66 protein-coding genes and 5 pseudogenes are annotated in these 50,828 nt (G+C 64.5%); 30 read left to right on the top strand and 41 right to left on the bottom strand.

The window, feature by feature from the left end; all coding sequences use genetic code 11:
- Positions 1-503 precede the first annotated feature (503 nt).
- Positions 504-1,199 carry a GAF domain-containing protein gene (locus WH5701_RS13780; protein WP_006173103.1) on the top strand — a complete coding sequence of 232 codons (696 nt, stop codon included), beginning with the start codon at positions 504-506 and terminating at the stop codon, positions 1,197-1,199.
- Between the two features lie 50 nt (positions 1,200-1,249).
- On the opposite strand, the gene WH5701_RS13775 is transcribed toward WH5701_RS13780, so the two are convergent.
- From WH5701_RS13775 to WH5701_RS13765, 3 genes are read right to left on the bottom strand one after another with little or no spacing between them, the layout of a single operon-like run.
- Entirely contained in the window at positions 1,250-2,338 is a 1,089-nt protein-coding gene (locus WH5701_RS13775; RefSeq protein ID WP_006173102.1) for a DUF389 domain-containing protein, read from the bottom strand.
- A gap of 56 nt (positions 2,339-2,394) precedes the next feature.
- Complete coding sequence (locus tag WH5701_RS13770) at positions 2,395-3,570, bottom strand: ABC transporter substrate-binding protein (RefSeq protein ID WP_006173101.1); 1,176 nt, start codon at positions 3,568-3,570, stop codon at positions 2,395-2,397.
- Positions 3,571-3,580: 10 nt separating this feature from the next.
- Positions 3,581-5,035, bottom strand: a complete 1,455-nt coding sequence (locus WH5701_RS13765; RefSeq protein WP_006173100.1) for a hypothetical protein — start codon at positions 5,033-5,035, stop codon at positions 3,581-3,583.
- Positions 5,036-5,263: 228 nt separating this feature from the next.
- On the opposite strand from WH5701_RS13765, the gene WH5701_RS18100 reads away from it, so the two are divergent.
- Complete coding sequence (locus tag WH5701_RS18100; RefSeq protein WP_050751559.1) at positions 5,264-5,518, top strand: hypothetical protein; 255 nt, start codon at positions 5,264-5,266, stop codon at positions 5,516-5,518.
- A gap of 49 nt (positions 5,519-5,567) precedes the next feature.
- Here WH5701_RS18100 and dcd read toward each other — a convergent pair whose 3' ends face one another.
- Together dcd and WH5701_RS13750 are read right to left on the bottom strand one after the other, a co-directional pair.
- A complete protein-coding gene (dcd, locus tag WH5701_RS13755) occupies positions 5,568-6,092 on the bottom strand; it encodes a dCTP deaminase (RefSeq protein ID WP_006173098.1) in 525 nt (174 codons plus the stop codon).
- A gap of 106 nt (positions 6,093-6,198) precedes the next feature.
- Complete coding sequence (locus WH5701_RS13750; RefSeq protein ID WP_006173097.1) at positions 6,199-7,353, bottom strand: PQQ-dependent sugar dehydrogenase; 1,155 nt, start codon at positions 7,351-7,353, stop codon at positions 6,199-6,201.
- Positions 7,354-7,426: 73 nt separating this feature from the next.
- On the opposite strand from WH5701_RS13750, the gene WH5701_RS13745 reads away from it, so the two are divergent.
- Positions 7,427-7,708, top strand: coding sequence for a type II toxin-antitoxin system Phd/YefM family antitoxin (locus WH5701_RS13745; RefSeq protein ID WP_006173096.1), 282 nt, complete (start codon positions 7,427-7,429; stop codon positions 7,706-7,708).
- Between the two features lie 8 nt (positions 7,709-7,716).
- The gene (locus WH5701_RS13740; protein WP_006173095.1) at positions 7,717-8,118 is read left to right on the top strand and encodes a type II toxin-antitoxin system VapC family toxin; all 402 of its coding nucleotides are present in this window, start codon (positions 7,717-7,719) and stop codon (positions 8,116-8,118) included.
- A 67-nt stretch (positions 8,119-8,185) separates the two neighbouring features.
- Here WH5701_RS13740 and brnA read toward each other — a convergent pair whose 3' ends face one another.
- A complete protein-coding gene (brnA, locus tag WH5701_RS13735) occupies positions 8,186-8,479 on the bottom strand; it encodes a type II toxin-antitoxin system BrnA family antitoxin (RefSeq protein ID WP_006173094.1) in 294 nt (97 codons plus the stop codon).
- 291 nt (positions 8,480-8,770) lie between these two features.
- On the opposite strand from brnA, the gene WH5701_RS13725 reads away from it, so the two are divergent.
- The gene (locus tag WH5701_RS13725; protein WP_006173092.1) at positions 8,771-8,995 is read left to right on the top strand and encodes a hypothetical protein; all 225 of its coding nucleotides are present in this window, start codon (positions 8,771-8,773) and stop codon (positions 8,993-8,995) included.
- Positions 8,995-9,378, top strand: coding sequence for a type II toxin-antitoxin system VapC family toxin (locus WH5701_RS13720; protein WP_006173091.1), 384 nt, complete (start codon positions 8,995-8,997; stop codon positions 9,376-9,378). The genes WH5701_RS13725 and WH5701_RS13720 overlap by 1 nt, the downstream gene beginning before the upstream one ends.
- Positions 9,379-9,641: 263 nt before the next feature.
- Here WH5701_RS13720 and WH5701_RS13715 read toward each other — a convergent pair whose 3' ends face one another.
- Positions 9,642-9,992 (bottom strand): type II toxin-antitoxin system PemK/MazF family toxin, encoded by a 351-nt coding sequence (locus tag WH5701_RS13715; protein ID WP_006173090.1) that lies wholly within the window; start codon positions 9,990-9,992, stop codon positions 9,642-9,644.
- Positions 9,989-10,249 carry an AbrB/MazE/SpoVT family DNA-binding domain-containing protein gene (locus WH5701_RS13710; RefSeq protein ID WP_037981559.1) on the bottom strand — a complete coding sequence of 87 codons (261 nt, stop codon included), beginning with the start codon at positions 10,247-10,249 and terminating at the stop codon, positions 9,989-9,991. The genes WH5701_RS13715 and WH5701_RS13710 overlap by 4 nt, the downstream gene beginning before the upstream one ends.
- Before the next feature lie 259 nt (positions 10,250-10,508).
- Between WH5701_RS13710 and WH5701_RS13705 the strand changes: the two genes are divergently transcribed.
- Positions 10,509-10,808 carry a hypothetical protein gene (locus WH5701_RS13705; protein WP_006173087.1) on the top strand — a complete coding sequence of 100 codons (300 nt, stop codon included), beginning with the start codon at positions 10,509-10,511 and terminating at the stop codon, positions 10,806-10,808.
- A 125-nt stretch (positions 10,809-10,933) separates the two neighbouring features.
- Positions 10,934-11,080: pseudogene (locus WH5701_RS18850) on the top strand (HNH endonuclease); the annotation flags it as partial.
- Between the two features lie 54 nt (positions 11,081-11,134).
- Here WH5701_RS18850 and WH5701_RS13700 read toward each other — a convergent pair.
- From WH5701_RS13700 to WH5701_RS13675, 5 genes are all read right to left on the bottom strand, one after another.
- Entirely contained in the window at positions 11,135-11,476 is a 342-nt protein-coding gene (locus tag WH5701_RS13700; protein WP_006173086.1) for a DUF86 domain-containing protein, read from the bottom strand.
- A complete protein-coding gene (locus WH5701_RS13695; RefSeq protein ID WP_006173085.1) occupies positions 11,473-11,787 on the bottom strand; it encodes a nucleotidyltransferase family protein in 315 nt (104 codons plus the stop codon). The genes WH5701_RS13700 and WH5701_RS13695 overlap by 4 nt, the downstream gene beginning before the upstream one ends.
- A gap of 484 nt (positions 11,788-12,271) precedes the next feature.
- Positions 12,272-12,508, bottom strand: a complete 237-nt coding sequence (locus WH5701_RS13685; protein WP_156776759.1) for a HigA family addiction module antitoxin — start codon at positions 12,506-12,508, stop codon at positions 12,272-12,274.
- Positions 12,509-12,581: 73 nt separating this feature from the next.
- Positions 12,582-13,082: a GNAT family N-acetyltransferase gene (locus tag WH5701_RS13680; RefSeq protein WP_006173082.1), complete on the bottom strand. Its 501-nt coding sequence runs from the start codon at positions 13,080-13,082 to the stop codon at positions 12,582-12,584.
- Positions 13,079-13,372 (bottom strand): DUF1778 domain-containing protein, encoded by a 294-nt coding sequence (locus WH5701_RS13675; protein WP_006173081.1) that lies wholly within the window; start codon positions 13,370-13,372, stop codon positions 13,079-13,081. The genes WH5701_RS13680 and WH5701_RS13675 overlap by 4 nt, the downstream gene beginning before the upstream one ends.
- A 207-nt stretch (positions 13,373-13,579) precedes the next feature.
- Here WH5701_RS13675 and WH5701_RS13670 point away from each other — a divergent pair, with 207 nt between their 5' ends.
- Positions 13,580-13,930, top strand: coding sequence for a nucleotidyltransferase domain-containing protein (locus WH5701_RS13670; RefSeq protein WP_037981552.1), 351 nt, complete (start codon positions 13,580-13,582; stop codon positions 13,928-13,930).
- Complete coding sequence (locus WH5701_RS18095) at positions 13,917-14,078, top strand: HEPN domain-containing protein (protein WP_006173079.1); 162 nt, start codon at positions 13,917-13,919, stop codon at positions 14,076-14,078. Before WH5701_RS13670 ends, WH5701_RS18095 begins: the two co-directional genes overlap by 14 nt.
- A 54-nt stretch (positions 14,079-14,132) precedes the next feature.
- On the opposite strand, the gene WH5701_RS13665 is transcribed toward WH5701_RS18095, so the two are convergent.
- Together WH5701_RS13665 and WH5701_RS13660 are read right to left on the bottom strand one after the other, a co-directional pair.
- Positions 14,133-14,324 (bottom strand): type II toxin-antitoxin system HicA family toxin, encoded by a 192-nt coding sequence (locus tag WH5701_RS13665; RefSeq protein ID WP_232201922.1) that lies wholly within the window; start codon positions 14,322-14,324, stop codon positions 14,133-14,135.
- A 35-nt stretch (positions 14,325-14,359) separates the two neighbouring features.
- Entirely contained in the window at positions 14,360-14,599 is a 240-nt protein-coding gene (locus WH5701_RS13660; protein ID WP_083781911.1) for a type II toxin-antitoxin system HicB family antitoxin, read from the bottom strand.
- 272 nt (positions 14,600-14,871) lie between these two features.
- Here WH5701_RS13660 and WH5701_RS15865 point away from each other — a divergent pair, with 272 nt between their 5' ends.
- A complete protein-coding gene (locus WH5701_RS15865) occupies positions 14,872-15,078 on the top strand; it encodes a hypothetical protein (RefSeq protein WP_006173076.1) in 207 nt (68 codons plus the stop codon).
- Positions 15,075-15,386: an HNH endonuclease gene (locus tag WH5701_RS15860; RefSeq protein ID WP_006173075.1), complete on the top strand. Its 312-nt coding sequence runs from the start codon at positions 15,075-15,077 to the stop codon at positions 15,384-15,386. Before WH5701_RS15865 ends, WH5701_RS15860 begins: the two co-directional genes overlap by 4 nt.
- Before the next feature lie 22 nt (positions 15,387-15,408).
- Here WH5701_RS15860 and WH5701_RS13650 read toward each other — a convergent pair whose 3' ends face one another.
- Positions 15,409-15,642: a DUF4926 domain-containing protein gene (locus WH5701_RS13650; protein WP_006173074.1), complete on the bottom strand. Its 234-nt coding sequence runs from the start codon at positions 15,640-15,642 to the stop codon at positions 15,409-15,411.
- 3 nt (positions 15,643-15,645) lie between these two features.
- Entirely contained in the window at positions 15,646-15,975 is a 330-nt protein-coding gene (locus WH5701_RS18845) for a DUF6883 domain-containing protein (protein WP_006173073.1), read from the bottom strand.
- Positions 15,976-16,099: 124 nt separating this feature from the next.
- Here WH5701_RS18845 and WH5701_RS17780 point away from each other — a divergent pair, with 124 nt between their 5' ends.
- From WH5701_RS17780 to WH5701_RS13640, 3 genes and pseudogenes are all read left to right on the top strand, one after another.
- Positions 16,100-16,240 carry a hypothetical protein gene (locus tag WH5701_RS17780; protein ID WP_006173072.1) on the top strand — a complete coding sequence of 47 codons (141 nt, stop codon included), beginning with the start codon at positions 16,100-16,102 and terminating at the stop codon, positions 16,238-16,240.
- Positions 16,228-16,386: pseudogene (locus tag WH5701_RS18495) on the top strand (hypothetical protein); the annotation flags it as partial. The gene WH5701_RS17780 and the pseudogene WH5701_RS18495, both read left to right, overlap by 13 nt.
- Positions 16,387-16,696: 310 nt before the next feature.
- Positions 16,697-17,047, top strand: a complete 351-nt coding sequence (locus WH5701_RS13640; protein ID WP_006173070.1) for a Fic family protein — start codon at positions 16,697-16,699, stop codon at positions 17,045-17,047.
- Between the two features lie 290 nt (positions 17,048-17,337).
- Here WH5701_RS13640 and WH5701_RS17775 read toward each other — a convergent pair whose 3' ends face one another.
- Entirely contained in the window at positions 17,338-17,490 is a 153-nt protein-coding gene (locus tag WH5701_RS17775) for a hypothetical protein (protein WP_156776758.1), read from the bottom strand.
- 67 nt (positions 17,491-17,557) lie between these two features.
- Here WH5701_RS17775 and WH5701_RS13635 point away from each other — a divergent pair, with 67 nt between their 5' ends.
- The 6 genes and pseudogenes from WH5701_RS13635 to WH5701_RS18830 all read left to right on the top strand — a co-directional run bounded on the left by WH5701_RS13635 (position 17,558) and on the right by WH5701_RS18830 (position 20,584).
- A complete protein-coding gene (locus WH5701_RS13635) occupies positions 17,558-17,737 on the top strand; it encodes an addiction module protein (protein WP_198005208.1) in 180 nt (59 codons plus the stop codon).
- Entirely contained in the window at positions 17,734-18,015 is a 282-nt protein-coding gene (locus WH5701_RS13630; protein ID WP_006173066.1) for a hypothetical protein, read from the top strand. Before WH5701_RS13635 ends, WH5701_RS13630 begins: the two co-directional genes overlap by 4 nt.
- Positions 18,012-18,227, top strand: a complete 216-nt coding sequence (locus WH5701_RS13625) for a DUF2283 domain-containing protein (RefSeq protein WP_006173065.1) — start codon at positions 18,012-18,014, stop codon at positions 18,225-18,227. Before WH5701_RS13630 ends, WH5701_RS13625 begins: the two co-directional genes overlap by 4 nt.
- Before the next feature lie 179 nt (positions 18,228-18,406).
- Positions 18,407-19,399, top strand: a pseudogene (locus tag WH5701_RS18840) (HNH endonuclease); the annotation flags it as partial.
- A gap of 91 nt (positions 19,400-19,490) precedes the next feature.
- Positions 19,491-19,592, top strand: coding sequence for a hypothetical protein (locus WH5701_RS18835; RefSeq protein WP_369791642.1), 102 nt, complete (start codon positions 19,491-19,493; stop codon positions 19,590-19,592).
- A gap of 581 nt (positions 19,593-20,173) precedes the next feature.
- The gene (locus WH5701_RS18830) at positions 20,174-20,584 is read left to right on the top strand and encodes an HNH endonuclease (RefSeq protein WP_369791641.1); all 411 of its coding nucleotides are present in this window, start codon (positions 20,174-20,176) and stop codon (positions 20,582-20,584) included.
- Between the two features lie 11 nt (positions 20,585-20,595).
- Here WH5701_RS18830 and WH5701_RS13610 read toward each other — a convergent pair whose 3' ends face one another.
- The 14 genes from WH5701_RS13610 to WH5701_RS13550 form a co-directional block, all read right to left on the bottom strand.
- A complete protein-coding gene (locus WH5701_RS13610) occupies positions 20,596-20,802 on the bottom strand; it encodes a hypothetical protein (RefSeq protein WP_006173063.1) in 207 nt (68 codons plus the stop codon).
- Positions 20,762-20,857: a BrnT family toxin gene (locus WH5701_RS18490; RefSeq protein ID WP_232201918.1), complete on the bottom strand. Its 96-nt coding sequence runs from the start codon at positions 20,855-20,857 to the stop codon at positions 20,762-20,764. The genes WH5701_RS13610 and WH5701_RS18490 overlap by 41 nt, the downstream gene beginning before the upstream one ends.
- 162 nt (positions 20,858-21,019) lie before the next feature.
- Complete coding sequence (locus tag WH5701_RS13605) at positions 21,020-21,391, bottom strand: hypothetical protein (RefSeq protein ID WP_006173062.1); 372 nt, start codon at positions 21,389-21,391, stop codon at positions 21,020-21,022.
- Between the two features lie 62 nt (positions 21,392-21,453).
- Positions 21,454-24,570: a type I restriction endonuclease subunit R gene (locus WH5701_RS13600; protein WP_006173061.1), complete on the bottom strand. Its 3,117-nt coding sequence runs from the start codon at positions 24,568-24,570 to the stop codon at positions 21,454-21,456.
- 115 nt (positions 24,571-24,685) lie between these two features.
- Positions 24,686-24,985, bottom strand: a complete 300-nt coding sequence (locus WH5701_RS13595; protein ID WP_006173060.1) for a hypothetical protein — start codon at positions 24,983-24,985, stop codon at positions 24,686-24,688.
- Positions 24,982-25,275 carry a hypothetical protein gene (locus tag WH5701_RS13590; RefSeq protein ID WP_006173059.1) on the bottom strand — a complete coding sequence of 98 codons (294 nt, stop codon included), beginning with the start codon at positions 25,273-25,275 and terminating at the stop codon, positions 24,982-24,984. The genes WH5701_RS13595 and WH5701_RS13590 overlap by 4 nt, the downstream gene beginning before the upstream one ends.
- Positions 25,276-25,382: 107 nt before the next feature.
- Entirely contained in the window at positions 25,383-26,267 is an 885-nt protein-coding gene (locus WH5701_RS13585) for a GIY-YIG nuclease family protein (RefSeq protein ID WP_006173058.1), read from the bottom strand.
- Positions 26,264-26,563 carry a hypothetical protein gene (locus WH5701_RS13580; protein WP_156776757.1) on the bottom strand — a complete coding sequence of 100 codons (300 nt, stop codon included), beginning with the start codon at positions 26,561-26,563 and terminating at the stop codon, positions 26,264-26,266. Before WH5701_RS13580 ends, WH5701_RS13585 begins: the two co-directional genes overlap by 4 nt.
- Before the next feature lie 254 nt (positions 26,564-26,817).
- Positions 26,818-28,731, bottom strand: coding sequence for an ATP-dependent helicase (locus WH5701_RS13575; protein WP_071934305.1), 1,914 nt, complete (start codon positions 28,729-28,731; stop codon positions 26,818-26,820).
- Positions 28,728-30,434: an ATP-dependent endonuclease gene (locus WH5701_RS13570; RefSeq protein ID WP_006173055.1), complete on the bottom strand. Its 1,707-nt coding sequence runs from the start codon at positions 30,432-30,434 to the stop codon at positions 28,728-28,730. Before WH5701_RS13570 ends, WH5701_RS13575 begins: the two co-directional genes overlap by 4 nt.
- Positions 30,425-31,867 carry a restriction endonuclease subunit S gene (locus WH5701_RS13565; protein ID WP_083781908.1) on the bottom strand — a complete coding sequence of 481 codons (1,443 nt, stop codon included), beginning with the start codon at positions 31,865-31,867 and terminating at the stop codon, positions 30,425-30,427. The genes WH5701_RS13570 and WH5701_RS13565 overlap by 10 nt, the downstream gene beginning before the upstream one ends.
- A complete protein-coding gene (locus WH5701_RS13560; RefSeq protein ID WP_006173053.1) occupies positions 31,857-33,668 on the bottom strand; it encodes a class I SAM-dependent DNA methyltransferase in 1,812 nt (603 codons plus the stop codon). The genes WH5701_RS13565 and WH5701_RS13560 overlap by 11 nt, the downstream gene beginning before the upstream one ends.
- Positions 33,669-33,753: 85 nt before the next feature.
- Positions 33,754-34,134: a hypothetical protein gene (locus tag WH5701_RS13555; protein ID WP_006173052.1), complete on the bottom strand. Its 381-nt coding sequence runs from the start codon at positions 34,132-34,134 to the stop codon at positions 33,754-33,756.
- Positions 34,131-34,589: a hypothetical protein gene (locus WH5701_RS13550; RefSeq protein ID WP_006173051.1), complete on the bottom strand. Its 459-nt coding sequence runs from the start codon at positions 34,587-34,589 to the stop codon at positions 34,131-34,133. The genes WH5701_RS13555 and WH5701_RS13550 overlap by 4 nt, the downstream gene beginning before the upstream one ends.
- A 61-nt stretch (positions 34,590-34,650) precedes the next feature.
- Between WH5701_RS13550 and WH5701_RS13545 the strand changes: the two genes are divergently transcribed.
- Positions 34,651-36,210, top strand: coding sequence for a DUF3427 domain-containing protein (locus tag WH5701_RS13545; RefSeq protein WP_006173050.1), 1,560 nt, complete (start codon positions 34,651-34,653; stop codon positions 36,208-36,210).
- Positions 36,211-36,227: 17 nt separating this feature from the next.
- Here the strand turns inward: WH5701_RS13545 and WH5701_RS13540 are convergent, their stop codons facing one another.
- Positions 36,228-36,668, bottom strand: a complete 441-nt coding sequence (locus tag WH5701_RS13540; RefSeq protein ID WP_006173049.1) for a putative toxin-antitoxin system toxin component, PIN family — start codon at positions 36,666-36,668, stop codon at positions 36,228-36,230.
- The gene (locus WH5701_RS13535) at positions 36,652-36,894 is read right to left on the bottom strand and encodes a hypothetical protein (RefSeq protein ID WP_037981546.1); all 243 of its coding nucleotides are present in this window, start codon (positions 36,892-36,894) and stop codon (positions 36,652-36,654) included. Before WH5701_RS13535 ends, WH5701_RS13540 begins: the two co-directional genes overlap by 17 nt.
- 113 nt (positions 36,895-37,007) lie before the next feature.
- Between WH5701_RS13535 and WH5701_RS18485 the strand changes: the two are divergent.
- Positions 37,008-37,265, top strand: a pseudogene (locus tag WH5701_RS18485) (hypothetical protein); the annotation flags it as partial.
- A 106-nt stretch (positions 37,266-37,371) separates the two neighbouring features.
- Positions 37,372-37,506, top strand: coding sequence for a hypothetical protein (locus tag WH5701_RS18655; RefSeq protein ID WP_255346405.1), 135 nt, complete (start codon positions 37,372-37,374; stop codon positions 37,504-37,506).
- On the opposite strand, the gene WH5701_RS13530 is transcribed toward WH5701_RS18655, so the two are convergent.
- From WH5701_RS13530 to WH5701_RS13515, 4 genes are all read right to left on the bottom strand, one after another.
- Positions 37,479-38,780, bottom strand: coding sequence for a type II toxin-antitoxin system HipA family toxin (locus WH5701_RS13530; protein ID WP_006173046.1), 1,302 nt, complete (start codon positions 38,778-38,780; stop codon positions 37,479-37,481). The genes WH5701_RS18655 and WH5701_RS13530 overlap by 28 nt on opposite strands.
- 2 nt (positions 38,781-38,782) lie before the next feature.
- Complete coding sequence (locus WH5701_RS13525) at positions 38,783-39,124, bottom strand: helix-turn-helix domain-containing protein (RefSeq protein ID WP_071934319.1); 342 nt, start codon at positions 39,122-39,124, stop codon at positions 38,783-38,785.
- 451 nt (positions 39,125-39,575) lie between these two features.
- On the bottom strand, positions 39,576-39,956 hold the full coding sequence (locus WH5701_RS13520; RefSeq protein ID WP_006173043.1) for a hypothetical protein: 381 nt from the start codon (positions 39,954-39,956) through the stop codon (positions 39,576-39,578).
- The gene (locus WH5701_RS13515; protein ID WP_037981119.1) at positions 39,953-40,411 is read right to left on the bottom strand and encodes a hypothetical protein; all 459 of its coding nucleotides are present in this window, start codon (positions 40,409-40,411) and stop codon (positions 39,953-39,955) included. Before WH5701_RS13515 ends, WH5701_RS13520 begins: the two co-directional genes overlap by 4 nt.
- 174 nt (positions 40,412-40,585) lie before the next feature.
- Between WH5701_RS13515 and WH5701_RS13510 the strand changes: the two genes are divergently transcribed.
- Both WH5701_RS13510 and WH5701_RS13505 read left to right on the top strand, forming a co-directional pair.
- On the top strand, positions 40,586-41,071 hold the full coding sequence (locus WH5701_RS13510; protein WP_006173041.1) for a thioredoxin family protein: 486 nt from the start codon (positions 40,586-40,588) through the stop codon (positions 41,069-41,071).
- The gene (locus tag WH5701_RS13505; protein WP_006173040.1) at positions 41,068-41,889 is read left to right on the top strand and encodes a cytochrome c biogenesis CcdA family protein; all 822 of its coding nucleotides are present in this window, start codon (positions 41,068-41,070) and stop codon (positions 41,887-41,889) included. The genes WH5701_RS13510 and WH5701_RS13505 overlap by 4 nt, the downstream gene beginning before the upstream one ends.
- A gap of 53 nt (positions 41,890-41,942) precedes the next feature.
- Here WH5701_RS13505 and WH5701_RS13500 read toward each other — a convergent pair whose 3' ends face one another.
- On the bottom strand, positions 41,943-43,565 hold the full coding sequence (locus tag WH5701_RS13500) for a YdiU family protein (RefSeq protein ID WP_006173039.1): 1,623 nt from the start codon (positions 43,563-43,565) through the stop codon (positions 41,943-41,945).
- A 199-nt stretch (positions 43,566-43,764) separates the two neighbouring features.
- On the opposite strand from WH5701_RS13500, the pseudogene WH5701_RS17765 reads away from it, so the two are divergent.
- The 4 genes and pseudogenes from WH5701_RS17765 to WH5701_RS13485 all read left to right on the top strand — a co-directional run.
- Positions 43,765-43,961, top strand: a pseudogene (locus tag WH5701_RS17765) (hypothetical protein); the annotation flags it as partial.
- Positions 43,962-44,176: 215 nt separating this feature from the next.
- Positions 44,177-44,410, top strand: coding sequence for a hypothetical protein (locus WH5701_RS13495; protein WP_006173036.1), 234 nt, complete (start codon positions 44,177-44,179; stop codon positions 44,408-44,410).
- Between the two features lie 76 nt (positions 44,411-44,486).
- Positions 44,487-45,389: an efflux RND transporter periplasmic adaptor subunit gene (locus WH5701_RS13490; RefSeq protein WP_006173035.1), complete on the top strand. Its 903-nt coding sequence runs from the start codon at positions 44,487-44,489 to the stop codon at positions 45,387-45,389.
- A gap of 98 nt (positions 45,390-45,487) precedes the next feature.
- Positions 45,488-47,842 carry an HAD-IC family P-type ATPase gene (locus WH5701_RS13485; protein ID WP_006173034.1) on the top strand — a complete coding sequence of 785 codons (2,355 nt, stop codon included), beginning with the start codon at positions 45,488-45,490 and terminating at the stop codon, positions 47,840-47,842.
- Here WH5701_RS13485 and WH5701_RS13480 read toward each other — a convergent pair.
- Both WH5701_RS13480 and WH5701_RS13475 read right to left on the bottom strand, forming a co-directional pair.
- The gene (locus WH5701_RS13480; RefSeq protein ID WP_050751557.1) at positions 47,823-49,676 is read right to left on the bottom strand and encodes a SulP family inorganic anion transporter; all 1,854 of its coding nucleotides are present in this window, start codon (positions 49,674-49,676) and stop codon (positions 47,823-47,825) included. The two genes, WH5701_RS13485 and WH5701_RS13480, sit on opposite strands and share 20 nt — an antisense overlap.
- Before the next feature lies 1 nt (position 49,677).
- Entirely contained in the window at positions 49,678-50,715 is a 1,038-nt protein-coding gene (locus WH5701_RS13475; protein ID WP_006173032.1) for a magnesium transporter CorA family protein, read from the bottom strand.
- Between the last annotated feature and the right edge of the window lie 113 nt (positions 50,716-50,828).

Here is a 50,828-nt window from a genome sequence, read left to right as displayed (position 1 = left end):
CGGCGATCACCGGGATCTGCTCAGAACTTACGGAGTTCCCGGCGGATCTTGAGGGGGTGATGGCCGGCCTGCTGCAGGTTGAAGATCACGATCGCCCCGGCGGCCAGGACCAGGGTGATGACGGCCACGACCCCCCAAGAGATCTGGTGGCGCCGTCCTGACGGCCTCTGGAACCTTCCCATCGACGTTCCTCAGTCACTGATCCCGGTCCTGATCGATGGAGAGGGGTGAACGATGCCCAGCATCGCTCCAGCCGGCTCGCAGCTAGTGGTGACGTTGCGCCTGCCGGCCATCCTGGTGGCATCGGGTGATTCTGCGCGAACCTCACGGGGGGAACCCCAGCGCCAGGGATGAACTCCTCGTCAACCTCGGAAGCGCCGCCTGACACGGGGCACCGGAGGGCATGAGGAGATGTGAACCCCCGCCAGAGCGCCGGAGGGTCGTCCCTACGTTCTGAAGGGGCCCTTGAGGCCCATGGTTCACTGCATCCCGGTCGGCCTCCCATGCGCCCGAATGTGGCCCCCCGCGAAGCGGCCCGCCTGGCGGCGCTGCAGGGCTACCGCATCCTCGATACGGAGGCGGAGCAGTCTTACGACGACATCACCTTGCTGGCCTCTCAGCTCTGCGATGTGCCGATCGCCCTGATCAGCCTCGTGGATGCCGAGCGTCAGTGGTTCAAATCCAGGGTGGGCGTCGATGTGCGGGAAACGAGCCGGGATGTGTCCTTCTGCGCCCATGCGATTCTCGGCGAGGAGACGCTCGTGGTCCGCGATGCCCGCGAGGACGAACGCTTCCGGGACAATCCCCTGGTCTGCAGCGAGCCCCACATCGTGTTTTACACGGGGGTTCCGCTGTCGACACCGGAAGGCGCCCGGATCGGCACCCTCTGCGTGATCGATCGCCGTCCCCGTGACCTCAACGACGTGCAACGTCGCTCCCTCGAAGCGCTGGCCCGGCAGGTGGTGCTTCAGATGGAACTGAAACGGGTGTCCGATCAGCTCGCCGGCGCCCTCGAGCGCATCAATGTGATGGAGGAGCTGATCCCGATCTGCTCGTACTGCAAGGGCATCCGCAACGACGAGGGCTTCTGGGGAACCGTGGAAGCATTCATCAAGAGCCACGACAATGTGGAGTTCTCCCACGGGGTCTGCGAGGCGTGCATGGCGGAGCACTTCCCGGAAGTGCCGCCGCTGACGTGAGCCTCTCCGGCAGAAGACTGGCGCCGCAGGGTGCTGGCCGATCCCAGCTCCTACTCCTCCTGGCGCTCCGCCTCGGGCAAGGGCGGCAGCGCCGGTGGAGGCAGCACCTCCAACTCAGGCGGATTGGGAGCGGTTTCCGGGCCGATCAGGTCCACCGCTGAGCGCTGCACCACCAACCGAAAGCGCAGGGGCGCCTGGTTCCTGTTGATGAAGTCCTGCACCCCCGCCACCTGCTTGGGCGTCGGCAGCTTGGGATCGGTGACCCGCACCCGGGCCCGGATCAGAGGCGGGTTCTGCCGCCAGTCGATGGCGATCCCGACCAGTTCGATGGCGGGATCGCCTCCGAGGGTGATGGTGCTGCTGCGCACCTCCTGTTCGATCAAGGCCTGCAGCTGCTCAGCCTTCGCTTCCAGCCGGGATCGCTCCAGCATGCGAAAGAAGCTCGTGCCGAGGGGGAGCACCAGCAGGGTGGTGAGCGCCACACTGGTGAGACCGAGGCGGCTGCGGAGCAGGCGGCCCCGATACACCCGCTCAAGGGTGGCCAGGGCCGCCATCGCGCCCACCATGATCCCCAGCAGGTTGGTGGTGAAGAGCAGCAGCGCCCCGTAGGCCTGGACCCAGTAGGACGAGGCCAGCAGGATGCCCACCACGCACATCGGCGGCACCAGGGCCACGGCGATCGCCAGGCCGGCCAGGGCCGAGATCGCGTCCTTCCTGAGCTTGGCGAACATCGCCACCGCTCCGGCCACCAGGGCCACCCCCAGATCCAGCAGGTTGGGGCTGGTGCGGTTCATCACCTCGCTGCCGAAGCTGGGGAAGGCCACCAGATGGCCCACGCCCATCGCCAGCAGCACGCAGATCACCACGCCCAGCAACAGGGTGCGCAGGGCCCGCAGAAACATCTTCAGTCGGCCGCGCAGGATCTCGAAGGCCATGGCCTGCAGCGGCAGGATCCAGGGGGCGACCACCATGGCGCCGATCACCACACCGGCGCTGTTGGCCAGCAGGCCCAGGGTGGCGATCAGGGTGGCCCCCACCGTGAGCACCACGAACACCAGGTTGAAGCTGGCCTCATGCTCGAACTCCCGGCGCAGGACCTCGAGGCGCGCATCGTCCTGAGCGCCGAGGGAGACAGTCATCACTGGGCCGGAGAAGGTCGGCGGCTGCCCATGATGCTGCCATCCAGCGGAGCCGCTCAGCGGGCGGGGGAGCCGCCAGGCTCCGTGGCCTGCTGGCGCAGCGCGGTCACCACGCCATTGCGCTTGAGGGCGCTGATCGCCCGGTCGATCCGCTCGGCGGTGGCGGCCGGCAGGCCAGGGGCCAGGGCAAACGCCTGGGATTCGGGGCGGATCCCCTGCAGGGCCAGGCTGGGCCGGGAGCCCTGCAACGGCGCGTTGATCAGCAGATAACGAAGCTGCAGGTTGTCGCCCAGCACGGCGTCAACGCGACGGGAGACCAGCAGATCCACCCCCGAGCGGATGCTGGTCAGGGGCACGATCGTGGCCTTCGGGGCGCTGCTGCGGGCGTTGAGCTCCCGCAGCAAGGCCTCGCTGACGGTGCCGCTGCGCACCGCCACCCGCAGACCGCGCAGATCGCCCTCGGAGCGGATCCTGGCGCTGGGCGTTCCCTGCACCTGACGGGCCACGTTCACGGTGAGGTAGCCCACCAGGAGGGAGGCCGACACGATCCTCACCAGATAGGCCATCAGAACGATGCCGTTGCCGCGGGTGGTGGCCACCAGCGCGTTGCTGCCGGGCCCGGTGGCGAGCACCTGGAACACGGCGCTGAAGCTGCGCAGGCGCCCGTGGCTGAGGGTCTGGGGCTGCTGGGCGTAGTGCTCTACCCGCCAGGTGAGCAGGGCCAGCAGCCCGATCGCCGCCAGGTAGCCGCCCAGCAGCTGTAGCAGCGTGGGGGTGAGCAGCGCCGAGAGGAAGGAACGCCCCAGATCGAGGCGGCTCTGCAGCACCATCACCGCCAGCCCGTCCTCCTGGAAGGGGAGGCTGAAGCGGTAACGCTCCAGGCGGTCCGGGGACACATTGATGCAGCCCACCGCCACATCCAGTCCGCCATTGCGGCTGGCCTCCAGCATCGCCTGCACGGATGGCCACTCCGACACCACATACGGGAGCCGCTCGCGGGTGGCGATCCGGCCCCACAGATCGACGGCCAGGCCGCGCCAGTCACCGGCATCGCGGTAGCTGCAGGGCGGCGCACCATCCACCACGCCCACCCGCAACACCGGGGGTGAGGGCTCCAGCCGCACCCCCGGCTCCAGCGCCGCCGCGGCCACGGGGATGGCTACCGCCATGGCGACCGCCAGCACCAGCCCCTGGCCCCCCGTGGTGATGCTGAAAGTCCGGCGTGGTGGCATGGGGCCTGGGTTACGGGTTGGCGATCGCGGCTTCGCCCCGCCGGTGGATCTCGCGGGCGTAGTCGGTCCAGGTGCCCTGGCCCCAGTAGCGGAAGCAGCTGGTTTCCAACAGCAGCAGGTGCAGCAGCGCCTGCTGGTAGTGCGGCGTGCGGGTCACGCCGGGATCCTGGGCCACCAGGGGGTCAAACAGCTGGTGAAAACGGGCGCTGAGGGCGTTCATCGGCTCCAGGACGTTGGCGTAGCCCTCCACCCAGCTGAGGTCATTGGTCCAGGAGGCGCCGGCCATCGAGAAGGAGGGATCGCTGGCCTGGAGGTCGGCGATGGCCGCTTCGGTGGCCTCCGGGGTGGGTGGGCTGCCGACCCGTTGCCACAGCCTGTGTTGACCGACCGCCTGAATCGTCGGGAAATCCGCTGACGGCACGCCGGCGGCCTCAAGCAACTCGAGATATTCGGTGCCATTGATCGCCACTGTGGCTGGATCACTCCCGTTGGAGGCGATGGCGTGGTGGGCCTGGATGAAGGCCGGCGGGAACTCATTCATCATCACGCCACCGTTTTCTCCGTCGGCTATCTGGGAGACGAGCGCAGGAACCGTTGTGGCACCAAGCACTTGCCGGCCGAGCCCCAGGGCTTCGTGATAAGGCTGCATCTGGCCCACCAGCTTGGTGTCTGACCCTTGGGTTTTGATCAGCGCGGTGATGGTGGCGATGTCCCCGCTGGAGCTGCGTGCCAGCAGCTGGTTGGGGATGAAGTTCTGGGCATGGTTCAGAAGTGAACCATCGAGATTTTCAACGCTGTGCTCCTGCACCAGCAGCCAGCGGTAGCCGCACTCCCTGAGCGCCTTCACGAAGGCATGGAGCGTGTCGGGGTGGTTGGGCAGGGCCATCTCCGGCGGCGAGAATCCCTTCACCCGTTGCAGGGCCTCACGGCCGAAGTGGGCCGAGAACTGGTGCTGCCAGGCCAGGATCTGCAGCTTCAGGTCGGGGATGGGCGTGGAGGGGGCCACGGCATGGCCCCAGAAAGTGCCGAGCCATTCCACATGGGGTTGAAGGGTGGGATCGCAGGCGAGCTTTTTGAGGGCGTCAAGAATGTCGTGGCGGCCCATCTGCTCAACACCCCAGAGCAGATTGCCGGAATAATCCAGCATGATCCGGGGATTACAGCCCTCCTGAATCAACTGGGGAATGATCTCTGCCAGACGCTTGTAGCACTGGGCAAAGGGTTCGGCGTTGTGGTTGTCGCCCTCGCCTGGATGCTCCAGCATGTATTGCAGATGGGAGATGAGTTCTCCATGCGTCCCGGCTGGAATCGTGGGCTGGTGCATGTGCAGCGCGCAGGCAAAGCCTGAGCGGATCTGCTCCAGGTTCAGATTGGTGTGTGGCAGGAAGACCGGGCCGGAATCCTGAACAAGCGCAAGGATCTCGGCTTCCAAGCCGGCGATCGGCGGCAGGGCGTGGTGGCTCATGGCTGAGGTGTCGTTCCGGCAGGATCGGATGGGTGAAGCGTGCTGCAGCGCTGATACCTGGAGCCGACCCGTGAGGTGGATGCCAGAGGCAACGTCAAGGAATAAAACATCTTTTCTTCAGGCTATCGGGATCGCTTCGGCCTCGTCAGCGTCAGCCTCCATACGATGCAGCCACTTGCCCGCCCCCTACGCCTAGGGTCTGATCAGTTGATTGTTCCCCCAGTGCAGATGCGTCCCCTCGGACTGGCCACTGGGCTTCTGGCCCTTCCGTTGCTGATTCCTGGCCCGGCACTGGCTCAGAAGCGGATTCCCAAACTCCCGGGATATGACCAGTGTCCGCTTGGTTATGTGAATGACCTGAAGCAGCATTGCAATTCACCCATCTATTACGAGGTGAGGCCCACTTACGGAAAGCCCTGTGACTCGGGATGGATGAACATCGGGGCGGGCTACTGCAAGAAGAAAACGCTGGGGATTTTCTGATCTCAGCTGACCTGGAGCAACCAAGGGAGATACTTGAAGGCAGGGGCGCTCAGAAGGAGTCTTCCGTCTGACCGGCGAAGCGGCCGGCGTAGAACTCGCTGCCCTGCAGATTCTGGAACACGAACTGGCAGATCGCGGTGCCGGGATGCACGGCCAGGGGGGCGGGTCCGAAGTTGCTCATCTCCAGCACCTGTTGGCTGTCGATGCCCGGCCCCATGAAGGGGGCGCTGATGTGCACCATCAGGCCCAGCCGCGCGAAACGGCTGCGACCCTCCAGCCAGCCGCAGAGGCCGGGCCCCAGGCGCAGCCGCTCCTGGGTGATGCCGAGCACCGTTTCGCCCGGCATGATCAGGATGTGCTGGCCCTTTGGCACCTCGATCTTCTCGGTGAGCTGCCTGTAATCGGTGTGCTCGCGCACCTCGATCACGGCGTGCACCTTGCGGAACACGCGGACCGTGGGGGCGAGGGTGAGGTCGAGCGAGGCGGGGCCCAGCCGCTCGGGATCGAAGGGCGTGACCGTGATGGCGCCCTGCTCGATCGCCTGCAGGATCGCCTCTCTCCCGAGAACGGCCATGGGTTTCCGCGGAAGCAGGCGAGGGTGGATTGTCTCAGGCGGCCGGCCGGCGGGGCCCTGGCTGCGCTGCGGCTGGCGGCGAAACACCGGACGGTGTCCTCAGCGATCATCCGCCGCGGGGTCCGGCACCGGAGGGTTCGGTGTGGGAGTCGGCGGGTTCCAGGCGAATCAGGCGGCCGTCCGGGGCCTCGTCGGTGAGCACGTAGAGGAAGCCCTCAGGACCTTCGCGCACATCGCGCACCCGGGCGCCGATCGTGATCGCCTCCTCCGCCAGCACGCGGCCCTGCGCATCGAGGCTCAGGCGGCGCACGTCGCCCGAGACCAGACCGCCGGCGAAGAGCTGGCCCCGCCAGCCGGGCACCCGCCGGCCGCTCGCCACGGCCAGGCCGGAGGGGGCGATCGCCGGGGTCCACACCCGGCGGGGATCCTCCAGGCCCGGCGCCGTGCGGCGGGCGCTGATCGCGGGGCCGGTGTACTCGCGGCTGTGGGTCACCAGGGGCCAGCCGTAGTTGAGGCCTGGCTGGATGAGGTTGAGCTCGTCGCCCCCACGGGCGCCGTGCTCGCTCGCCCACACCCTGCCGTTGAGCGGATCGAGGGCCAGGCCCTGGATGTTGCGGTGCCCGAGGCTCCACACGTCCGCCCCGGTCCCGTCGTCGTTGAGGCGCAGGATCTTGCCCAGGGCGCTGCCGCGCTTCTGGGCCTGCAGCCGGATCAGCTCGCCGTCGAGCGCGATCGGTGGGTTGCCGCCGTCGCCGATCGCGAGCAGCAGGGTGCCATCCGGCAGCCAGAGCATGCGGGAGCCGAAGTGCTGCGTGCCGCTCTTGAGCTGCGGCACCGCGAAGAGCACCTCCAGCGGCCCGAGAACGCGGCCGTCGAAACGGGCGCGGGCGAGCCGGGTGTGGTTCGCCTCCGCTGACCCCGCCGCATAGGTGAGATACACGAAGCGGTTCTCGCTGAAGCGCGGATGGACGCTCACATCAAGCAGCCCGCCCTGGCCGGCGGCCAGCACCTCCGGCACCCCGGGGATCGGCCGGGGATCGAGCACCCCGTTGCGGACGATGCGCAGCCGGCCCGGCCGTTCGCTGATCAGCAGGCTGCCATCCGGCAGCCAGGCCATGCCCCAGGGATGCTCCAGCCCTCGCACCAGCTCCGTCTGCCGGAACCCCTGGGCCCGCGCGCAGCCGGCGGGCAGCAGCAGGGCGAGCAGAAGGAGCAGCCAGGCAGCCGGCTTCACGACGCGCGGGGGATTCACCTCTCCCATGGTGGCCCGTTCCCATCCCCCCACCCACCTACGAGGAGCGCCAGGACGCAGCGGGTCGACTAAGCTGGTTGGAGTGGATCCGCTGGTGGATGCCATGCGTCAGGTGAACATGCACGAAGCCAAGACCCACCTCTCCCGCCTTGTGGAGGCGGCGGCGGCGGGTGAAGGGTTCGTGATCTGCAAGGCCGGCCGGCCGATGGTGCGCGTCACTGCCCTGGCTGACGCCGGCAACGCCGAGCCTGAGCGACGCCGCCTGGGCCTGCTTCAGGGGCAGTGCGAGGTGCCCGACGACTTCGATCGGATGGCGGCCGGCACGATTGCGGATCTGTTCGAGGGCTCTGGGCAAGGCGGCTGATCGGCGCCATGGATCTGCTGCTCGATACGCACCTCGTGGTGTGGGCGATGGGGTCGCCCCAACGGCTGCCACCCGGGCTGGCGGAGATGCTGGAAGATCCGCGCCACACGCCGGTGTTCAGCGTGGCGAGCCTGTGGGAGCTGGTGATCAAGCAGGGCCCGGGGCGGCCTGATTTCAACGTGCAGCCCGCCGTGCTGCGCCGGGCCCTGCTGGAGGGGAACTGGCAGGAGCTGGCCATCGAAGCGCGTCATGCCCTGGCGGTGGCCCAGCTGCCGCCGTTGCACCGCGACCCGTTCGACCGGTTGCTGCTGGCCCAGGCCACGGTCGACGGACTGCTGCTGATCACGGCCGACAGCCAGTTGGCGGCGTATCCGGGGCCGGTGCGGTTCATGGCGGCAGCCGCAACATGAGGGACTGCTCCCCCTGGCCGGGCCACCCAAGGCCAGAACTGGCCGAAACGCCCGGCAGCCGCCACCATCACTCCATGGCCTCCAGCCCCTCTGCTGCCTCATCTTTCTGGATAGAAGTCACAGCACTGCGCTCAAGCAGACGTCCGTTGCTCCAGCCGCTCCGCGAGCCAACCTTGATGATCGACTGACGCGTGACGCCGAGGCGGCTGGCTTCGCGATCGAGCTGGTCGATCATCCACACAGGGATGTCGACATTGACGCGTTTCTGTTCCAGCCGACGGCGACGGGCACCGCCGAGGTCGAGGGCCTCGAGAACGGACTCGCCGTCATCGAAACGTTGATCGAAATCAGAACTGTTCATAGAGCTCCACCTCTTCTGGTCTGGACCGCCGAACGGAAATCAATCGGATGCTCTGGTAGTGGGCCTGGCTGCACCATCTCGACAGAACGCCACCGTCTACCCACGACATCTCCCGCCTGCTGCTGCCCGTGCCTTCACCACCTTCGCTGTGCAGTACTGCTACGACGACGAACCCGAAGATCTCAGCCTGGATCGCGCAGCCTGGTGCGACAGAGCCGAAGCGTTGATCGAACAGAAGGAACGAGCCACCAGCCACTAGGCTGCAAGCAGCGAGCAAGCAGCCTGACAGAGATGCCGCGCACCCTCTACATCCGCCACGTTCCCGATGACGTGGCGGAGCGGCTCGAAAGATTGGCCAACCGCGCTGGGCTGCCCCTGAGCACCTTCGCCCTGCGCGAACTCAGCGAAACCGCTCGCCGCGCCGACAACGCAGACCTGCTCAATGCCTTGCCATCGGCTCCGATCGACCACGGCAGGATCCTGGAGGCACTGCGGCAGATCCGGGCAGAACGCTGATGGTGGTGGTGGATGCCTCGGTGTTGGTGGATGCGCTGCTGATCCAAGGCGCAGCCAGGGACAGGCTGGCCGAGGCCAACCTCCAGGCGCCTGATCTGATCGATGCCGAGCTGCTCTCGGTGCTGCGCCGGCTGGTGCTGGCCGATCAGCTTGCTGAGCAGCACGCGCTGCAGGCCCTGGCCACGGCCCAACGGCTTGGCCTGCGTCGTCATGTCAGCCGCCACCTCTGGCCACGGGCCTGGGAGCTGCGCAGCAACCTCACGGCCTACGACGCCCTCTACGTGGCCCTGGCCGAAGAGCTGGGAGCCACACTTCTCACCGGCGACAGCCGTGCTGCCCGGGCACCTGGACTGCGCTGCCATGTGGAGGTGATGGCCTCCTGATCGTTCCGCGCTCCGCGCTCAAGCAGACGTCCGCGGCTCCAGCCGCTCCGCCAGCCACACCTTGATGATCGACTGACGTGTGACGCCGAGCTCCACCTCCTCTGGTCTGGACTGTCGAACGGAAATCAATCGAATGCACTGGTCGCGGTCGTGGTGCGGGCGGGAAGCTCCAGGAGCTCCGAATCGTTCCAGAGCTGCTGAGCAGCAAGGACGTCGATGCCGGGAGACCTCGCGCCCAGGGGTTTCACCTGAAGGCCCCTGACTCACACCACCAAGCCAAGGATCTGCCCCACAATCGCCATCACCTCCTCCAGTTGGGAGTCGTTCAGTCGCCCGAGTGGATGGAGGCGAGCGCCCCTGGCGCGCCAGTCGAAGGATTTGAGTTGCTGGCACAGCACATAGCTGTGAGCGCCCGGACGATCGTGGATCGGGCCCAGATCCACAGCAAAGGTGGAACCACTGTTGTAGGGAGCTGAGGTCATCGCACAGCCCACCACCAGGCCCACGGTGGCGTGAAAGGAGGCGGTGGACAGCACCGCAAAAGGGTGGTGATCGATCCAGATCACGTCACCGCGATCGGGCACCCACGCCTGGCCCCCTCGGCGGGGGTTCACTCGACGACCTCAGCCCCGTCCGGAGGGAAGGCCATGGCCTCCGTGGGTTCGCCAGGCATGGGCTCGTAGGCCGCCAGCCGTTCGGCCAGAGACAGGCGAGGCTGAACCGGCCGGATCAGCACCCTACCTTCCACGACGGAGAGTTCCACGGCCTGATCTTCCTGCAGCCGAGCCTCCCGGGCGATGGCTGCAGGCAGGCGAATGCCAAGGCTGTTGCCCCAGCGGCGCAGGGCCTGGCGCGAAGGGGTGGCGGCCATGGACATCAGGCGTATAGACAGAGGTATAGACGCCTCAGGCGGCTGGGGTGGCACACCAGAAGGGATCCCAGCAGGGGTGCCAACCTGACGGGCCGCCAAAAACCAAACCTGCCCCGGTCGCCCGGCAGCCGCCAGCATCACTCCATGGCCTCCAGCCGCTCTGCTGTCTTCCTTCGCCTGCGCGCGTTCATCGCCGAGCGGATGCGCATGAGCCCCATCGATCAGCCTCTGATGCTGCTGGAACTGCTCGGCCACTGATTTGCCAGGCAACAGCCAGCCCCGCCCCAGCGCAGGACGTGGCCCGGCGAATCCTGGGCAGCGGATGGTGGGCAAGGTGCTCTCCGGCAACGGCATCACCGCCTACGGCAACGGCGCCTACAGCCTGATCGGCGGCGACGAACTGAGCGACGCCGAGCGCGACCAGCTGCAGCAGCTGTGCCGCCAGCGCCTCGATGCCTTCCGCGAGCAGCGCGGCGAAGTGATGACTTGTTTGTTTGTTGAGAAGCCTGCGGCTTCGGCCACCGCAGCCGCCACCGCACCCCGATCAGCGGCTCGGTGAAGTACCGGGTTCACCGATGCGCCCGAGGCCGCTGCGAGTGCTGCGGCGCGCACGAGCACCAGCGGGCCCTGGAGGTGGACCACATCATCCCGTAGGCGAAGCCTTCCGCGCAGCGGTGGAACCACGGCGGCCCAGACGACATCAGCAACCTGCTGGCGCTCTGCTTTCGCTGCAACGCCGGCAAGCGCGATGGTGATGGCCAAGGCGAGAGGGCCGCACCAACTACCTGCAGGCCAGGGACGGGCAGCGGCAGGATCACCCGCTTCTGGTAATCCAGGGGGTTCATGGTGGGTCTCTTGGGCAGCAGACGATGCTCGCTTTGCAGATCAATCGTTCCTTTGCCGTTCAATCAGTGAGCGAACGGTGAGACCGAGGGGTGGTAGGTCACGCGCCACGGTTTCCCAGACCTGCTCCAGATTCACACGCAGATAATCATGAATAAGAACGTCCCGCATGCCGGCGATGGACTTCCAAGGAGTAGTCGTTTCGGACTCGCGAAGGTCGGCCGACAGATTCTTCACGGCCTCGCCGATCACGATCAGATTGCGTATCACTCCATCCTGCAGAAGCGTGGAAGCAAGAAAAGCTGCGCGGCCTTCCATGGTGTAGAGAGTGATGCGCTCAAGGGCTTCGCCAATGCTGGTGAGGTAAAGGAGATCCTTGCTCACAACGCCGTTGCTTGCGCGATGACCTGATCACGGATCAATGGATGCAACTGCGCTGCTTCCGCCAGATCCACCTGGCAATTCAACAGAGCTTCCAGCTCCTGCCGAAGAGCGATCACCTCCAGCAGGGAACAGCCCCGCTCCAGATCCACGAGAAGGTCAAGGTCGCTGCCGGGCCGATCCTGGCCGCGGGCCACCGAGCCATAGATCCGCAGGTTGCGGGCCCCATGGAGGTGAGCCACGGCAAGCACCTCCTCGCGGGCGGCCCGGAGCCGCTGGGAAAGGGAAGTTTCCTGGTTCGACGGGACAGCCATGGTCCCATTCTGGACTGCATCCCCGCCGAGGGCGATGGACACGACACCCCTACCTAGCCGACCTGCTGCAGCCTCAGCACCCCCACGCCAGAAGGGATCCCAGCAGGGGCACCTGCCTGACAGGCCGCCCAAAACCAAACCTGGCCCGCTCGCCCGACAGCCGCCAGCATCACTCCATGGCCTCCAGCCCCTCCGCTGCCTTCCTTCGCCTGCGGCACACCATCGCCAAGCGGATGCGCATGAGCCCCATCGACCAACCGCTGATGCTGATGGAACTGCTGGGCCACAGATTTGCCAGGCAACAGCCAGCCCCGCCCCAGCGCAGGACGTGGCCCCCACCGGATCCTGGGACGCGCATGGTGGGCAAGGTGCTCACCGGCAACGCCATCACCCACTGCGAGAAGGGCACCGTCGCCCTGGTGGGCGGCGAGCAGCTGAGCGACGCAGAGGGCGGCATCAGCTGGCACCGAGCCGCCAACCCTGCTCAAGCCATTGGCTGGATTGGCTCGATCGCCGGCAACACATTCGCCAGAACCTGCTTGGCCAGCTTCAGGTCATGGCTCCCTTGCATCCGCAGCCAGAAACCATCACTCAGACCGAAGAAACGGCACAGGCGCAGATCGGTGTCGGCAGTGATCGCCCGCCGCCCTTTGACGATACCCCCGCTGGACGTAGGCACGCCAGGCAGTGGGGCCGGGCAACGGCGATCACGCGCTGACATGGCGGCCTGACTTGCCTGTGTTCCTCCTCTTACAAATGCCACCTACGTCTCACCCAGCCGGATGCCCCCATGCTCACCGGAGGATCTTCCTCGCGTCCTTGAGCAGCAGGAGCAGCTGCTGCTGGCGCAGTGGCGATGCGGTGAATCCGAACCGGGTGTAGAAGCGTGCCGCGTCTTCGTCGATGGGATGGGTCAGGATCGCCCGAATTCCGGCCTGCTCGGCGATCACCAGCGTCCGACGGATCGCGTCCTGAAGCATCCCGACACCGAGGCCTCGTCCATGGTTCTCCCGTGACACGGCGAGCCTGGCCAGGATGACCACGGGCAGCGGAAATCGCCCCATGCCCTGACGGATGCGCTCTGGGGCCTCCACCGTGTCGACCTGGCCCACGGTGAGGCTGAAATAGCCGGCGACGCGATTCGCCTCGTCGGCAACGACGAACGTTCTGGCCGAGCCACTGGTCTGCGCCTGGCGGGCGTGGTGCAGTAGCCAGTGATTCAGTGTGGGCCTGCCGCAGTCAAAGCCTTCCAGCTGGTGCTGGACGGCCAGCGGCTCCGGCGGCCGCCAGGTCACTGGGCGTCCCAGGGTGCCTGCCTGGCGAACAGATCACGGAGACCCTCGTTGGCCTGTTCGGGGCGGTCCAGCAGATCCATCAGGGCCTGGGCCTGGGAGGCCGAGACCATGAACAGGCGCTGATCAAGGAGCGTCTGCTCGGCAGCGAGACAGGCACTGTCGAGGATGAAGTCGGTGAGCGACTTGTGGGTCGCCTCGGCGGCACGGCGCAGCACGGCTTCCTGCTCCGGCGTGGCGCGCAGGCCGAGCCGGGCTGAGCGCGCAGGAGGCGAAGCTCCGATGGCAGCCATGGCGAACCGTCTCCACCTTGAGTAGCTCGACAACGTTAGTACAAACGACGCACGCAAGGGCTTCCCCTCCACCAGTGCCACCCCCCGTCTCACCCCAGCGAGGATGCCTATGCCTCCGCCACCTACGGGCGCCTGCGCGCCTTCATCCAGACCGCAGCGATGGTGAGCCTGCTTCCGGGCGAACCCAGTGGCCATCAGAATGGATCCATGACTTCCACGACAGCCTCCAAACCGATCGAGCCGAGGCTGGCGGGCATGGTTGCCGGCATTCGCCAGCTGATCCCTGCTGCTGATGTGCGTCTGTTTGGATCGAGGGCCCGCGGAGATGGCCGGGCCGACTCCGATGTGGACCTGCTGATCACCGTGCCTGATGCCTGGCTGGCGCAACGCGACCGCTTTGGGCTGCTCGCTGACCTCTGGGGTGCCGTGGCCCAGCCGGATCTGTCGGTCGACCTGGTGCTCCACTCGAGCAGCGAAGTGGCCCGCCGAGCCAAGGAGCCAGGCTCCCTGGTGTACGAGGCCATGCGGGAGGGCGTTCTGCTCGATGGCCAGGCCTGAAGCGCTGCGGCTGCTGCGCATCGCACGCCGCGACCTCAGGATGGCCCGCCGCCTGCTGGATCCAGAGGTGGAGCAAGCCAGCTGGGGTTGGGCCGCGCAGCAGTGTCTGGAGAAGGCCCTCAAAGCCTGGTTGCTGCAACTCGCCTGAGATCACCACTCACCCACCAACTGCGTCGCCTGCGCCACATCAACGATTCGGTGCTCAGCGGTGGCTGAGGAACTCCTCCAGGGTCATGCCGATGTCCTTGGCGATCTGACGAAGCAGCGGAGGAGAGATATCACGTCCCTTGTGAACTGGAACTGTGGTGCAGCGTCCGCGAGGATCACGAAACTGCAGATGGGAGCCGCGCTGACGAACCACATCGAAGCCCAGTTTCCGAAGGATGTCCGCCACCTCAGAGAACTTGAGGACGGGGGTTGAGCCCACGTTCAGGCCGGCACCACGATCTGCTGCAGGCCCACGAAGTCGCTCCCCAGGGCCGGCTCGCCGTCCTCCAAGAGCATGGTGATCACCTCCTGGAGGTTGGCCTGCAGCTCATCAAGGGTCTCCCCCTGGCTGTGAGCGCCGGGGAAGCCAGGGACGTAGCCCACAAGCAGGCCCGTGTCCGCGCAGCGCTCGATCACGGCGGAGAACGTACGCACAGTCTCTGCTGCCTTCAGTGGATTCATCGTAGGCAACTCGCCAAGTCTTTCCGAAGGGGTGACAAAGGGCATGGCATCGCCGCAGGGCTTCTGCCCCACAGGTGCCACCCCCCGTCACACCCCAGCCAGGATGCCCCCATGCCCTAGCACCCCTCCCCCACCTACGAGCGCCTGAGGCACACCATCGCCAAGCAGATGCGCATGAGCCACATCGACCAACCGCTGATGCTCATGGAACAGCTGGGCCGCCACAGCCCGGCCCCAGCGCAGGACGTGGCCCGGCGGATCCTGGGCAGCGGATGGTGGGCATGGTGCTCACCGGCAACGGCATCACCGCCTACGGCAACGGCGCCTACAGCCTGATCGGCGGCGACGAGCTGAGCGACGCCGAGCGCGACGCGCTGCAGCAGCTGTGCCGCCAGCGCCTCGACGCCTCCCGCGAGCAGCGCGGCGAGGAGGTGTTCGCCCACCGAGCCGCCACTGCACGCCGATCAGCGGCTCGGTGAAATACAGGGTTCTCACCCGTGCCCGGGGCCGCTGCGAATTGGGCGGCGCGCACGAGCACCAGCGGGCCCTGGAGGTGGACCACATCGTCCCGAAAAACCACGGCGGCTCCGACGCCATCAGCCACTTGCAGGCGCTCTGTTTCCGCTGCAACGCCGGCAAGCGCGACACCGACTGCACCGACTTCCGCGGTGTGCAGGCCAGCTACGGCCACCGCGAAGCGGGCTGCATGTTCTGCGCGCTGGAGGGCAGCGGCCGGGTGCAGATCAAACCCACAGCATGGAGAGCCCATCGCCGAGCGGATGCTTAGGGTCGATGAGCACGTCCGAAACTCAATGCTTGGCCGTGGCGAGCGAACGCACAGCGATCAGATCCTGATCACCAATCGCTCGGAGGCTGGCTGAGGAAAGCATCAGGAGAGATTGCGTGCGTCCTGATGCGGCGACGAACTCAACCTCATAGGTTTCAGGATCGTGAATGGCAACAACAGCACCGAGATCGCCCGACTGAAGACCAGTCTCGGGAATGTCCTGGGTGAGAGCAACTGTCTGGTGCAAGGCAAACATGACTTACTCCGGAAATGCGGTGACGAGCCTTGGCTGCCTGGAATGATCAGAGATCAGCCAGACCGTTCTGAATGGTCTGGATGCACCGTTGGGGCCTTTCAACGTAGCACTGATGACAACTTTCATCCCATAGGCGCTCATCTCGATCCGCTGAACCGTCCCAGTCTGCCCATGGTGGAGCAGATCATCACGAAGTCGTATCCAGTATTCAACGGTGTAGCCGAGTGAACGAAATACCCTGGCCTTGAAGCGACCGACTGGATGCATGTCTGAGAGCAGGTAGTCGCAGACCTTGGCATCGTCAACGATCGCGTGGTCTGCATGGGGGAGCATTCCTGGGCCAGGTTGATCGCCGGGGCTTCTCCTCCACAAGTGCCACCCCCGTCACACCCCAGCCAGGATGCCCCCATGCCCCCGCCCCCGCGCAGGACGTGGCCCGGCGGATCCTGGGAAGCGGATGGTGGGCAGGGTGCTCACCGGCAACGGCCTCACCGCCTACGGCAACGGCATCACCGCCTACGGCAACGGCGCCTACAGCCTGATCGGCGGCGACGAGCTGAGCGACGCCGAGCGAGTGGAATCAGAATGCAGGGCATGAACACTCCAGTTGCGCTACCGATCGACAGCCGCCTGCAGGAGATGGCGGCTGTGATCCATGGCGTGATCCCTGGCTCGGAGGTGCGCCTGTACTCCTGCGGAGAAGCCTGCGGCTACGGCTCCAGGGCCCGGGGCACCGCTGGCCCTGAGTCGGACATCGATCTGCTGATCACGGCCCCGGATGCCTGGCTAGCTGCTGGCGCGAGCGGATGTGTCGCTGGATCTGCTGCTGTACTCCGAGCGGGAGTGCGAGGAACGCCGCCAGTGGCGCACTCACGTGATCGGCAGGGCGTTCCGGGAGGGGCGGTTGCTGGATGGTGCTGTCTGAGCCGGAAGGCCTTCTACGGATCGCCTGCCGATGAACCGGTACACCGTTTCTGGATCGGCCGCTGAATGTGAGCCTGGCTCGAACGGCTTGGTTCTGCGTAACCGATTGGGAATCACAGATCCAGGGGTCATGGGGTCACTGGAACAGGATCTGCTGCTTCAGCTCTATGAGGGGATATTCATCAACGGGGATGAACCTCATCGTCTCACTGTCGCGGAAGTGATCGAATGGCACCGGCGCTGGCTGGAGGCTGTCTATCCATGGGCAGGAAAGGTGCGCCAGTTCAACCTGAGCAAAGGGAACTTTGCCTTTGCAAGTGCCCATCTCCTGCCCGATCTTCTGGAGGCCTTTCAACGCGAACAGCTCAACAAACGCACACCCCTTGATCCCCATTTCGCCGCCATCCGTGCCGGGGCTGTGTTGAACAACGCTCCGATGCAGCAGCTGTTCAGGCTGGTGTTGCCTGGTGGGGGTGATTAGGAGGGGTTCGCCGAGCCGCAAGCTGGCCTTCAATTAAGGCGATGGACTAGCCCGTTTCGATGGCTGTGGAGCTGGCCACTGCACGAATGATCCGAGACCGAAGCGGCACACGGCCAGCCTCCTGACGGAGCCGCTGGAGACCTGGATCGGAGCTGACCATGGCTTACAACACGTCAAACCCACTCTGACACCAGCACGGCAAGCTCGCCCGCGCCCCCCACCGACCAGCGCCTGCGCGAGTTCATCGCCGAGCGGATGCGCATGAGCCCCATCGACCAACCGCTGATGCACTAGCCGAAGACTGTGAAGCAGTTGAGCTGAGCGACAGCGAGCGCGACGAGCTGCTGCAGCTGTGCCGTCAACGCCTCGATGCCTTCCGCGAGCAGCGCGGCGAGAAAGTCCGGGTGTTCACCCATGCCCGCGCTGATCCCGGCTGCTGCCAAGCACCATCGCTAATTTGGGATTCGATGGTTTCCTGCCTGGCCGGAGTGGCATGTTGTGAAAGACCTGTTGACCCTGCCTCTGGCTCAACGGCTTGAGTTGGTCCATACCCTGTGGGATTCCATCGCTGACGAGCAGATCGGCCCGGAACTCACAGAATCCGATCGCGAGCTGATCGATCATCGGCTGGGGCGGTTCCTGGCAGACGGCGACCCGGGCCTTGATGCCAACGAGGTGCTGGGTGCGTGAAGACAACGGCCTACTTCCGTGATGTGGTGGTCCAGAAGCACCCAGGGATTGAGGAGGAGTGGATCCAGCGGGTGATGGCCGAACCGCTCGAACAACGCAGGCAGGCCGACGGTCGCTACGCCTTGTGGGGCCTGGTGCCGGAGGTACAGAACCGTGCGCTCAGGGTCATTACCCTTGAGGACAGAGAGACCGTGCACAACGCCTTTTTTGATCGGGGCTTCCTCAAGGCCCGAAACCGGTCCAAGACCTCCCCACCTGCTGAGCGTCCTGAGCCATGAAGATCCGCTACTTCCCCGATACCGACACCCTCTACATCGAGCTGGCCGACCGGGCGAGCAGCCGCTCAGAGGCGGTGAGCGACAACGTGATCGTGGACTTTGATGAGCTTGGCAAGCCGGTGGGTGTGACGCTGGAGCACTACTCCCAGATCAGCGACAGCAGCACGATCGAGACCCTGCTTCCGATTTCTCCTGTGCTTCAGCCGGCCTGAACATCACCCCGGAAGCGGCACGCGGCCAGCCTCCTGACGGAGGCGTCGTCACACAACGGCTTTGGTCCCTGTCGGACCACGGCAGCGAAGGTGGCCAAGGGGGTGGAGCAAATCCTCTTGTCCGTTCCCCCGCCGGGTGAGGCCCAGGCGTTGCCGTGGCCTGCCCATCGGTCCCGCGGATGAACGGAGCTGGGGTGGCACACCAGCTCCCTGAGCCGGGTTGGCTGCAGCCGCCGCATGCCCACGCCAGAGGGGAAGCCAGCAGAGTCGCCTGCCTGACGGGCCACCCAAAACCAAACCTGGCCCTGGTGGCCGGCAGCCGCCACCATCCCTCCATGGCCAACAGCCCCTCCGCTGCCTTCCTTCGCCTGCGCGACTACATCGCCAAGCAGATGCGCATGAGCCACATCTACCAACCGCTGATGCTCATGGAACTGCTGGGCCGCCACAGCCCCGCCCCAGCGCAGGACGTGGCCCGGCGAATCCTGGGCGAAGACGTGACCCAGATCGACTACTACACGGAACGGGTGAAACGGATGGTGGGCAAGGTGCTCACCGGCAACGGCATCACGCAGTACGGCAATGGCACTTACACCCTGATCGGCGGCGATGAACTCAGTGACGCCGAGCGCGACGCGCTGCAGCAGCTGTGCCGCCAGCGCCTTGATGCCTTCCACGAGCAGCGCGGCGAAGAGGTGTTTGCCCACCGCAGCCGCCACCGCACCCCGATCAGCGGCTCGGTGAAGTACAGAGTGCTCACCCGCGCCCGGGGCCGCTGCGAGTGCTGCGGCGCTCACGAGCACCAGCGGGCCTTGGAGGTGGACCACATCATCCCCAAGAACCAGGGCGGCTCCGACGCCATCACCAACCTGCAGGCCCTCTGCTTCCGCTGCAACGCCGGTAAACGCGACACCGATCGCACCGACTTCCGCGGTGTGCAGGCCAGTTACGGCCACCGCGAAGCGGGTTGTGTGTTCTGCGCGCTGGAGGGCAGCGGCCGGGTGCTGCTGGAGAACGAGCTGGCGCTCTGCATCGCCGACGCCTACCCGGTGAGCGAGGGGCACAGCCTGGTGATCCCGCGTCGGCAGGTGGCCGACGGGCTGGAGCTGCACCAGCCGGAGTGGAACGCCGTGGTGGCGCTGCTGAAGCTGCGGCGGGAGCAGCTGAGCGCCCAGGAAGCCACGATCAGCGGCTGGAACGTGGGCCTGAACTCAGGCGAAGCGGCGGGGCAGGCTGAACTCAGGCGAAGCGGCGGGGCAGACGGTGTTCCATGCGCACTGGCATCTGATCCCGAGGCGGGAGGGGGATTGTCAGCAGCCACGGGGTGGGGTGCGGGGGGTGATCCCGTCGAGACGGTCCTACTGAAGACAGCCAGCCTCACCTCGGCTACAAAGTCACAAGTACGGGCCGGATCCGTGCCCTCCTACTGGTGGGTGAACCACAAACAGACCTACCGGCAGGAGACCGACGGCGGCTACATCTGGTCGCCGAAGGCCAATGCCAACGGCGCCCGGAACGTGACCTACGACAACCTCAGCCGCTGCCAGCGGGGGGATGTGGTGTTCAGCTATGCCAATGGGCGGATCAGCCAGCTGGGCCTGGTGGAAACGGCGGCGATCACGGCCACCAAGCCGCCGGAGTTCGGCTCAGCGGGGGAGAACTGGAGCCAGGAGGGCTGGCTGGTGCGGGTGAACTGGCAGCCGCTGCGCCAGGCCCTGGTGCCGCAGACGTTCTTTGAGCTGCTGCAACCGCTGCTTCCCGAACGCCACAGCCCGATTAGCACCAGCACGGGCCGGGGCAACCAGGGGGTGTACCTGGCAGGGCTGAACGAAAGCCTGGGGCTGCTGTTGCTCCAGTTGATCGAGGAGCACGCCGATCCGGCGGTGCGGGTGCACCTGGTGGTGCTGGCGGAGGAGGGGGAGTACACCGCCGCGCTGCTCGATGACATGCAGCGGTTGCGGGAGGTGCCCAGCAGCACGGAACGCGATGCGCTCACCAAGGCGCGGCTGGGGCAGGGGTTGTTTCGCCATCGGGTGTCGGAGCTGGAGCCGGCCTGCCGGGTCACGGGCCTGGCGAGGCAGGAGTTTCTGGTGGCCAGCCACATCAAGCCCTGGCGCGATTGCGACAACAGCGAACGGCTGAGCGGCGCCAATGGCCTGCTGCTTTCCCCCCATGTGGACAAGCTGTTTGATCGCCATTGGATCAGCTTCGATTCAGGCGGCGAGCTGATCTGGCAGCACGAGGCAGCTGGGGAGGCCTTGCGGTGCTGGGGTATCGAGGGGGCGAATCTGATCCGGCCGTTCAGCCGCGAGCAGGAGGCCTTTCTGAGTGCTCACCGAGAAGCGCTGAGGTACTGAGGTCGATTCGTTCAGGATTCGTGGGCTTGTGCCTTCAGGAAAGGCTGATCCGGCTGGCCAGGACGCTTGATCACGGCGTGCGCAAGATCATCCTCCATGATTTCAGGGATTTCCTCATACTCTTCAGGTTGGATGACATGGTCATCCACACGCCGCAGATCAGAGTGGATCTCGCCGTCAGTAGAGGTGTTGGAGAAAACGACGTTGTTCTCGCTCATTGGCCTTTCGCATGGAGATGATGTGCCTAGTGCCGTTGCGCTCTGTGTAGACCACGATAACGGCGCGGCCTCGAAGCACTCCCAAACAGACGATTCTGACTTCAGAGAATAGTCTCGCCTGCAATCGGGGAATTCGATCGTGGGGCCAGCGAAGACGTCCTCCGCATCGAGGAAGTCCAGGCCACGCTGCTCCAGGGTTCGCAGACGCTTGGCCGGGTCAAAGCTGATCACCGGGCAGGAAGCGCTGGATAAAGGTCGCCAGGGGCATGGGCCCGCAGCGGGAGATCCAGCTGCCTCCGCCTGGAATCCGACGCCAGCACTGCACCTGGAGACGGGGATCGCTGCCCGGGTGTAGCTGCACCCGGTAGCGATACCCAGCATCGACGGCCTGCTCTGGGCTGGCCAGAGGTTCCGCTTGGTGCTGGGTCCTCAGAAAAGAGGCGAGGAAGCTGGAGGCGTCAGCAGCTTCGCGAAGGGCTGTCGCAAAGCGCCAGGCGGCGCCGGTGGGGTACCCGTCGTGGTGGAGGTAGAGATGGCGCTCCAGATCACCAGGAAAGCCGGTGAAGGAGTAGACGGCGCGAGTTGCCAAGGCATTGGGGCGGCTGCACAGGCCAGTGCCACCGGTGCCTCAAGAGCTGTGGCCGCCCTGGATTACACCCAGTGGGCGCAGAGCAGCTCCGCCTGCGCCAGCACGGTTTTTATGGCCTCTGCCTGGAGATCCGGGGGGTAGCCATATTTATTGAGGATGCGTTTCACCATCACGCGGATCTTGGCGCGGGCACCTTCGCGTAGGGTCCAGTCGATCGACACGCTCTTCTTCACCTGCGTGATCAGTTCGGCGGCGATCACTTTGAGCTTGGCATCGCCCATGGCCTGCATGGCGCTGTCGTTGGTGGCGAGGGCGTCGTAGAAGGCGACTTCGTCGTCGCTGAGCCCGAGGGATTCACCGCGTTTGGTGGCGGCATCGAGCTCTTTGGCGAGGGAAATCAGCTCCTCAATCACCTGGGCGGTGGTGATGGCGCGGTTGTGGTAGGCGTTGAGGGTGGCCTTGAGCTTTTCGGAGAACACCTGGCTCTGCACGAGATTGCGCTTGGAGCGCACCTTGAGTTCATCCTTGAGCAATTTCTCGAGCAGTTCGGCGGCAACGTTCTTGTGCTTGAGGCCGCGCACCTCGGCGAGGAACTGGTCGCTGAGGATCGAGATGTCTGGCTTGGGCAGGCCGGCGGCGGTGAACACATCGATCACCTGGCCATCGGTGGTGATGGCCTGGCTCACCAGCTGGCGGATGGCGACGTCGATCTGCTCGGGCGTTTTGCTGGTGCTGCTGGATTGCTTGGAGAGGGCGGCATGCAGGGCCTGGAAGAAACTCACATCGTCGCGGATGGCGGTGGCCTCGTCGCTGGCGGCGCAGAGCGCGAAGGCACGGGAAAGTTCGGCCACCACCTGCAACCAGCGCTGCTTGCCGTTCTCCTGCTGGAGGATGAACTCCTGGCCAGCGGGAAGGAGCTGCAGGCGCTCGCTGGGGGTGCCGCTGGTCCAGGCCGACCAGTCGAAACCATGCAGGAGATCGGTGGCGACGCCGTGCTTTTCGAGCATCACGGCGATGGCCTGGGCGGTGTCGAAGGTGGGGTCGCCCTGGCCGCCGCTTTCGGTGTAGGTGGCCAGGGCCCGCTTGAGCTGATCGGCGAGGCCGAGATAATCCACCACCAAGCCGCCCGGCTTGTCGCGGAACACCCGGTTGACGCGGGCGATGGCCTGCATGAGGCCGTGGCCTTGCATCGGCTTGTCGACGTACATGGTGTGCAGACAGGGGGCATCGAAGCCGGTGAGCCACATGTCACGCACGATCACGATCTTGAAGGGGTCGGCGGCGTCCTTGAAGCGGTTGGCCAGCTGGCGGCGCGCTTCCTTGCTGCGGATGTGGGGCTGCCAGTCAGGGCCGTCATCGGCGCTGCCGGTCATCACCACCTTGAGGGTGTCGTGCGCCCACTCGGGCCGGAGCTGGATCAGGGCGTTGTAAAGGTCCACGCAGATGCGACGGCTCATGCACACCACCATCGCCTTGCCGTCCATGGCCTCCAGCCGTTTCTCGAGGTGCGCCACCAGGTCGGCGGCCACCAGGGCGAGGCGTTTGGGATCGCCCACCAGGGCTTCGAGAGCAGCCCACTTGGTTTTCAGCTTTTCCTTCTGGGTGAGCTCCTCCCCTTCGGTGATCTCCTCAAACTCCGCGTCGAGCCTGGGCAGGGCGGCGGCATTGAGGGAGAGTTTCGAGATGCGGCTCTCGTAGTAGATCGGCACGGTGGCCTTGTCAGCCACGGCGCGCTGGATGTCGTAGATGGAGATGTACTCGCCGAACACGGCTCGGGTGTTGGCGTCGGTTTGCTCGATCGGCGTGCCGGTGAAGCCGATGAAGGAGGCATTGGGGAGGGCATCGCGCAGGTTGCTGGCGAAGCCGTAGTAGATGTCGCCGGTCTTTGCGTTCAGCTTGCCGCCGAAGCCGTACTGGCTGCGGTGGGCTTCATCGGCAATCACCACGATGTTCTGCCGGGCGCTCAGCTCGGGCATCGCTTCGCCCTTGTCCGGCATGAACTTCTGGATGGTGGTGAACACCACGCCGCCACTGGCCCGGTTGAGCAGTTCGCGCAGGTGGTCGCGGCTGGCGGCCTGCACGGGCGTCTGGCCGAGGATGTCGGCGCAGCGCTGGAACTGGCCGAAGAGCTGGTCGTCGAGATCGTTGCGATCGGTGAGCACCACCAGGGTGGGGTTCTGCATCGCCGGGTGGCGCACAATGCGGGCGGCATAGAAGAGCATCGAGAAGCTCTTGCCACTGCCCTGGGTGTGCCACACCACGCCGGCGCGGCGGTCGCCCGGCCGGCCGCCTTGGCTACGCGCGGCGGGTCCCAGGCCGCTGGCACGCACGGTTTCCTCCACGGCCGCGTTCACGGCATGGAACTGGTGATAGCCGGCAATGATCTTGTGCAGGGCGCCCGAGTCGGGGTCTTCCTCGAAAACGATGAAGTGCTGCAGCAGGTCAAGGAAGCGCTGCGGCTCGCACACACCACGGATGAGCGTTTCCAGTTCCAGGGCCGTGGCCGGGGCGTCAGCCTCGCCATCGATGCTGCGCCACAGCTTGAACCACTCCTGATTGGCGGTGATCGAGCCGATGCGGGCCTGCAGCCCATCACTCACCACCAGGGCAGCGTTGTACTGAAGGAGCGTGGGGATTTCGGCTTTGTAGGTTTGCAGCTGGGCGTAGGCGCTCCAGATGGTGGTGCCTTCAGCGGCGGCGTTCTTCAGCTCGATCAGGCCCAGGGGCAGACCGTTGAGGAACACCACCAGGTCGGGGCGGCGGTTGTGCTGGCCGTCGCTGACGGAGAATTGGTTCACCACCAGCCAGTCGTTGGCCGCAACGGCGGCGAAGTCGACCAGCCGCACATGGTCCCCGGCGATGCTGCCATCGGGCCGGGGGTATTCCACCGGCACACCCTCCCGCAGCAGGCGGTGAAAGGCGCGGTTGGTCTGCACCAACGAGGGTGTGGCCAGGCGCAGCAGTTTGCGCAGGGCCTCTTCCCGGGCCTCCTCGGGAATGGCGGAGTTGAGGCGGCCGATGGCCTCGCGCAGCCGGCCCACGAGCACCACATCGCTGAACGACTCCCGCTCCGCCGCCGATTCGCCGGGAGCCAGCTGGGGGCCAGGGAGCACCGCGTAGCCCAGCTCCTGGAACCAGCCGAGGGCCGCCTCTTCGATGAGAGCTTCGTTGAGGGTCATGGCGGATCCAACCTGTGCAACATGTGCACTGGTTGCCTTTGGGTGCTGCTCGCCTTCCTTGCGGTGATCTGTGACGTTCCACCAGGTTGAGCTGACATGGTGAGAGGCTGCCAGCTCAATCTCGCCCTGCCTCTGTACGTTCCGGCAAAGTGCCGCTCACGTACTTGTGCAGCACGCTGCTGATCAGCGTCTGATAGGGAATGCCTTCCTGCAGGGCGCGGGTGCGGATGGCCTGGAGGTCAGCACTGGAGAGACGGATGTTGATCCGCTGGTCTTTCAGGCCCGTAGCCTTCGCTGCTTCCTGGAGCTGGCTGAGAAGAGCCGGCATGGCCACACTGCGCAGTTCGCCGGCCTCGAAATCAGCGAGAAGCTGCTGCTCTGCAGGCTCCAGATCAGGTGAAGAGGGGATGGTCATGATTCAGGCCCGGGGGGCGTGGATGGGTTGTAGACGCGGTTGGCCTTGCGGCTGGGGATGATCGTTTTGAGAAACAGGTGCTCTTCGGTTTCGATCATCGGCACGAGGTGGATGTAGCCATGGAGGCGCACCACGAGAATGCGCTGCCCTGGGTAGCGCTGCGGGTTGGGGTGCTCCAACACGTCGAGCAGATCGCCGGCCTCGATCGCCACCACCACCGCCTCGAAGCACAGCCGCCGCTCGGCCAGGAGTTGAGCATTTTTCTCTGGTCTCCATGCGAAGGGCTTCATCAGCCAAGCCTAGCGACGCTGTGTGCCTGATGTCATCAGCCTTGCCATGCAATCCCCAGCCCATCGGAGGGCTGGGTTGATGGACATAGCAAGTTCAAGCTTGGCCCTTACGGCTCAGCGTCTGCGGAGGCCGCCGCCGCCGCCAGCTCCTGGTGCTCCTTGAGGGTGATCCCGGCGGCATCCTTCCATTCGAGCCTGCCGTTGGCACTGCGGGCGAGTAAGAGCCCCGCCGCCTGGGAGGGAGACTTGAACTCGTAGTCCTGGAGCAGTTCCACCTGGTTGTCCTGCTTCGCGAGGACGCCCTGCTGGATGAGTTGCTCCCGCGTGCGCATCAGGCCGTCGGGAGAGCTGGCGACGAAGTCACGGCGCCCCTTGGCCCCCTTGAGAACGGTGAACCCGTTAGGAGACTCGTATCCCCGGCCCTCGGCTTCCGGACCACTTAGGAAGAAGAGGTTGCTGGGGTTGCTGGAGGGGAAGGTGGGCGGCTGCTCGAAGGCCCTGAGCCCCAGCACCGGAAAGCAGACCAGCACTTCCTCCAGGAAGCCTTCGGCCTCAGCGCGGTCCATCTCGGCCAGGTTCACAGCATGGCCCTGCACCACGTTCTCCAGCCGGCAGCGCTTGGCCGCCTGGGCCAGGCCGATCAGCCGGGCCTCCAGGTGCTGGGCGTGGGCCTTGTTGAGGTAGCCGTCCTTGGAGGTGAAGGCGTAGGCCGTGGTCCAGAACTCCTTGGCCTGGTGCTGCTCCAGGCGCCGCCCGAGGGGGTCGGCCTCGCCGATGTACGCGAGGTCGGCGCCGCCGTCCTCAGGGTCGGGACCCGTGAGCACGTACACGCCAGGACGACCGGCCTCCGGGCGCTGGGTGAACTCCTTTAGCTGGGAGCGAGGGATCACATAACCGATGCCGCTCCAGTTCGTCTTCTCCACGATTCGCATGCCCTCCGGCAGCCCGGAGGGCACGAACAAGCGCAGGGCGAAAGGGCGGGGAGTGGTCATGGAGTGGACAGCTTGTCGGTTGTGTAGGCCTGGCGCTCGTGGTTGGGCGTTTTCGGGAAGGCAAGGTTCAACTGCCGCTGGCGGTAGAGCGTTTTGAGGTACTGGTCCCGGAGAGTGTCTGGTTTCCGGTTCACCAGCTCCGCCAGGCAACGCAGCGTGGTTAACCGCACCTGGCAAAGGCTCATCACGACATCGATGAGCACCTGACGATCGACCTTGCCCTTGGCTCGGGGCTCCGAGGCCATCGCTTCGAGACGCGAGCAGAACGCTTTGGAGAGTGCCTCCAGATCATCCACGACAGGCAGCTGCTCTGAGAACAAGCAGCGGTCAGGGTCTCGCTGCTCGGCCAAATTCCGGGAGCTGGGAGTCAAATTCGGGGAGCTGAGGACCAAAATCGGGGAGCTGAGGACCAAAATCGGGGAGCTGAGCCAAAAACGGCGTCTGGGCGTGGGATGAATTTACCGGGGGCTGGTGGTTAGCGAGCACATCAAATCCTGAACAAAACAGGATTAGGTCGCTTGGAGGAAAAGCGAAAGAGAGTAGTTCTTGGCTATATCTTGATTCCCATTTCGGTAAGGAAGCGCGACGGAGTCTTTGGATATCCAAAGTATCTATCTGAGTAAGACAAGATAAGCTCTTCTTCTGCTCGTGTAATGGCGACAAAACAGTTTCTGCGCTCCTCGCTCATTTCAAAGCTATCATCGCCTTTCTTTCTGGCCGCCCAACTCGGAAGCTGGTCCTCAACCAAGCCCAGGAGATAAACACGCTTAAACTCTAAGCCCTTTGAACTGTGTATTGTCATACAGCGCACTGCGTCCTTGGGTGGCGGGGCCTCTTTTGACCGTAGATCAAACTCTTGAAGCAGAGAGTGAAGGCTTACCTCGTCTTTTCCGTACTGCTGGATTACCTCCTGTTGCAATAAGAACCAGACATCCTTTTCCACCTGATACTCATCGAAGGCATTATCCGTGGCGGCGGGCTGATTCTGAATTGCATCAAGCCACCGGAATGCGGAATCGATGAATAGCCAGTGATTGAGCCGCTCGAGCAGAGTGTTCTTCATGTGCTCAAGAAAACCGCGCGTGGCAACTGAAACAGTTTGCTGATCTAGTGCGGCTTCAAGCCAGCCGCGAAGATAGTCCCCACCCTGGAATGAGGATGTCGCTACTACATCTTCTACCCTAATATTATTCCCTTCTAGGGAGAAGAAAGCTTTGCAGACTCTTCGAAGCTGTTCTCTGTCCTGCCTTGCATTTGCAAGTCTTAATGCCGCGTGCAGCCAAGTGACAGGCGCACTGATAAACTGACTTTTGCGTATGGAGATGTATGCAGGAAAGCCTTGCTGCTTGCACTCTGTAATCACAGCGTCCAAAAGCTTTTTACTTCTACCAAGAACGACGGTGCTGTTACGGCTGTCAGGAGGAGTTTTCTTCAACTCGTCAACCACCCATTCGACTTCTTGCCTGAAATCACCAAAGTAGAATACTCTTAAATGGGTATCAGCCGTTGAAACCTTATGTGCTCTGAGGCGCTCCTTGCCGGCAGAGCGGTCCAGATTGTGGATAATTAAATTATTTGCCAACTCAATCACAGCTGGCGGGCAGCGATAGTTCTCAGGCAACTGCACAATCTCCACCGAGAAGCGATTCTGAAGCTCCTGGAGGCGCTTGGGATTGGCTCCGTTCCACTGGTAAATTAGTTGATCATCATCTGCCACAACGAACAGATTTGGCCTCTCTTCCGGAACGAGTGAGCAGAGGAGCCTAAATTGGGTCTTATTTGTGTCCTGGAACTCATCTACACATATGTAGCGATAAACACGTTGAAACTGCCTTGCGATTGCTGGGCGTTCTTCGAGAAGTTGTGCCGCCATGCCGATAAGGGACGCAAAATCCAAGTGGTTGCCCTTAATGAGCTTGGAACGGTAAGCATTGAAAAGCTGGGACAGAAACTCTTTGTGCTTATGCTCGCCTAGCCTCTCGGCCAGTTCCTCAGGATTCGAGCACTCTGCAAGCATCTTATCAATAAGTGGTAAAGCATTAGACGCTCCTGGGATTGTATCCGCGACATCCTCACTGAGCATTTTCATCGCCTCAGTGGCTACTGCCTCACGGTCCGCCTGTTCAACCAGAATCGTGAAGTCTGGCCTAAGACCAATGTAATGTCCATGCTGCCGCAAGATCTCTGCCGCAAAAGAGTGGAAAGTTGTCAGGAGCGCCCGATCTTTGCTGACATCCAGTAGGCCTTCTAATCGAGATCTCATTTCCCCCGCCGCCTTATTCGTGAAAGTCACGCCAAGGATTCTGAAGCGCTCGCCAGCTGTATCGTTGAGTAGGCGTGCGATACGGTAAGTCAACACGCGAGTCTTTCCTGAACCGGGACCGGCAAGGACGAGTAAAGGCCCCTCATTCCACCGAACGGCTTCAAGTTGCCTCTCGTTGAGTGATGAGAGGTCGATGCTCATAGTCGCGCGTTGTTCACAGCTGTTGTAATTGCGGTTTCAATCGCGGCAGGAAGGCCCGGCGAGCCTGCCTGCCGGGCAGCTTCCACAGCCTCGATTGCGAGGTGTGGTTTAGAGGTTGAGCTAATCGCCATGCGGATTGTCTGCTCAGTATAATCGGGAGTACCAGGGATAGCTGTGATGTTGGCCCGTTGCGGAGCACCAACAGCTGAGTCGTAAACGGCTGAGTACCCATGAGACCACATGGCGTGCTCAATGTCTTTCTCTGCCAAGAGGGTGAGCCTCTGGGCTTCAGGTGTTGCACCGAGTAATCCCCGCGCGACTGTTGCGTATCTCTGTCCAGCGGGATCTCCATCCGCGAAAACGTGCCACTCAATACCAAGCTCAGTTGCAAGCTTGATTAGGGGAGCGAGACCGCACTGGGCGAACTCGACGCAACACACTCCCTCGAGTTCGAGATCTAAGTCGAGAAGACGTGCAGCTTCAGGTAGAAACCAAAACTCGCTCTCACCCTCCACGAGCAGCCACGATTTGGCGAAAAGCAGATTCCCACGTTTAGCTCTAACATGGTAGTTGATCTTACGTTCGTCGTCGGGACTGAGCGTGCCTTCATTCACCTGAAAAACTTCAACCTTCCCGGCTTTCCGCGCCAAGCGTCTAATAGAGTGCAAAGGGACGGCGGCAATCAATTCGCCAGAATGGGTCGCAATAATCTTCTGGCCCCTGATCCCACTCAGCACTTGCCACAGCGATCGCACCGCAGACGGATGAAGATGCGACTCGGGTTCCTCAAGAGTAAGTAGTGGTTCCGAATCTGGATCGTACGCTTCAGCCAGCCGTGAATTGAGAAACGCTTCGAAAAGGAACAACACCGAAAGGCTCTGCGTTCCTGCTCCATGCTGGGTGATAGGCAACTTTGCTCCGCCTCTTGCCGCAAGCTTTACCTGCGTCTTGTTCAGCATGTCGAATATGCGCGCTGGAATTGCCTCTACACTTACGAGATCTGTCGAAGCCAATGGAACCAGTCTGCCAGTCTTCGCGACTTGAGTCTTCACCTCGTCAAACGGCGTATGTGAATCGAGAATTATCTGATTGATTGCTTCAATCTGCTCTTCTAGTTCAGCACGAGTGGCGTCATCGATCTGCGGATTCTTCGTAAAGGATCCCCAAAACTGAGAGCGTCCCTGGAAGTGATGGCCCGCGTCCCTTACAGCAGCCAAAAAGAACACTGGGTTGAGTTGCTGAAGCTCTCTTACAAGTTGCGGACTTTTAGCTCCTGTCAATTCGTTATCAGCCAGGTCCCGAAAGGTCCAATCGAGAAAGAAGTCCTTCGAGGCAGGATCGTAAGCAGCAACGACCCGAAAGCGAATTTCCAGCCTGTTATCAGCACGTGCTTGATAAGCCTTGTCGAAGGCTTGGACTATTGCATCCGGCCATTCACCTTCCTCTGACTCGACAAACGTAAAGTTAAGTTCTATTGGCGGCGAAGAGCTAGGGTCTGGCATGGCCGCCGTGAGGTGGAAATCATAATCCCCAAATGGAACCACCTTGCGTGCCAAGTTCCGGCTTAAGCACGTGTAAATGGCTTCCAGAATACTTGTCTTACCTGTATTATTCTCGCCGATAAGGACAGTGCATGGTGCAAGATCAATTTCGAGTTCCTCGATTCCACGAAAGTTTTTGATCGCGATTTTGGTCAGCTGCATGGTGTAGCTCTGTCGGGCAGGAAACTCAACTCACCGCTCAGCAGCTTCGGCAGCAGCGTATCGCGAAGAATGGCGAGAGTCCGCGATTGCTTTGCGTTGGAGAGGATTTGGGTAACTAGCGGCGCGACTTGTTTTGTGAACGCTTCCATAACAGGTTTCGGTGGAACCAGCACGCCAAGCGAGCGGACGGCAGTCGAGTTAAGGCCGGGGATGGCAACGCCCGTTCCTTTGATTCGCATCTCGGCGAGGGCGAACTCGGAGCTCATCCAAAAGTAGAGGTACTCTTGACTAAGGAGTCCGTTGCTCCGCAGTCGATAGACATGCTCGTTGATGCTGCATTCCTCGAACGGGAATCCATCGCCGAACATACTCACATGTGGCTCGAATTCCCCGGGGCGTCCGCCGTCCTTGTAGAGCAGAACGTCGTGGCTCTCGATGTGGCCCCTCTTCATTCCTTCATAGAACTCGACTGGCACGAACTTCGTCTTGCCGAAGTCGAAGACGCCGACACTCACGATGCTTTCTGCCCCAATGCTGGGGACACCACTCGTGATTCCAGAAACTCCACCTTTTGGTCGACCGCCTGTTTCCAAGACAGCTAGTACGCTTTCGAGCGTAGTGACTTCCCAGCCTTTGGGCTTTTTGCCGAGCGGCGAGTCTTCCAAGTGTTCGGGGAAGAGCGCGGCGGTACTCATATCAAGACCAACAGGCTGCTGCCCATCAAGCTTGGCCCGCACAGGATCGAAATCCACGAACCAGCTCTGAAACAGCGCCCGCGCCATCTTCTCCAGCGTCGCGTTCATCCGCCGGTTCAACTCGATCTTGTCGTCCAACGCCCCAAGCACAGCCGCGATCGCCTTTTGCTCGGGCAGGGGTGGCAGGCAAACGTGGAATGCCTTTGCTTCGGGATAATAAATCGTCTGATGAGTGGTGCCACTAGCAAAGCGCCACAAAGCTTCGTTCTCAGCAAGTAGAACGTATTTCAAAAAATGCGGATCAATATTCGGCCCACAAACCCAGTTCACAAAGTCTTGGCTGGTCGCCATCGGGCGACCCATAACAACAACAAACCCAACTGAAGCGGTGCGAGAAAGGCAAACAGTATTTGCTGGAAGCAGGCGAGCCGATGAGTTTTCGAGGCCTAGCGCGCTGACATGTTGATAGGTGTCCGAAAGCGTGCGTCCATGATTATCGGTCGCATCCTTGATTCCAAGCCAGGGAATACCGCCGTCCCAATACTCTGGATTCTTCCGACTTGGTGTGTGTCCGCTTTCAAGCTGCGCAACGCTGCTCAAGGGAGTCCATGTCCAGCCCTTCGGAGATTCAAGGTCAGGACACCCAACGGAAAGAGCAATACGACCGGGAATCACTCCCGTAGTAGCTTCACGCCCTCCCGTTCTTCCTGTTCCGAAGCCTGCCTCTTTAACAACCATAACCCAGCCCCCTCAGGTTGGCTCGGATGGCCTGCTCCAGCTTCGCCGACTCGGCAAACTGGGCCTCCAGCTCCGCCACCAGCCGCGGCATCTTCTCCTCAAACGGCTCGCCGTCGTCTTCCACCTCCTCCGCCCCCACATACCGCCCCGGCGTCAGCACGTGGCCATGGGCAGCAATCTCAGCGGTGGTGGCCGATTTGCAGAACCCCGGCACATCCTCGTAGCTTCCCTCGCCGTTGGTGCATCGCCAGCGGTGGTACGTGCTGCTGATCTTCGCCAGATCAGCCTCGAGCAGTTCCCGATGCACACGATCGATCAAGGTGCCGAGCTTGCGGGCATCGATGAACAGGGTGTGCCCGCGCCTATCGCGGAAGCCCCGTTGGCCGTCGGCAGCTTTGCTCTTCGCCAGGAACCAGAGGCATACCGGGATCTGGGTGCTGTAGAAGAGCTGGCCTGGCAACGCCACCATGCAGTCCACCAGATCCGCCTCGATCAGGGCTTTGCGGATCTCGCCTTCGCCGCTCTGGTTGGAGCTCATGCTGCCGTTGGCGAGCACAAAGCCGGCCATGCCCTGCGGCGCCAGGTGGTGGATGAAGTGCTGCACCCAGGCAAAGTTGGCATTGCCCTTCGGCGGCACGCCGAACTGCCAGCGCACGTCATCGTCTTTGCGGAACCAGTCGGAATCGTTGAACGGCGGGTTGGCGAGCACGTAATCCGCGCGCAGGTCTGGATGCAGGTCGCGGCGGAAGCTGTCGGCGTGCTCGGGGCCGAAATCGGCCTCGATGCCGCGCAGGGCCAGGTTCATCACCGCCAGCCGGCGGGTGGTGGCGTTGCTCTCCTGCCCGTAGATGGAGATGTCGCCCAGCTTGCCGCCGTGGCTTTCCACGAACTTCTCGCTCTGCACAAACATGCCGCCGGACCCGCAGCAGGGGTCGTAGATGCGGCCCTTGTAGGGCTCTAGCATCTCCACCAGGCAGCGCACTACACAGCTCGGCGTGTAGAACTGGCCGCCGTTCTTGCCCTCGGCTGACGCAAAGCGGGTGAGGAAGTATTCGTACACCCGGCCCAGCAGATCCACCGAGCGATGGGTTTGTTCGCCCTCGCTCGCGGCGGTGAGTTCGATCGTGGCGATCACATCGATCAGCTCCCCCAACCGCTGCTTGTCGAGGGCGGGACGGGCATAGTCCTTCGGCAGCACCCCCTTGAGGCGCGGGTTGTCGCGCTCGATCGCCACCATGGCGTCGTCCACCAGCTTGCCGATCGTGGATTGCTTGGCGTTGGCCTGCAGGTGGCTCCAGCGGGCTTCGGCCGGCACCCAGAACACGTTCTCGGCCTTGTACTCGTCGGGGTCTTCCGGGTTGGCTCCCTCGTAGTCGCCCTCGCCGGCCAGCAGCTTGGCGCGGTGCTCTTCGAAGCTGTCGGAGATGTACTTGAGGAAGATCAGGCCAAGCACCACGTGCTTGTACTCGGCCGCGTCCATGTTGTTGCGCAGCTTGTCGGCCGTGAGCCAGAGCTTGGCCTCGAAGCCGAGGTTGGCGGTGCCGTTGCCGGAGGCCTTGGCCTTGCGGCCGTTGCTGGCAGGTGCCGCCGCCTGGGCCACCGGCTCGGCGCCCACCAGAGACACGCTGTCACTGCGACCCCTTCCACGCGACACGATTCCCTTGGCCACCAGAGCCGCCTTCACCTCTTCGTAGAGGGGTTCATCCCAGCCGAGCACCTCCCGAAGGGCGGGGTTTCTGGCGGGGCTGCCGGCCTGTTCCAGGGCTTCTAGGAAGTCGTTCAGCTGATCCGGATCGGGCACGGATGGATCAGGTCGTCGTCGCTAGGGGGAGTCTGCCTGCTGTGGGGGCCGTTTGGGGGTACTCAGGCACGTGCGTGGCGATCGCCTACCCCTCCCCCAGCATCTGACGAACCAGCGCAATCAACTCCTTCTTGGTGAAACTCTCCAGAGGCGGCGGCGGTGGGGTCACACCATGACGCTCCAGCAGCTGGGCCAGAGCGGCTTTTGGCAACTTGGAGTACCCCTTAATGCCATGCGCTTTGCAAAGCCGCTTGAGGCTGGCCGAAGGTTGCTGGAGGAAACTCCCCTTGCCCAGCAAGGCTTTTGGGCCCTGATTGCCTGCAGGCTGGGGATCCTGTAGGTCCTGGAGCGCCGCACTGGAGCGCTGCAGATGGTCGGCCACCCGGCGATACACCCGGGCGTCGGTGCCTGACAGCTGCCGGTTGGTCTGCGCAAGCAAGTCGGCGATCGACGGGCCCACGCTCATGGCTGCCCACCAAGCTGGTTCGAGGAATTGGTCTCCTCGACCGCTTCGGCGGCCAACGCAGCAGCCTTGGCTTTCACCGTGCGCCAGCGCGTCGCCTGCTCAATCAAGCGGCGGAACATCTCCACGAGCCAGAAGCCGCTTTGCCGCTCGCTCTCGTCGATCAGGCCCACCATCGCATCGCCCGTTTCCTCTAACTCGCGGATCACGCTGCCGAGCTTGGCGTTGAGGGCATGGAGCCGAGCCTTGGCCCGCGCCTCATCGGCCAGATCCATCTCCAGCTCCACCAGCTCCCGCTGCAGCTCGGTGATCACCACCCCCCGACGGTCGCTTTGGGCCTTGAGCACGCCCCGGGAGCGGTTGGCCGACACCAGGGCCGCCCGGCAGTCCTGGTAGGTGCCCTCCAGAGCCTCTGGATCGGGCGTGATCGGGAATTCAGTGGCCGAGCGGAGGGGCATCTGGATTCGTACGTCTCACTCCAGGATTGCCGATTTTGAGCCGTTTTGGCTGGGTCAGCTGGTGGAAGGGGCGATCAGGCTTCAAGCGGGAGTCCTCTGGTTTCTGCAGCCAAGACAAGACAGCCCTTGCAACAACCATTCCGCCCAGCGGGTCGTCCTGCTCTGCGCCTTTATCTATTGCAGCCGCCTGCGCCTGATCCTGCGCGAAGTCGAGGGCAAGATGACCAACCTGGATTCGATGCGGGCCCTGGGTTTCTGCGTGAGCGTGGAGCACGCCCGCTGGATGGCCCGCAAGTCCGTGGCCGCTGGCCTGCGCGCCGCCGCCCTCGATGCCACCAGCCCCCGCGACGAGCGCGCCGAGCAGATCCGCCGCCTGCGCGCCGGCGAGCTGCAGATCCTCTTTGCCGTTGATCTGTTCAACGAAGGCCTCGACATTCCCGAGATCGACACGGTGCTGTTCCTGCGGCCCACCGAGAGCGCCATCGTGTTCCTGCAGCAGCTCGGCCGCGGGCTGCGCCTGCACCCCTCAAAAAGTTGCCTCACGGTCTTGGACTTCATCGGCCAGGCCCACCGCAACTTCCGCTTCCTGCCGGCCGGCTGCAGCCTCCAGCTCGATCGGGTGTCGAGCGAGCGGGTGCTGGCGAACCTGCGGGAGTCGTTGCCCAGCCGCCGGCCCCAGCTGCTCGCCGAAGCCCGCATCCTCGGGCGCTGTTCCCTGGCGGCCCTGCTCGACGGGCTCGGCATGGAGCTGGGCGAGTTCTACCGGGTGGCGGGGTCGTGGGCGCTGCTGCAGCGGGAGCTGGGCTGGGTAGCCGGGGTGGGCTCAGGGGAGCCCAGCGACGATGAAAAGCGGCTGGGGCGAGGCGTTGGGCGTTTGCTCCACCTGGACGACACCGATCGCCTCTCCTTCCTCCTGCATGGTCTCGCCCACAGGCAGCCGCCTGTGGTGCAGAGCCTGAGCGAAACGGACCGCCGGCGTTGGCGCATGCTGCTGCTCCAGCTCTGGGGAACGTCGCCGGATCGCCTTGCCCTGCAAGACGCCCTGGACCGTCTCTGGGCCTGTCCAGCCTTTCTCGATGAGCTGCGCGAACTGTGCACCCTCCTGTTGGAGCGCACCGACCACCTCGCCCCTCCCATGGACTGGGAGCAGCCCGTGCCCCTGGCCCTTCACGCCCGCTACAGCCGCGCCGAGATCTACGCCGCCTTCGGGCTGATCACCGATACCCAGCAGACCACCGGCCAGTCGGGGGTCTTGTTCGATCGGGCCACCCAGTGCGACGTCTTCTTCATCACCCTCAAGAAGTCCGAGCGCCTGTTCTCCCCCACTACCCGCTACAACGATTACGCCATCTCCCCGTGGGAGTTCCACTGGGAGAGCCAGAGCCTCACCCGGGAAGCCTCCGGCACCGGGCAGCGCTACATCCACCATGTGGAGCGTGGCAGCAGGGTGCTGCTGTTCGTGCGGGAAGAGAACAGGCGCGGTGGAGTGACGCTGCCGTTCCTGTGCCTGGGGTTTGCGAATTACGTGAGCCACGAGGGCGAGCGGCCGATGGCGATTCGCTGGAGACTGCAGCGGGCGATTCCGGCGGCGTTCGTGCCGGAGTTGGCGTTGGCGGTTTGAGGGCGTGGAGCCGCTGATCAAGGCTTATCCCATTGGCTCTCTGGTTCCTGCAGGCGCCTCATGGCCTCCCTGGCAAGAACAATCGCAATCCCTTGAAAGTTGCCCAAGGCCAAGAGGTCGTCATCGCCAGAGACGATCAGATCGGCGAGGCCACCAACGGCCGCAGCCAAGACCTCATCGTCGTCGGGATCCCTACTGACGGGACCTCTCAGATCAGCAGGTTCCACGCGCTCAACCAGGGCGGCATAGCCATCAAACAGATCGGCAATCCTCACACCGAGCCGAAAAATGGGCTCTCTGAACTTCGGTCGCTGCAGCACGCCTTCCAACTCAGCGAGGAGAGGAACGGTACTGATCAGCCGAACCCGCCCAACGACAGCCGCATCCATGAGCTGCCCGGGAACTCCCTGCCAGATCAGGCCAGAAAGAGCCGTGTTGGTGTCAAGAACCAGCCGCAAGTCGTTGCCCCTTGCGGTAAGCGCTGATCTCCTCATTGATCTCTTGCCTGGTCAGCACCTCCGGCGGGTCAGCAGCAAGAGCAGCCCTGGCGTCTTGCAGACGGACAATGCGGTCTGAAGCCAGCTTGTCCCGCAGCAGACGCTCGATCGCTTCTGGCGCCAGCAGACCAGCTCCGCTGGCTTCCGCCGCCAGCGCATCAGGGAGGGTGATCTCGATGGTGGTCAAGGGTGCACCCCAACCATGATTCCCTCTGAGGGTAGCCGGCCTCTCCACCCAGACGTACAGCCCACAGGCCACCGCCGCGAGCAGATCCGCCGCCTGCACGGCTGCACCAGCAGATGAAGGCAGGCTTTCCCCTGCTGATGGCCCAGCTCTGGGGCAGCGGCCGGCACCACCTGCCCCGCGCCGAGGTGTTCGCCGCGTTCGGGCTGTTGAACGAGGCCCGCCCTTTCCCCGGCCGCGAGGGAGTGTTCTTCGATGAGGCCACCCAGTGCGACGTCTTCTTCATCACCCTCAAGAAGTCCGAGCGCCTCTTCTCCCCCACCACCCGCTACAACGACTACGCCATCTCCCCGCGGGAGTTCCACTGGGAGAGCCAGAGCAGCACCCGGGAAGCTTCCGCCACCGGCCAGCGCTACATCCACCACCGCGCGCGGCAGCCGGGTGCTGCTGTTTGTCCGGGAGGAGAACAGGAGAGGCCAGGTGACGCTGCCGTTTCGGTGCCTGGGCTTTGCCGATTACGTGAGCCACGAGGGCGAGCGGCCGATGGCGATTCGCTGGCGGCTGCAGCGGGCGATTCCGGGCGCCTTCTACCCGGAGCTGGCGGTGGCGGTGTGAGCATCGAGATTCAGCCCCGCATACAGAAATGCCCCCCGAACGATCTCGCAGTCGGCCTGACTGACGCCAACGCTGCGCAGGGTGCGCTCCCACTCCACCGCCACGGTGGTGAACACCCTCGTCGCGATCGCTTCCGCCTCTTCCCGCTCCAGGAGGAACCATGCGGCCCCAGCCACGATCGTGCCCCGGTGGGCCCAACGGCTGGGTAGGCCGCCCTCCAAACCGCAGACCATGGCCAGATCGCGCCGGGTCTCGGTGCGCATGGTTCCGGGCGTGAGGTCGTAGGCGGGGCTCAGCCGCCAGCTCGTGGAGCGGGCCAGCAGGGCATGGTTGCGCGGGTGGTCATCGAGATTGGACACCGCCGCGTTGAAGCAGATGCGGCTGAAGAGTTCGCGCAGATCTTCGGCGGGCAGGTCGCTGGCGCGCCGGAGTTCATCGGCCAGCAACCGATACGACCACTTCTCGCGATCGGTGGCGCTGTCTTCGGCCCGCAGCAATGTGAGGGCGCTCACCATCCTGTGGCGCCGATAACCATCCCCACTCCATTCACGATCGAAGCGCTTCACCAGCAGCACATCGGCCTCCCCCACCCGAGTGAGCCGGCTTTCCGCCACCTGCAGCCTGCACTGCCGTGCCAGCAGCAGCAGCGCGTGCTCCACCTTCGGCTGGTTCCATTTGTCGCTGGGTGCAGGGAACTTGGCGAGCCAGAGGGCACCGTCATGCTCCACGGTGGTTTTCGGCCGGGCTCCACCCATGGAGGTGCCGCCCCCCTGCAGCAGCTCATCCACCTGATCGTGGACGGAGCCCGCCCGGTGAGGTTGATCCGTGAGGATCGCATTCGCCGCCTGCTGGATGCGTTCCAGATCGAGCATGCGGTTGAAGCGTCGCTGCGGTGCCGGAGGTTCGACTTTGCGGCCAAAGCCGAGCGCGCCAGCGCGATCATCCGGCCTCAACAGCAGCAGATCGAAATCGCTGGGCTCGCCCAATCCGCCGTGGCGGGCGATCACCTGCCGGCCCCAGAAATCCGGCAGCGCATCACGAAGCGCCCCGAAGAAGCCACCCATACGGCCGGTCTGAAACGGGCGTGTCCCCAGCTTCAGCTCCACCGGGTCGAGTTCGACGGCCTCAGGCCGCTCCCGATAGCGACGGCCGTAGACGAAGGCGCCCACCCTGCGGCCCTGGCGATCCTCCTGAAGCTCAAACCGACCGGCCGTGACGAACTGGGTGTCGCCAGGCAGCACCACATAGACAAAACAAGCCTGGTCAGCCGCCATGCTCAGAAGTCGTCATCCAGCCGGCGCCAGCGGGGGGCCTGTTTCGGGCTGCGGGCACCCTCCAGGGCCTTGCCCTCCTCATCCCGATCCGGATCAGCCAGCTCGGCGACCTGATCGAGCAGACCGAGAGCCCAGAGGGCCCCAAGGTAGGCAGCCACGGAGGTGCCGGCCTTGCCCTTCTCCACATCGGCCACCGTGTAGCGCGTCACCCCCATGCGCTCGGCCACATCCTCCAGGCGCCAGCGGCGCCGCAACCGGGCCGTGCGGATGTTCCGACCCAGGCGCTCCAGGCTCTGCTCCAGGGCCGCAGGCGGATGACGCACGATGGCGCTGGCTTGGGCCATTGGCTTCGAGAAATCCATCAGAAGTTGTCTGATGACATCCTAAAGGGATCTTCTGGTGCTTTGCAGCGACACTGTCCGCTCACAATGGGTTGACCAGGGGCAGCTGCACCTGGACCGCCCGCAACGGTTGTGCTGACGGGTGGTTCAGCTGCTACGCCCCTTGGCTCTCGATCCTGATGGCCCAGCTCTGTGGCAGCGGCCGCCATCCGCGCCGAGGTGTTCGCCACCCACTGCTTCGCGGAAACCTTCGGCTAAGTACGAGAGGAGAACAAACGGGGTGGTGTGACGCTGCCGTTCCTGTGCCTGGGATGTGCCGACTATCAGAGCCACCAGGGCGAGCGGCCGATGGGAATCGCTGGTGGCTGCAGCAGCCGATCCCGGCGGGCTGGATCGGCTCGAGCTGTTCGGATCGGCGGCGAAGGGCCTGTTCAACCGTTGCCTGCCGCCCCCCTCAACCATCGCCAAGCAATTGCTTCACAAGAGCAACCAGCTCCTTCTTCGTGAAACTCTCCAGGGGAGGCGGGGGCGGGGTGACGCCATGGTGCTCCAGGACCTTGGCCAGAGAAACCTTCTGCAGCTTTGAGTAGCCCTTGATCCCGTGTTCCTTGCAAAGCCGCTTCAGGCTCGCCACAGACTGCTTCAGGAAACTGCCCTTCCCCAGCAGGGCTTTCGTGGCCTGAGCTCCTGCTGACTCGGGATCCTGCAGGGACTGCAGAGCAGTTCCAGTCCGCTGGAGATGCGCGCCCACCCGCCGGTACACCCGGGCATCGGTGCCCGCCAGGTCCCGGTTGGTCTGCTCCAGAAGATCGGCGATCGACGGGCCCGCGCTCATGGCCGCTCGCCGAGTTGATTGGAGGGATTCCGGACCGCATCTGCTTCTGAAGCCAACGCCGCGGCCCTGGCCTTCACCGTGCGCCAGCGCTTGGCCTGCTCGATCAAGCGGCGGAACATCTCCACGAGCCAGAAGCCGCTCTGGCGCTCGCTCTCGTCAATGAGCCCCACCATCGCGTCGCCCGTTTCCTCCAGTTCGCGGATCACCGTGCCGAGCTTGGCGTTCAGGGCATGAAGCCGGGCCTTGGCCCGCGCCTCGTCGGCCAGATCCGCCTCCAGCTCCACCAGTTCGCGCTGAAGCTCGGCAATCACCACCCCCCGCCGGTCGCTCTGCGCCTTGAGGATCCCTCGTGAGCGGTTGGCCGAGACGAGGGCTGCGCGGCATTCCTGGTACGTCGTCTGAAGAGCCTCTGCATCCGGCGTGACCGGAAACTCTGTGGCCGAGCGAAGAGGCACCGGGATACGTCCAGCTGGCTTCAGGTTGCCCAATCCTGGCGGGTCTTGCCGTGCCTCTTCACGCAGCACGAACCCAGCCAGACCGACCGGCTGCTGGTGACGTGACCTGGCCCTGGGCCCCCAATCCGCCGGGAAGGTTCGCTGGTAGATCAGGCGAACGACGACTCCGCCGCGATGTCCCTGCCCCTTGCCGCCCTGCTGCTCACCGTCGGCAGCTCTCAGCCCGTCGGCCTGCCTGGCTTGGTCTCTGTCGGCGCCCCACCCCGGATCCCGGCTACCGCAGGCTGGGTGGCTCAGAAACAGACCGGGGCCCTCGCCCCCTCCCTGCAGGGCAGACCCGTGGTGGTCGACATCTACGCCAGCTGGTGTCCCGCCTGCCGCACCATCGCCCCGACCCTCCGCTCTCTGCAGCAGAGCAAGGCCGGCAAGGCCACCTTCGTGACCTTGGACGTGTCCGATGCCGCCACCTTGAAGGCCTCCCGTGAACGGGCCCGGGCGCTCGGACTGGGCGCCTTTCTGGAGGCCAACCGCAGCCAGACCTCCCTGGTGGCGGTGATCGACCCGGCCACAGGCACCACGGCGAAGACCTTCCGGGCCAGCACCGATGCAGCGGCCTACACCGCGGCGATCAACAAGGTTCAGGCGATGATCCGGCGATGATCCGCTCCCCCCTGCGCCGCAGAGGGGCGGCGGCTCTGGTGCTGCTGGCCCTGACGGCCCTGGCGGCGGGGCTGGCTGTGCACGGTCTGCCGCAGCTCGGCGCCTGGCTGGATCAGGTGATCCTGTCCGCGTCCCAGGCCTACGCCGAATGGTTCGAGGCCCGGAGCCCTTCCCCCATCGTGGTTCCGCTGGCAGCGTTCGCCGGCGGGCTGCTGGCCAGCGTGTCGCCCTGCGTGCTGGCGATGCTGCCCCTCAACCTCGGCTACATCGGCACCCTCGGTCCGCTCAGCCGGCGGCAGGCCGTTGTCCGGGTGGGAGGCTTCGTGGCCGGCACCGTCACGGTGCTGAGCCTCTACGGCCTCGTCGCCTCGTTCGCCTCGGCCGTGGTGGTGGACCACCGCGGCCCGGTGCATCTGGCCGTGGGACTGGTCATCCTGGCCATGGGCCTCCATCTGCGGGGCTGGCTGCCGCTGCGCCTGCCCCGCATGCCCGAACTGCCCCCGTCCGGTGGGCCGTTTCTGGTGGGCATCGGTTTCGCCCTGGTCAGCTCTCCCTGCGCCAGTCCGGTGCTGTTCTCGGTGCTGGCCGCCGCTGCCGCCACCGGCTCCGGTGTGTTGTCGGTGATCACGATGGTGAGCTACGCCCTGGGGTACACCGCCCTGATCACGGCCACCAGCCTCTGGGCCGGCCTGATGGGTGCCTCCCGGAGGCTGCTGCACCATGGCGCCACGCTCACCCGTCTCAGTGCCCTGGTTCTGCTGGTGGCCGGGGGGGCCTACGTCCTCCAGGGGCTGATCTGGAGCCTGCGGAACGGGTAGTCGCTGCCGGCTGATCGGCACGGCGCCACTCCGCAGGACTGAGCGTGATCAGCTCACGACGAACAACTGTAGTGCGACACCCCCCCGGCGTTGAAGAATTCCCTGGGCTTCAGGCGGTCGTAGGTCGCCGCCACCTCCGCTGACTGCTCGTCGTAGGGATGGCTGAACACCTCCTGCAGGTCCTGGATCAGGCTGGTATCCCCTTGCGCAGCCTGTTCATAAGCCGGTGCGACCAGCCACTCACGCCAGGTGTATCTGGGGTTGATGCGTTTCATCGCTGCGGATGTCGCGTTGAGCTCGCCGGCAGCCTCGAGGCGATCCCGCCAGCGTTGCAGCCAGTGCGTCCACTGCGCATCGAGCTGCTCTGAGCTGGGCATGTAGAAGCTCTCTTTCAAAGTGGAGAGTTGCTCGGGAAGGCCAGACAGCTTGCGGAAGAAGATCGTGTAGTCCGCCTTGGAGAGCACCATCAGCTCCAGCAGTTCGTCCACCAGCGCGGCGTCGTAGCTGATCAGGCCAAGCTTCCTGGCCCACATGGCCTCGAGCGCCTGCTGCATCGCTGCGGCGAAGCCGTCGCGGATCGCATCCAGCCGTGCCAGGGCCTCGGTGTTGCCCTCGAGCAGCAGCCGCAGGGAGGCCCAGAACATCTGGTAGTTGGCCTCGGCCGCCACCGGTTGGTTGAAGAAGCTGAAATGCTCGCCGCCTCCGGTCCAGGGCTGAAAGCGGGGATCGAACAGTTCGCAGAAGCCGAAGGGTCCGTAGTCGAGGGTGTAGCCGCCGGCGGCGCAGTTGTCGCTGTTGAAATTGCCCTGGCAGTAGCCCACGCGCATCCAGTTCGCCACAAGAGACGTGAGCCGTCCGCGGAACAATCGCGCCAGCTCCACCACCTGATCGCTGAACTCCAGAGCCGGATCAATCTCTTGCCGGTAGTTCCGCTCGATCAGGTGCGCCACGATCATCCGCAGCTCGTTCAGCGCCTCCGGATGGGCCTGGCTGCGGGCGCGACGGGCAAACAGCTCAAGCTGGCCGACGCGCAGAAACGAGGGGGCCACCCGTGTGGTGATCGCCGCTGGGTTGTCCACCAGGATGTCGGGATCGAACGACCGGGAGTTCGGCGAGTACCAGGGCCTGCGCACCGTTTCGGCCCGCGACATGTACAGCGTGAGCGAGCGTGAGGTGGGCACCCCCAGCGCGTGCATGAACTCCTGCGCCAGAAACTCGCGCACGCTGGAGCGGAGCACGGCGCGGCCATCGGCGCCCCGGCAGTAGGGCGTCGGGCCACCGCCTTTCAGTTGCATCTCCCAGCGCCGGCCGTTGAAGACGCCTTCGAACACGGAAATAGCTCGGCCATCGCCGTAGCCGTTGCCGGTGCCGAACGGGCACTGCTGGATGTATTCGCTGCCGTAGATCGAGAGGGCATAGCCCGTGGCCCAGCCAACCGGTCGCATCGGCTGGCGCGCCACGCTGATGTCGCCGGAGAACAGACGCTGGAACTGGTCGTCGTGGGCCAGCGCCTCGCTCAGGCCCAGGTCCTGGAAGAGGCTTCGGCTGTGCGCCACGTACTCCGGCGCTGGAATCGGGGTTGGCGCCACCGGCACGTAATGACCGGAGAACACCTGGCGGGGCCGGTGATCGTGACCATCGCCCGAAGCCTGAGGATCCGGCCGCAGGGAATCCATCAGCGAATAGTCGGCCCGTTGTGCAAACTCCGCGAACGTGGTTGTCGTCACTGTTGTCGGCACTGGGCTATCGGGGTGTTGAGCTGCCTGGGCATGGCCCTGACGCTGAGGCCCGCATCCTGGCGAGCCTGTTGCCTTCAGCGGCGACCTTGCAGGTGTCACGCCGGTTGAGGGTGCGTTCGAGCCTGAACTCGGCCGGCGCGAAGGCGTGCTCTGGCACCAGCCCACCCTCACCGACCTGCTGTTCATCACCCTGCGCAAGAGTGAAGCCCTCTTCTCCCCTTCCACCCGCCACCGGCCAGCGCACGGTTCCGCTGCCGGGGTGTTGCCAGCCATGAAAGCCACGAGGGCGAGCGAGCGATCCCGGCGACATGGCTGCCGGTGATGGGGTGGGCGGGGCGGTCTGGCGTTTTGGGGCCAGCCTGTTTGACAGGGTGGCGCAGAAATCGGCGCTGCAGGATCTTCTGCTCACCGGATCCTCAGCAAGGTGAGCGCCCTCGTGATCGCCGGCCACACCCTGTCACAACTGTGGGGTGGTGTCCACGGAGAGCTTCGGTAGCGTCGGCCTCACTCCTGAACCCTGGTCACCAAGGATGTCGGTAAAGCGTCGATTGGCCCGTGCCCTCGTGCTGGCAACTCACCTGCTGTGGATGGTGCCGGCTGAGGCGCAGGACGCGAAGAAGCAGGCTGAAGCCAACCGTGATCGCTGCAGGAACGGCGTCCTGATCGGCGGTGCCACCGGTGGTCTGCTCAGCCGGGGCAGTGTCGTGAACAGGCTGGGGGGCGCGGCCATCGGTGCCACGGCCGGCTGCGTGATCAACCGGGGCGTGAACGAAGGCAAATGACCCTCGTGGCCGCCGCGCGGATCCTCGGGTCCCATCCCTGAACGGCACGGCTACGGTGCCCATGAAAGGAGGCGTTGTGCAAGCCCCTGACCCCCAACCCCGGAACAAAGCCCCTCGCCTCACCGCCATTGGCGGCCGCAGCGGTCCACCTCCGCAGGGGTGGGCCCTTGGCTTTGGAGCTCTGGCGCTGATGGTGATGGCCGGTGGCCTCACCTATGGGCTGCGCTCCAGCGGGCCGTTCAAGGAGTTGTCGGCGCCCGGCCGGTTGGAGCTGGCGGGGGAAACCCGCAAGCTCGCCGGACCGGTCACGGCTGCCGGCAACAGCCCCCGCCTGATCCAGCTGCTGGTGAAGGAGGGCGAATTCGTTGAGCGCGGCCAGCTGCTGGCCCAGTTCGACACCGGCCCTGCCCTCCAGGCCGAGCGTCGGCTGCTGCAGAGCCGCTATGCCAGCCTCAGCCGCCAGGCCGGCAGCCTTGAGGCCGAGGTGGACCGCTACCGGCCGCTGGTGCAGGCCGGTGCGCTGGCCCGGGCCGATCTGCTGGAGCGCGAGCAGCAGCTGGTCGAACTGCAGGCCGGCGTCAGCGAAACCCGCCAGGCGATCACCCGCACCGACGCCGATCTGGGGAACAGCGAATTGCGTGCCCCCGTGGCCGGCAAGGTGATGCGCCTCTACGCCCGCGTCGGGGAACGGCCCGGCGTGATGGGCATTCTGGAGCTGAGCACCAGTGACCGCCTCGAGGCCGTCGCCGAGGTCGCCGACAGCGACCTGGCCCGCATCCACCTGGGCCAGGCCGCCCGGATCAACAGCCTCAGTGGCGCCTTCCCCGGCACCCTCTCGGCGCGGGTGAGCCGGGTGAGCCCTGCCGATGGGGCCCGCGGCGACGGTGTGGTGGAGGTGCGGCTGGACCTGGCTCCCGCCGACGCGCGGCGCGTGCGCAAGCTCGCTGGTCTGCGCACGATCACCCACTTCGCTTCCTGAGCCGCCAGCTTGGATTTGGTCGGAATCGACAGAAAGGGCAGGGATTGATCGCCCTGGCCGGCAGATCCCGCTAGAGGGAAGGCACGAGCGGAGCCGAGATGAGCTGGCTGGAGCCCACCAACCTGCTGCTGCTGGCCTGTGCCCTGATCTATGGCGTGATCGGGGAATGGGTCGATGGCGGCATCCTGCTGGTTTTCGTGGTGGGCATCAGCCTGCTCGATGCCGTCCAGCAGCAGCGCAGCAACCGTGCCCTGGCCGAGCTGGCCCGCCTGTCGGCGCCCCGCGCCCACGTGCGCCGCGACGGACAGGAGCTGGACCTGCCGGCCGAGCAGGTGCGTGTGGGCGATCTGCTCCGGCTGGAAGAAGGCGATCGGGTGGCGGCCGATGCCGCCCTCAGCGAGGGGGTGGGGCTGTGGCTGGATGAGTCCCTGCTCACCGGTGAATCGCTGCCGGTCGCCCGCTCCACGCCCGGGGAGCGGATCCTGGCGGGTTCGCTGGTGGCCAGTGGCCGCGGCTGGGCCGAGGTGGTGGCCGTGGCTGAGGCCACCGAACTGGGCCGGCTCGGCAGCAGCCTGGCCACGGTGCAGCCGCCACCCACCCGGCTGCAGCGCCAGACCCGTCGCCTCACCGGGCGCCTCACCGTGCTGGCGCTGGGGCTCTGCGCAGCCCTGGCGGTGATCCAGGGAGCGATCAGCGGCGACTGGCCCCAGGCCCTGCTCGCCGCCCTGGCCCTGGCCCTGGCGGTGCTGCCCAACGAGATTCCCGTGGTGCTGGCCCTGTTCCTGGCCCTCGGCGCCCTGCGCCTGGCCCGGATCGGGGTGCTGGCCCGCTGGCCCGCGGCGGTGGAGAGCCTGGGCAGCGCCACGGTGCTTGCCGTCGACAAGACCGGCACGCTCACCGAGAACCGCATGGGGGTGCAGCAACTGCTCACCTGGCCGCAGCTGGAGGGTTGGCAAGCGGGAGAGACCCTGGAGGAACCGGTTCATCAGCTGCTCGAGCTGGCGGTGCTCGCCAGCCGCGGTGATCCGGTGGATGCGATGGAACTGGCGATCCAGCGTCTGGCCGCCGACCATCTCGGCGGCACCGAACACCTCCATCCAGACTGGCCCCTGGAGCGCGAATACCCCCTGCAGAGCGATCTGCTGGTGTTCTCCCGCCTCTGGCACGACGGCGACGGCGGCTTGCGGCTGGCCGCCAAGGGAGCTCCCGAGGCGATCGCCGATCTCTGTCACCTCGATGCCGGGCAGACCACCGCCCTGCTGGCCGCCGCCGATGAACTCGCCGCCAGGGGTCTGCGGGTGCTGGCGGTGGCGCGCGGGCTCGATGGCGTGCCGGTGCACGAGGGTCAGCCATCCGCAGGTGGCGACGTTCTGCCGGACCACGTGCACGGCTACCTGTTCGAGCCGGTGGGCTTCCTGGCCCTGGCGGACCCGCTGCGCTCGGATGTGCCGGCGGCGATCGCCACGGCGCGGGGCGCTGGCGTTCGCGTGGTGATGATCACGGGAGACAGCCCCGTGACGGCCCGCTCGATCGCCGATCAGGCGGGCTTGCCGCCCGGTCCGGTGCTCTCCGGCCCGGAGCTGGACGCCCTCACGCCACAGGACCTGGCTGTCAGCATCCGCGAGGTGGCGGTGTTCGCCCGGGTGATGCCCCAGCAGAAGCTGCAGCTGGTGCGTGCGCTGCAGGCCGCCGGTGAGGTGGTGGCGATGACCGGCGATGGCGTCAACGACGCCCCGGCCCTCAAGGCCGCCGACATCGGCGTGGCGATGGGCAAGCGCGGCACGGCCGTGGCGCGGGAATCCGCCGATCTGGTGCTGCTCGACGACACCTTCAGCGATCTGGTGGCCGCCCTGGAACTGGGACGGCGGGTCGATGCCAACCTGCACCGGGCACTGGGTTACACCCTCGCCATTCACCTGCCGATCGCCGCGCTCGGCCTGGTGCCCCTGCTACTGCCTGGCCAGGCCCTGATCCTGCTGCCGGTGCACATCGCCCTGCTCCACCTGGTGATCGATCCGGCCTGCACGGTGGTGTTCGAGGCGCTTCCCGCCTCACCGGGCCTGATGCGGCAGCCCCCCCGCCCGCCGGAGGCTCCCCTGTTCGGGCCCGACACCTGGCGCCATTCGCTCACCCAGGGCGCCGTCGTGATGGTGGCCGCCCTGGTGCTGGTCTTCTGGCCCGAGGCCGACGCCGCCACCCACCGCAGCCTGGTGTTCTCGTTGCTGCTGCTCGCCGGCGGTGGGCTGGTGTGGCTGAACGGCGATCCCCACAGCCGCATCACCGCCGCCGGTGCCGGCATCGGCCTGGGGCTGTGGCTGCTGCTGCTGGCCATTCCCGGATTGCAGCAGCTGCTCAGCCTTGCGCCGCTGCAGCCCTCCGGGATCCTCACCGTGATGATCACCACAGCACTCGCCCTGCTGCTGGCGGGCCTGCTCAACCGCCGACTGGCCTGAAGCCGCCATCGGATGTCCCTTGGTCGCAGGAAGCGTCAGCGCTGGCTTTGGCTTGATCCTCCCAGTCAACCCAATCAACGCAGTGGGCTTTGAGATAACAGCTGACGGCCTCCCCAACCGTGGCAAAAAACCGTTCTTCTCCAAATTGTGAGAACAGCCCAAAGCGCTTGAGCTTGTCTTTAACGGGATCTTTCATCTCGGCGAAACCGAGCATGATTCCGGCCTTCGCCAAGGTGTGATCCAGTTCATCCAGAGTGTCTGCAGAGGTGACATCGATGCTGGTGACAGGCTCAGCCTCCACGACGAGCCAGTTCACCTGAGTTGGTGATGACTCCAGGGCCGTCATCACCCGATCCCGGAAGAATTCGGCATTGGCGAAAAACAAAGGCGCATCCCACCGGAACAGAACCAGGCCAGGGACCAGGCGTGACTCCGGGTAACGGCCGATGTCGTGATACCCCTTGACACCATCGACCCGTCCCAGGACAGCGGAGTGCGGACGCCAGCCATCCCAGAGAAACTCGATCACGGCAATGACGATCGCCAGCCCGATGCCAGGAATGGCGCCAAAGACAGCGACTCCAGCCAGGCAGACCATCGACAGCCAGAACTCCCAGCGCTGCATCCGATAGATGCGCCAAAGATCAGCCACCTCGATCAAGGTGATCGCTGAAGCAATCACCACCCCTGCAAGCGCGGCTGTTGGCAGGTTTCGCAAAAGGTTCGGCGCCGCCAGGAGCAACGCGGCGACAGTGACTGCACCGACGACCCCGGTCAACTGGGTCTTGGCGCCTGCCGCCTCGGCAACCGGAGTGCGCGACGTGCTTGCGCTGATGGGGAGGCCCTGAAACAAACCGGCGACCAGGTTGGCCGCGCCCAATCCAACCATCTCCTGATTGGCATCGATCGTGTCCCCCAGTCGCGCGGCATAGGTTCTGGAAAGCACGCTCGTGTCAGCGAACGACACGAGGGCGATGGCGCAGCCTCCGAGCAACACCGGCACGAGATCGCCCGTGCTGATGGAGGGGATCGACAAAGCGGGCAAACCTCTGGGAAGAGGACCGAGCACCGTCACCCCGAATCGGCTCTCAAGATTCAGCACTGAGACGATGACGGTCGCGGCAACGACAGCCAGCAGAACCCCCGGGAAACGCCTGCTGCGCCTCAGGAGCCCAATCATCAGCAAGGTACCGACGCCAAGGGCCAGCGATGCCCTGTTCGTGCTTCCGGCCAGCACCGCTGCAACAAAGGACCGGGCTTCGATCAGCAGTCCGTCGCCCTTCACCGTGAAACCGCACAAGGCAGGCAGCTGACTGACCAGCACGGTCAGAGCGATGCCGTTCATGTAGCCGTAGCGGATCGGCTTGGAGAGCAATTCAGTGATGAAACCCAGGCGAGCGGTTCCCGCAAGAACGCACAGGCTGCCGGAGACGAGGGCCAGCATCCCGGCCAGGGCCATGGCGCGCTGGGAATCACCCCCAGACAGCGGCAGCACGATGCCGAGGATGAGGGCGACGAGCGAAGAATCCGGTCCCAGGACCAGCATCCGGCTGGGGCCGAACAGGGCATAGGCGAATAAGCCGAAGATGGTGGCGTACAGGCCACAGATGGCCGGAACACCGGAAGCAACCGCGTAGGCAATGCCGACCGGCAGCAGCACGGCCGTCAACGCCAGGCCGGCTCCGATGTCATGAAGGAGCCAGGCGATCCTGTAGTGGTTGATGGCAGACAGACCAGGGACCCAACGCCTCCAGCCAGTGGGAGTTTGACGACGCTTGATGCGTGGGTTGGCAGAGGGGGAGAGGGGCGTTGGGGGAGGTGTCGAGGCGCTCATGTCAGAGAAGCCTGCCCCGCCTCGAGCCGGTTCGCTTCCGGTCCAGCCTGCTGAGGACGTAGTAACTGGCGAACGCAATCAGGATCATGACAAGCATGAAGGCTGGATAGGACACCCTCCAGTTCCTGGGGCCCGTGATCATCGACCATTCGGACATCCCCCCGATGCCGGCAAGCAGCGTCAACGGCATAAAGATCGTGGTGATCAATGTCAACCGTCTGACGGTAATATTTGTTTCATTGGCCGCTTTAGCCATTTCATTATTTAACATTGAAAGATACATTTCCATCAAACTGGTAACGATATCTCGATAGGACTCAGTCAGCTCTAAAAATCTGACTAGGTGATCATAGATGTCGCGATAATGATAGATTGACTGCTCTGCAATGAACGGGCAATCCCTGCGGCATATCCTCCCGAGGATCTCACGTTCGTGAAAGAGGCTCTTGCGTAGCCTTAGCAGATACCGCCTGAACCGAATCAATTCGGCCGGCTTGAAGCTCGCAGGGTCCGAGATCAGAGCCCCTTCCACATCGTCCAATTCGTCCTCGAGCGCCTCGATGGCAACAAACTTCTGATCCACAACATGATTCAGAATCAGGTGCATGACCCGTGAAGGCCCCTGCTGCTCCAGTGTTCCCTCAAAGCTCTTCTCGACCAGGCGTTGAATTCCCGCCAGAAAGGGCCGCCGGCCTGGGCCGAAGTGACTGATGCTGACCAGGAACTTCTCACCGATGAACAAATTGATTTCACCCACCTCCAGAGCACCATTGCCATACTCGAACGTGTTAAAGAGAATGAATGTATTGTTCGGAAAGTCTTCGATCTTGGGAATCTGGTTTTCATCAAAGCAATCCTCGATCGAAAGCTGATGCAGACCGAGCAGCCCCACCAGCTCCTCGAGCTCCTCCCTGGTGGCCTCGTTGTAGTGCAACCAGGCAAAACCACTCTCTTCCGCAGCCGCCACAGCAGCCTCGGCCGTCCCGACGCGCTTCGGAGGGCCGCTGCAGCCGAACTGGTAAAAGCTGGAGTCAGACACGTCGTTCTGATCGGGTCCCAGGCAACAGCGTAGGGAGGAAATAGCGTGAGCTGGACATTGACTGGTGACGTACTTCCGTCAGGACCAGGATGGGCCTCTGAACCCTGCAATCT

The sequence above is a fragment of the Synechococcus sp. WH 5701 genome (assembly GCF_000153045.1).
Taxonomy (GTDB): Bacteria; Cyanobacteriota; Cyanobacteriia; order PCC-6307; family Cyanobiaceae; genus Regnicoccus_A; species Regnicoccus_A antarcticus.
Note: the sequence above shows the minus strand (reverse complement) of the source record. Positions and strands in the feature narration are given on the sequence as shown.

What these genes read in the sequence shown, in the direction of transcription:
- WH5701_RS13565 (WP_083781908.1), bottom strand. Translation starts at nt 31,867, where the DNA reads ATGGTTGTTAAAGAGGCAGGCTTCGGAACAGGAAGAACGGGAGGGCGT.
- brnA (WP_006173094.1), bottom strand. Translation starts at nt 8,479, where the DNA reads ATGAACAGTTCTGATTTCGATCAACGTTTCGATGACGGCGAGTCCGTT.
- WH5701_RS17780 (WP_006173072.1), top strand. Translation starts at nt 16,100, where the DNA reads ATGGTGGGCAGGGTGCTCACCGGCAACGGCCTCACCGCCTACGGCAAC.
- WH5701_RS13485 (WP_006173034.1), top strand. Translation starts at nt 45,488, where the DNA reads ATGAGCTGGCTGGAGCCCACCAACCTGCTGCTGCTGGCCTGTGCCCTG.
- WH5701_RS13780 (WP_006173103.1), top strand. Translation starts at nt 504, where the DNA reads ATGCGCCCGAATGTGGCCCCCCGCGAAGCGGCCCGCCTGGCGGCGCTG.
- WH5701_RS13555 (WP_006173052.1), bottom strand. Translation starts at nt 34,134, where the DNA reads ATGAGCGTGGGCCCGTCGATCGCCGACTTGCTTGCGCAGACCAACCGG.
- WH5701_RS13675 (WP_006173081.1), bottom strand. Translation starts at nt 13,372, where the DNA reads ATGGCTGCCATCGGAGCTTCGCCTCCTGCGCGCTCAGCCCGGCTCGGC.
- WH5701_RS13520 (WP_006173043.1), bottom strand. Translation starts at nt 39,956, where the DNA reads ATGAGCGCGGGCCCGTCGATCGCCGATCTTCTGGAGCAGACCAACCGG.
- dcd (WP_006173098.1), bottom strand. Translation starts at nt 6,092, where the DNA reads ATGGCCGTTCTCGGGAGAGAGGCGATCCTGCAGGCGATCGAGCAGGGC.
- WH5701_RS13750 (WP_006173097.1), bottom strand. Translation starts at nt 7,353, where the DNA reads ATGGGAGAGGTGAATCCCCCGCGCGTCGTGAAGCCGGCTGCCTGGCTG.
- WH5701_RS13590 (WP_006173059.1), bottom strand. Translation starts at nt 25,275, where the DNA reads ATGAAGCCCTTCGCATGGAGACCAGAGAAAAATGCTCAACTCCTGGCC.
- WH5701_RS13670 (WP_037981552.1), top strand. Translation starts at nt 13,580, where the DNA reads ATGACTTCCACGACAGCCTCCAAACCGATCGAGCCGAGGCTGGCGGGC.
- WH5701_RS13720 (WP_006173091.1), top strand. Translation starts at nt 8,995, where the DNA reads ATGGTGGTGGTGGATGCCTCGGTGTTGGTGGATGCGCTGCTGATCCAA.
- WH5701_RS13510 (WP_006173041.1), top strand. Translation starts at nt 40,586, where the DNA reads ATGTCCCTGCCCCTTGCCGCCCTGCTGCTCACCGTCGGCAGCTCTCAG.
- WH5701_RS13740 (WP_006173095.1), top strand. Translation starts at nt 7,717, where the DNA reads ATGGATCTGCTGCTCGATACGCACCTCGTGGTGTGGGCGATGGGGTCG.
- WH5701_RS13525 (WP_071934319.1), bottom strand. Translation starts at nt 39,124, where the DNA reads ATGGCCCAAGCCAGCGCCATCGTGCGTCATCCGCCTGCGGCCCTGGAG.
- WH5701_RS13610 (WP_006173063.1), bottom strand. Translation starts at nt 20,802, where the DNA reads ATGAGCGAGAACAACGTCGTTTTCTCCAACACCTCTACTGACGGCGAG.
- WH5701_RS13585 (WP_006173058.1), bottom strand. Translation starts at nt 26,267, where the DNA reads ATGACCACTCCCCGCCCTTTCGCCCTGCGCTTGTTCGTGCCCTCCGGG.
- WH5701_RS13650 (WP_006173074.1), bottom strand. Translation starts at nt 15,642, where the DNA reads ATGTTTGCCTTGCACCAGACAGTTGCTCTCACCCAGGACATTCCCGAG.
- WH5701_RS13505 (WP_006173040.1), top strand. Translation starts at nt 41,068, where the DNA reads ATGATCCGCTCCCCCCTGCGCCGCAGAGGGGCGGCGGCTCTGGTGCTG.
- WH5701_RS13480 (WP_050751557.1), bottom strand. Translation starts at nt 49,676, where the DNA reads ATGAGCGCCTCGACACCTCCCCCAACGCCCCTCTCCCCCTCTGCCAAC.
- WH5701_RS13625 (WP_006173065.1), top strand. Translation starts at nt 18,012, where the DNA reads ATGAAGATCCGCTACTTCCCCGATACCGACACCCTCTACATCGAGCTG.
- WH5701_RS13500 (WP_006173039.1), bottom strand. Translation starts at nt 43,565, where the DNA reads ATGGATTCCCTGCGGCCGGATCCTCAGGCTTCGGGCGATGGTCACGAT.
- WH5701_RS18095 (WP_006173079.1), top strand. Translation starts at nt 13,917, where the DNA reads ATGGCCAGGCCTGAAGCGCTGCGGCTGCTGCGCATCGCACGCCGCGAC.
- WH5701_RS18830 (WP_369791641.1), top strand. Translation starts at nt 20,174, where the DNA reads ATGCAGCGGTTGCGGGAGGTGCCCAGCAGCACGGAACGCGATGCGCTC.
- WH5701_RS13570 (WP_006173055.1), bottom strand. Translation starts at nt 30,434, where the DNA reads ATGCAGCTGACCAAAATCGCGATCAAAAACTTTCGTGGAATCGAGGAA.
- WH5701_RS13695 (WP_006173085.1), bottom strand. Translation starts at nt 11,787, where the DNA reads ATGGCTGTCCCGTCGAACCAGGAAACTTCCCTTTCCCAGCGGCTCCGG.
- WH5701_RS13640 (WP_006173070.1), top strand. Translation starts at nt 16,697, where the DNA reads ATGGGGTCACTGGAACAGGATCTGCTGCTTCAGCTCTATGAGGGGATA.
- WH5701_RS13765 (WP_006173100.1), bottom strand. Translation starts at nt 5,035, where the DNA reads ATGAGCCACCACGCCCTGCCGCCGATCGCCGGCTTGGAAGCCGAGATC.
- WH5701_RS13575 (WP_071934305.1), bottom strand. Translation starts at nt 28,731, where the DNA reads ATGAGCATCGACCTCTCATCACTCAACGAGAGGCAACTTGAAGCCGTT.
- WH5701_RS15865 (WP_006173076.1), top strand. Translation starts at nt 14,872, where the DNA reads ATGGTGGGCATGGTGCTCACCGGCAACGGCATCACCGCCTACGGCAAC.
- WH5701_RS18845 (WP_006173073.1), bottom strand. Translation starts at nt 15,975, where the DNA reads ATGCTCCCCCATGCAGACCACGCGATCGTTGACGATGCCAAGGTCTGC.
- WH5701_RS13710 (WP_037981559.1), bottom strand. Translation starts at nt 10,249, where the DNA reads ATGGCCGCCACCCCTTCGCGCCAGGCCCTGCGCCGCTGGGGCAACAGC.
- WH5701_RS13550 (WP_006173051.1), bottom strand. Translation starts at nt 34,589, where the DNA reads ATGCCCCTCCGCTCGGCCACTGAATTCCCGATCACGCCCGATCCAGAG.
- WH5701_RS18100 (WP_050751559.1), top strand. Translation starts at nt 5,264, where the DNA reads ATGCGTCCCCTCGGACTGGCCACTGGGCTTCTGGCCCTTCCGTTGCTG.
- WH5701_RS13595 (WP_006173060.1), bottom strand. Translation starts at nt 24,985, where the DNA reads ATGACCATCCCCTCTTCACCTGATCTGGAGCCTGCAGAGCAGCAGCTT.
- WH5701_RS13770 (WP_006173101.1), bottom strand. Translation starts at nt 3,570, where the DNA reads ATGCCACCACGCCGGACTTTCAGCATCACCACGGGGGGCCAGGGGCTG.
- WH5701_RS13600 (WP_006173061.1), bottom strand. Translation starts at nt 24,570, where the DNA reads ATGACCCTCAACGAAGCTCTCATCGAAGAGGCGGCCCTCGGCTGGTTC.
- WH5701_RS13530 (WP_006173046.1), bottom strand. Translation starts at nt 38,780, where the DNA reads ATGGCGGCTGACCAGGCTTGTTTTGTCTATGTGGTGCTGCCTGGCGAC.
- WH5701_RS13725 (WP_006173092.1), top strand. Translation starts at nt 8,771, where the DNA reads ATGCCGCGCACCCTCTACATCCGCCACGTTCCCGATGACGTGGCGGAG.
- WH5701_RS13660 (WP_083781911.1), bottom strand. Translation starts at nt 14,599, where the DNA reads ATGAATCCACTGAAGGCAGCAGAGACTGTGCGTACGTTCTCCGCCGTG.
- WH5701_RS13775 (WP_006173102.1), bottom strand. Translation starts at nt 2,338, where the DNA reads ATGACTGTCTCCCTCGGCGCTCAGGACGATGCGCGCCTCGAGGTCCTG.
- WH5701_RS13685 (WP_156776759.1), bottom strand. Translation starts at nt 12,508, where the DNA reads ATGTCAGCGCGTGATCGCCGTTGCCCGGCCCCACTGCCTGGCGTGCCT.